This is a genomic window from Exiguobacterium sp. EA-TM-5 (assembly GCF_053878415.1).
The window spans coordinates 2,049,748-2,104,034 of sequence record NZ_CM132670.1; the positions used below are offsets into that span (position 1 = coordinate 2,049,748).

The 54,287-nt window shown below is 46.0% G+C and carries 70 protein-coding genes and 1 pseudogene (2 of these 71 only partly in view); 28 read left to right on the forward strand and 43 right to left on the reverse strand.

Features of this window, described 5'->3' with window-relative positions; translation table 11 throughout:
* The 3 genes in view from ACV3PA_RS10640 to ACV3PA_RS10650 are tightly spaced (at most 34 nt apart) and all read right to left on the reverse strand, a layout consistent with a single transcriptional unit that may run on beyond the window.
* On the reverse strand, positions 1-162 hold the beginning of the coding sequence (locus tag ACV3PA_RS10640) for an alpha/beta hydrolase (RefSeq protein WP_456124662.1). Its footprint begins 756 nt before the window's first position; only the first 162 of its 918 coding nucleotides appear in the window; it begins with the start codon at positions 160-162; its stop codon lies off the left edge, out of view.
* 34 nt (positions 163-196) lie between these two features.
* Complete coding sequence (locus tag ACV3PA_RS10645) at positions 197-1,645, reverse strand: PH domain-containing protein (protein WP_456124663.1); 1,449 nt, start codon at positions 1,643-1,645, stop codon at positions 197-199.
* Entirely contained in the window at positions 1,642-2,133 is a 492-nt protein-coding gene (locus ACV3PA_RS10650) for a PH domain-containing protein (RefSeq protein WP_410501200.1), read from the reverse strand. The genes ACV3PA_RS10645 and ACV3PA_RS10650 overlap by 4 nt, the downstream gene beginning before the upstream one ends.
* Before the next feature lie 126 nt (positions 2,134-2,259).
* On the opposite strand from ACV3PA_RS10650, the gene ACV3PA_RS10655 reads away from it, so the two are divergent.
* Positions 2,260-2,715, forward strand: coding sequence for a hypothetical protein (locus ACV3PA_RS10655; RefSeq protein WP_023468294.1), 456 nt, complete (start codon positions 2,260-2,262; stop codon positions 2,713-2,715).
* A gap of 17 nt (positions 2,716-2,732) precedes the next feature.
* Here ACV3PA_RS10655 and ACV3PA_RS10660 read toward each other — a convergent pair whose 3' ends face one another.
* Complete coding sequence (locus ACV3PA_RS10660; RefSeq protein WP_456124664.1) at positions 2,733-3,164, reverse strand: MarR family winged helix-turn-helix transcriptional regulator; 432 nt, start codon at positions 3,162-3,164, stop codon at positions 2,733-2,735.
* A 108-nt stretch (positions 3,165-3,272) separates the two neighbouring features.
* Between ACV3PA_RS10660 and ACV3PA_RS10665 the strand changes: the two genes are divergently transcribed.
* Complete coding sequence (locus tag ACV3PA_RS10665; RefSeq protein WP_023468292.1) at positions 3,273-3,695, forward strand: organic hydroperoxide resistance protein; 423 nt, start codon at positions 3,273-3,275, stop codon at positions 3,693-3,695.
* Between the two features lie 132 nt (positions 3,696-3,827).
* On the opposite strand, the gene ACV3PA_RS10670 is transcribed toward ACV3PA_RS10665, so the two are convergent.
* Positions 3,828-4,964, reverse strand: a complete 1,137-nt coding sequence (locus ACV3PA_RS10670) for a Six-bladed beta-propeller, TolB-like protein (RefSeq protein ID WP_410503214.1) — start codon at positions 4,962-4,964, stop codon at positions 3,828-3,830.
* 140 nt (positions 4,965-5,104) lie between these two features.
* On the opposite strand from ACV3PA_RS10670, the gene ACV3PA_RS10675 reads away from it, so the two are divergent.
* The 4 genes from ACV3PA_RS10675 to ACV3PA_RS10690 all read left to right on the forward strand — a co-directional run bounded on the left by ACV3PA_RS10675 (position 5,105) and on the right by ACV3PA_RS10690 (position 7,585).
* Positions 5,105-6,181 (forward strand): GTP pyrophosphokinase, encoded by a 1,077-nt coding sequence (locus ACV3PA_RS10675; RefSeq protein ID WP_456124665.1) that lies wholly within the window; start codon positions 5,105-5,107, stop codon positions 6,179-6,181.
* Positions 6,182-6,252: 71 nt separating this feature from the next.
* Positions 6,253-6,696 carry a MarR family winged helix-turn-helix transcriptional regulator gene (locus ACV3PA_RS10680; protein ID WP_053453345.1) on the forward strand — a complete coding sequence of 148 codons (444 nt, stop codon included), beginning with the start codon at positions 6,253-6,255 and terminating at the stop codon, positions 6,694-6,696.
* 73 nt (positions 6,697-6,769) lie between these two features.
* Positions 6,770-7,255, forward strand: a complete 486-nt coding sequence (locus tag ACV3PA_RS10685) for a tetratricopeptide repeat protein (protein ID WP_456124666.1) — start codon at positions 6,770-6,772, stop codon at positions 7,253-7,255.
* 81 nt (positions 7,256-7,336) lie between these two features.
* Entirely contained in the window at positions 7,337-7,585 is a 249-nt protein-coding gene (locus tag ACV3PA_RS10690; RefSeq protein ID WP_456124667.1) for a hypothetical protein, read from the forward strand.
* Positions 7,586-7,663: 78 nt separating this feature from the next.
* Here the strand turns inward: ACV3PA_RS10690 and ACV3PA_RS10695 are convergent, their stop codons facing one another.
* From ACV3PA_RS10695 to ACV3PA_RS10715, 5 genes are read right to left on the reverse strand one after another with little or no spacing between them, the layout of a single operon-like run.
* A complete protein-coding gene (locus tag ACV3PA_RS10695) occupies positions 7,664-8,539 on the reverse strand; it encodes a phosphotransferase family protein (RefSeq protein WP_456124668.1) in 876 nt (291 codons plus the stop codon).
* A 51-nt stretch (positions 8,540-8,590) separates the two neighbouring features.
* Positions 8,591-9,148, reverse strand: a complete 558-nt coding sequence (locus tag ACV3PA_RS10700) for a guanylate kinase (RefSeq protein ID WP_456124669.1) — start codon at positions 9,146-9,148, stop codon at positions 8,591-8,593.
* Positions 9,138-9,608 carry a hypothetical protein gene (locus ACV3PA_RS10705; protein WP_456124670.1) on the reverse strand — a complete coding sequence of 157 codons (471 nt, stop codon included), beginning with the start codon at positions 9,606-9,608 and terminating at the stop codon, positions 9,138-9,140. Before ACV3PA_RS10705 ends, ACV3PA_RS10700 begins: the two co-directional genes overlap by 11 nt.
* Positions 9,609-9,630: 22 nt before the next feature.
* The gene (locus ACV3PA_RS10710) at positions 9,631-10,353 is read right to left on the reverse strand and encodes a glycerophosphodiester phosphodiesterase (RefSeq protein WP_456124671.1); all 723 of its coding nucleotides are present in this window, start codon (positions 10,351-10,353) and stop codon (positions 9,631-9,633) included.
* Complete coding sequence (locus tag ACV3PA_RS10715; protein WP_456124672.1) at positions 10,353-11,831, reverse strand: carboxypeptidase M32; 1,479 nt, start codon at positions 11,829-11,831, stop codon at positions 10,353-10,355. Before ACV3PA_RS10715 ends, ACV3PA_RS10710 begins: the two co-directional genes overlap by 1 nt.
* Before the next feature lie 145 nt (positions 11,832-11,976).
* Here ACV3PA_RS10715 and ACV3PA_RS10720 point away from each other — a divergent pair, with 145 nt between their 5' ends.
* Positions 11,977-12,606, forward strand: a complete 630-nt coding sequence (locus ACV3PA_RS10720; protein WP_456124673.1) for a lipopolysaccharide core heptose(II) kinase RfaY — start codon at positions 11,977-11,979, stop codon at positions 12,604-12,606.
* A gap of 142 nt (positions 12,607-12,748) precedes the next feature.
* On the opposite strand, the gene ACV3PA_RS10725 is transcribed toward ACV3PA_RS10720, so the two are convergent.
* The 3 genes from ACV3PA_RS10725 to ACV3PA_RS10735 all read right to left on the reverse strand — a co-directional run bounded on the left by ACV3PA_RS10725 (position 12,749) and on the right by ACV3PA_RS10735 (position 16,417).
* Entirely contained in the window at positions 12,749-13,444 is a 696-nt protein-coding gene (locus ACV3PA_RS10725) for a hypothetical protein (protein WP_456124674.1), read from the reverse strand.
* 78 nt (positions 13,445-13,522) lie between these two features.
* Complete coding sequence (locus tag ACV3PA_RS10730; RefSeq protein WP_456124675.1) at positions 13,523-14,815, reverse strand: methyl-accepting chemotaxis protein; 1,293 nt, start codon at positions 14,813-14,815, stop codon at positions 13,523-13,525.
* Positions 14,816-15,115: 300 nt separating this feature from the next.
* Positions 15,116-16,417, reverse strand: coding sequence for a hemolysin family protein (locus tag ACV3PA_RS10735; protein ID WP_456124676.1), 1,302 nt, complete (start codon positions 16,415-16,417; stop codon positions 15,116-15,118).
* 282 nt (positions 16,418-16,699) lie between these two features.
* Between ACV3PA_RS10735 and ACV3PA_RS10740 the strand changes: the two genes are divergently transcribed.
* The 3 genes from ACV3PA_RS10740 to ACV3PA_RS10750 all read left to right on the forward strand — a co-directional run bounded on the left by ACV3PA_RS10740 (position 16,700) and on the right by ACV3PA_RS10750 (position 19,662).
* The gene (locus tag ACV3PA_RS10740) at positions 16,700-17,752 is read left to right on the forward strand and encodes a hypothetical protein (RefSeq protein WP_456124677.1); all 1,053 of its coding nucleotides are present in this window, start codon (positions 16,700-16,702) and stop codon (positions 17,750-17,752) included.
* Positions 17,753-17,878: 126 nt separating this feature from the next.
* Complete coding sequence (locus tag ACV3PA_RS10745) at positions 17,879-18,463, forward strand: TetR/AcrR family transcriptional regulator (protein ID WP_456124678.1); 585 nt, start codon at positions 17,879-17,881, stop codon at positions 18,461-18,463.
* A gap of 17 nt (positions 18,464-18,480) precedes the next feature.
* Entirely contained in the window at positions 18,481-19,662 is a 1,182-nt protein-coding gene (locus ACV3PA_RS10750) for an MFS transporter (RefSeq protein ID WP_456124679.1), read from the forward strand.
* A gap of 40 nt (positions 19,663-19,702) precedes the next feature.
* Here the strand turns inward: ACV3PA_RS10750 and ACV3PA_RS10755 are convergent, their stop codons facing one another.
* From ACV3PA_RS10755 to ACV3PA_RS10775, 5 genes and pseudogenes are all read right to left on the reverse strand, one after another.
* On the reverse strand, positions 19,703-20,308 hold the full coding sequence (locus ACV3PA_RS10755; protein ID WP_456124680.1) for an HAD-IA family hydrolase: 606 nt from the start codon (positions 20,306-20,308) through the stop codon (positions 19,703-19,705).
* Positions 20,280-20,435, reverse strand: a complete 156-nt coding sequence (locus tag ACV3PA_RS10760) for a hypothetical protein (RefSeq protein ID WP_456124681.1) — start codon at positions 20,433-20,435, stop codon at positions 20,280-20,282. Before ACV3PA_RS10760 ends, ACV3PA_RS10755 begins: the two co-directional genes overlap by 29 nt.
* 12 nt (positions 20,436-20,447) lie before the next feature.
* Positions 20,448-21,182, reverse strand: a pseudogene (locus ACV3PA_RS10765) (PhzF family phenazine biosynthesis protein).
* On the reverse strand, positions 21,179-22,234 hold the full coding sequence (locus ACV3PA_RS10770; RefSeq protein ID WP_456124682.1) for a flavin monoamine oxidase family protein: 1,056 nt from the start codon (positions 22,232-22,234) through the stop codon (positions 21,179-21,181). Before ACV3PA_RS10770 ends, ACV3PA_RS10765 begins: the two are co-directional and overlap by 4 nt.
* A gap of 80 nt (positions 22,235-22,314) precedes the next feature.
* Positions 22,315-22,491 carry a hypothetical protein gene (locus tag ACV3PA_RS10775; protein ID WP_200904894.1) on the reverse strand — a complete coding sequence of 59 codons (177 nt, stop codon included), beginning with the start codon at positions 22,489-22,491 and terminating at the stop codon, positions 22,315-22,317.
* A 214-nt stretch (positions 22,492-22,705) separates the two neighbouring features.
* Between ACV3PA_RS10775 and ACV3PA_RS10780 the strand changes: the two genes are divergently transcribed.
* From ACV3PA_RS10780 to ACV3PA_RS10790, 3 genes are all read left to right on the forward strand, one after another.
* Complete coding sequence (locus ACV3PA_RS10780; RefSeq protein WP_456124683.1) at positions 22,706-22,987, forward strand: hypothetical protein; 282 nt, start codon at positions 22,706-22,708, stop codon at positions 22,985-22,987.
* A gap of 168 nt (positions 22,988-23,155) precedes the next feature.
* Entirely contained in the window at positions 23,156-23,365 is a 210-nt protein-coding gene (locus ACV3PA_RS10785) for a helix-turn-helix transcriptional regulator (protein WP_456124684.1), read from the forward strand.
* On the forward strand, positions 23,362-23,823 hold the full coding sequence (locus ACV3PA_RS10790) for a DUF2178 domain-containing protein (protein WP_456124685.1): 462 nt from the start codon (positions 23,362-23,364) through the stop codon (positions 23,821-23,823). The genes ACV3PA_RS10785 and ACV3PA_RS10790 overlap by 4 nt, the downstream gene beginning before the upstream one ends.
* On the opposite strand, the gene ACV3PA_RS10795 is transcribed toward ACV3PA_RS10790, so the two are convergent.
* Positions 23,820-24,236, reverse strand: coding sequence for a GNAT family N-acetyltransferase (locus ACV3PA_RS10795; RefSeq protein WP_456124686.1), 417 nt, complete (start codon positions 24,234-24,236; stop codon positions 23,820-23,822). The two genes, ACV3PA_RS10790 and ACV3PA_RS10795, sit on opposite strands and share 4 nt — an antisense overlap.
* Positions 24,237-24,315: 79 nt before the next feature.
* Between ACV3PA_RS10795 and ACV3PA_RS10800 the strand changes: the two genes are divergently transcribed.
* Positions 24,316-24,846: a GNAT family N-acetyltransferase gene (locus ACV3PA_RS10800; protein WP_456124687.1), complete on the forward strand. Its 531-nt coding sequence runs from the start codon at positions 24,316-24,318 to the stop codon at positions 24,844-24,846.
* Positions 24,843-25,628, forward strand: coding sequence for an endonuclease/exonuclease/phosphatase family protein (locus ACV3PA_RS10805; RefSeq protein ID WP_456124688.1), 786 nt, complete (start codon positions 24,843-24,845; stop codon positions 25,626-25,628). The genes ACV3PA_RS10800 and ACV3PA_RS10805 overlap by 4 nt, the downstream gene beginning before the upstream one ends.
* Before the next feature lie 40 nt (positions 25,629-25,668).
* On the opposite strand, the gene ACV3PA_RS10810 is transcribed toward ACV3PA_RS10805, so the two are convergent.
* Positions 25,669-26,172, reverse strand: a complete 504-nt coding sequence (locus tag ACV3PA_RS10810; protein WP_456124689.1) for a YusW family protein — start codon at positions 26,170-26,172, stop codon at positions 25,669-25,671.
* Positions 26,173-26,320: 148 nt separating this feature from the next.
* Positions 26,321-26,857: a GNAT family N-acetyltransferase gene (locus ACV3PA_RS10815; protein ID WP_456125965.1), complete on the reverse strand. Its 537-nt coding sequence runs from the start codon at positions 26,855-26,857 to the stop codon at positions 26,321-26,323.
* Between the two features lie 59 nt (positions 26,858-26,916).
* On the opposite strand from ACV3PA_RS10815, the gene ACV3PA_RS10820 reads away from it, so the two are divergent.
* Complete coding sequence (locus ACV3PA_RS10820; protein ID WP_456124690.1) at positions 26,917-27,363, forward strand: MarR family winged helix-turn-helix transcriptional regulator; 447 nt, start codon at positions 26,917-26,919, stop codon at positions 27,361-27,363.
* A gap of 36 nt (positions 27,364-27,399) precedes the next feature.
* Positions 27,400-28,668: an NAD(P)-binding domain-containing protein gene (locus ACV3PA_RS10825; RefSeq protein ID WP_456124691.1), complete on the forward strand. Its 1,269-nt coding sequence runs from the start codon at positions 27,400-27,402 to the stop codon at positions 28,666-28,668.
* A 21-nt stretch (positions 28,669-28,689) separates the two neighbouring features.
* Here ACV3PA_RS10825 and ACV3PA_RS10830 read toward each other — a convergent pair whose 3' ends face one another.
* Positions 28,690-29,130, reverse strand: coding sequence for a VOC family protein (locus ACV3PA_RS10830; protein ID WP_456124692.1), 441 nt, complete (start codon positions 29,128-29,130; stop codon positions 28,690-28,692).
* Between the two features lie 150 nt (positions 29,131-29,280).
* On the opposite strand from ACV3PA_RS10830, the gene ACV3PA_RS10835 reads away from it, so the two are divergent.
* Entirely contained in the window at positions 29,281-30,027 is a 747-nt protein-coding gene (locus ACV3PA_RS10835; protein ID WP_456124693.1) for a bacteriorhodopsin, read from the forward strand.
* Between the two features lie 31 nt (positions 30,028-30,058).
* Here ACV3PA_RS10835 and ACV3PA_RS10840 read toward each other — a convergent pair whose 3' ends face one another.
* Positions 30,059-30,481, reverse strand: coding sequence for a hypothetical protein (locus tag ACV3PA_RS10840; RefSeq protein ID WP_456124694.1), 423 nt, complete (start codon positions 30,479-30,481; stop codon positions 30,059-30,061).
* An 81-nt stretch (positions 30,482-30,562) separates the two neighbouring features.
* Between ACV3PA_RS10840 and ACV3PA_RS10845 the strand changes: the two genes are divergently transcribed.
* Positions 30,563-31,072, forward strand: coding sequence for a DNA topology modulation protein (locus tag ACV3PA_RS10845; protein WP_456124695.1), 510 nt, complete (start codon positions 30,563-30,565; stop codon positions 31,070-31,072).
* On the opposite strand, the gene ACV3PA_RS10850 is transcribed toward ACV3PA_RS10845, so the two are convergent.
* A complete protein-coding gene (locus ACV3PA_RS10850) occupies positions 31,038-31,607 on the reverse strand; it encodes a GNAT family N-acetyltransferase (RefSeq protein ID WP_456124696.1) in 570 nt (189 codons plus the stop codon). The two genes, ACV3PA_RS10845 and ACV3PA_RS10850, sit on opposite strands and share 35 nt — an antisense overlap.
* Positions 31,608-31,744: 137 nt before the next feature.
* Positions 31,745-33,451: a methyl-accepting chemotaxis protein gene (locus tag ACV3PA_RS10855; protein ID WP_456124697.1), complete on the reverse strand. Its 1,707-nt coding sequence runs from the start codon at positions 33,449-33,451 to the stop codon at positions 31,745-31,747.
* Between the two features lie 160 nt (positions 33,452-33,611).
* Here ACV3PA_RS10855 and ACV3PA_RS10860 point away from each other — a divergent pair, with 160 nt between their 5' ends.
* The gene (locus tag ACV3PA_RS10860; protein ID WP_456124698.1) at positions 33,612-34,664 is read left to right on the forward strand and encodes a C45 family autoproteolytic acyltransferase/hydrolase; all 1,053 of its coding nucleotides are present in this window, start codon (positions 33,612-33,614) and stop codon (positions 34,662-34,664) included.
* Positions 34,665-34,708: 44 nt separating this feature from the next.
* Here the strand turns inward: ACV3PA_RS10860 and ACV3PA_RS10865 are convergent, their stop codons facing one another.
* The 3 genes from ACV3PA_RS10865 to ACV3PA_RS10875 form a co-directional block, all read right to left on the reverse strand.
* Entirely contained in the window at positions 34,709-35,458 is a 750-nt protein-coding gene (locus tag ACV3PA_RS10865) for a VLRF1 family aeRF1-type release factor (protein WP_456124699.1), read from the reverse strand.
* A gap of 15 nt (positions 35,459-35,473) precedes the next feature.
* Positions 35,474-36,643: a hypothetical protein gene (locus tag ACV3PA_RS10870; protein ID WP_456124700.1), complete on the reverse strand. Its 1,170-nt coding sequence runs from the start codon at positions 36,641-36,643 to the stop codon at positions 35,474-35,476.
* 185 nt (positions 36,644-36,828) lie between these two features.
* The gene (locus ACV3PA_RS10875; RefSeq protein ID WP_456124701.1) at positions 36,829-37,950 is read right to left on the reverse strand and encodes a M20/M25/M40 family metallo-hydrolase; all 1,122 of its coding nucleotides are present in this window, start codon (positions 37,948-37,950) and stop codon (positions 36,829-36,831) included.
* Between the two features lie 384 nt (positions 37,951-38,334).
* Between ACV3PA_RS10875 and ACV3PA_RS10880 the strand changes: the two genes are divergently transcribed.
* Positions 38,335-39,477, forward strand: a complete 1,143-nt coding sequence (locus tag ACV3PA_RS10880; protein WP_456124702.1) for an AI-2E family transporter — start codon at positions 38,335-38,337, stop codon at positions 39,475-39,477.
* Here ACV3PA_RS10880 and ACV3PA_RS10885 read toward each other — a convergent pair.
* On the reverse strand, positions 39,427-39,993 hold the full coding sequence (locus tag ACV3PA_RS10885; RefSeq protein WP_456124703.1) for a DedA family protein: 567 nt from the start codon (positions 39,991-39,993) through the stop codon (positions 39,427-39,429). The two genes, ACV3PA_RS10880 and ACV3PA_RS10885, sit on opposite strands and share 51 nt — an antisense overlap.
* Before the next feature lie 53 nt (positions 39,994-40,046).
* Between ACV3PA_RS10885 and cls the strand changes: the two genes are divergently transcribed.
* Entirely contained in the window at positions 40,047-41,486 is a 1,440-nt protein-coding gene (gene cls / locus ACV3PA_RS10890) for a cardiolipin synthase (protein ID WP_456124704.1), read from the forward strand.
* 35 nt (positions 41,487-41,521) lie between these two features.
* Here the strand turns inward: cls and ACV3PA_RS10895 are convergent, their stop codons facing one another.
* The 4 genes from ACV3PA_RS10895 to ACV3PA_RS10910 form a co-directional block, all read right to left on the reverse strand.
* A complete protein-coding gene (locus tag ACV3PA_RS10895; protein WP_456124705.1) occupies positions 41,522-41,992 on the reverse strand; it encodes a GNAT family N-acetyltransferase in 471 nt (156 codons plus the stop codon).
* Positions 41,974-42,555, reverse strand: a complete 582-nt coding sequence (locus tag ACV3PA_RS10900; protein WP_456124706.1) for a GNAT family N-acetyltransferase — start codon at positions 42,553-42,555, stop codon at positions 41,974-41,976. Before ACV3PA_RS10900 ends, ACV3PA_RS10895 begins: the two co-directional genes overlap by 19 nt.
* Positions 42,556-42,589: 34 nt before the next feature.
* Complete coding sequence (locus ACV3PA_RS10905) at positions 42,590-43,078, reverse strand: GNAT family N-acetyltransferase (protein ID WP_456124707.1); 489 nt, start codon at positions 43,076-43,078, stop codon at positions 42,590-42,592.
* Positions 43,079-43,188: 110 nt separating this feature from the next.
* Positions 43,189-44,094, reverse strand: a complete 906-nt coding sequence (locus ACV3PA_RS10910; RefSeq protein WP_456124708.1) for a methyl-accepting chemotaxis protein — start codon at positions 44,092-44,094, stop codon at positions 43,189-43,191.
* A 263-nt stretch (positions 44,095-44,357) separates the two neighbouring features.
* On the opposite strand from ACV3PA_RS10910, the gene ACV3PA_RS10915 reads away from it, so the two are divergent.
* The 3 genes from ACV3PA_RS10915 to ACV3PA_RS10925 are packed head-to-tail and all read left to right on the forward strand — an operon-like array spanning position 44,358 to position 46,899.
* The gene (locus ACV3PA_RS10915; RefSeq protein ID WP_456124709.1) at positions 44,358-45,341 is read left to right on the forward strand and encodes an ROK family protein; all 984 of its coding nucleotides are present in this window, start codon (positions 44,358-44,360) and stop codon (positions 45,339-45,341) included.
* Entirely contained in the window at positions 45,338-46,501 is a 1,164-nt protein-coding gene (locus ACV3PA_RS10920) for an MFS transporter (protein WP_456124710.1), read from the forward strand. Before ACV3PA_RS10915 ends, ACV3PA_RS10920 begins: the two co-directional genes overlap by 4 nt.
* Before the next feature lie 20 nt (positions 46,502-46,521).
* Positions 46,522-46,899 carry a VOC family protein gene (locus ACV3PA_RS10925; protein WP_456124711.1) on the forward strand — a complete coding sequence of 126 codons (378 nt, stop codon included), beginning with the start codon at positions 46,522-46,524 and terminating at the stop codon, positions 46,897-46,899.
* Between the two features lie 83 nt (positions 46,900-46,982).
* Here the strand turns inward: ACV3PA_RS10925 and ACV3PA_RS10930 are convergent, their stop codons facing one another.
* Positions 46,983-47,438 (reverse strand): hypothetical protein, encoded by a 456-nt coding sequence (locus ACV3PA_RS10930; RefSeq protein WP_456124712.1) that lies wholly within the window; start codon positions 47,436-47,438, stop codon positions 46,983-46,985.
* A 300-nt stretch (positions 47,439-47,738) separates the two neighbouring features.
* Here ACV3PA_RS10930 and ACV3PA_RS10935 point away from each other — a divergent pair, with 300 nt between their 5' ends.
* Positions 47,739-47,978 (forward strand): hypothetical protein, encoded by a 240-nt coding sequence (locus tag ACV3PA_RS10935; protein WP_456124713.1) that lies wholly within the window; start codon positions 47,739-47,741, stop codon positions 47,976-47,978.
* Between the two features lie 34 nt (positions 47,979-48,012).
* On the opposite strand, the gene ACV3PA_RS10940 is transcribed toward ACV3PA_RS10935, so the two are convergent.
* Positions 48,013-48,624 carry a DUF3885 domain-containing protein gene (locus tag ACV3PA_RS10940; protein WP_456124714.1) on the reverse strand — a complete coding sequence of 204 codons (612 nt, stop codon included), beginning with the start codon at positions 48,622-48,624 and terminating at the stop codon, positions 48,013-48,015.
* Positions 48,625-48,752: 128 nt separating this feature from the next.
* On the opposite strand from ACV3PA_RS10940, the gene ACV3PA_RS10945 reads away from it, so the two are divergent.
* Positions 48,753-49,220 (forward strand): GNAT family N-acetyltransferase, encoded by a 468-nt coding sequence (locus ACV3PA_RS10945; protein ID WP_456124715.1) that lies wholly within the window; start codon positions 48,753-48,755, stop codon positions 49,218-49,220.
* Positions 49,221-49,295: 75 nt separating this feature from the next.
* The gene (locus tag ACV3PA_RS10950; RefSeq protein ID WP_456124716.1) at positions 49,296-49,976 is read left to right on the forward strand and encodes a hypothetical protein; all 681 of its coding nucleotides are present in this window, start codon (positions 49,296-49,298) and stop codon (positions 49,974-49,976) included.
* 22 nt (positions 49,977-49,998) lie between these two features.
* Here the strand turns inward: ACV3PA_RS10950 and ACV3PA_RS10955 are convergent, their stop codons facing one another.
* From ACV3PA_RS10955 to ACV3PA_RS10990, 8 genes are all read right to left on the reverse strand, one after another.
* The gene (locus ACV3PA_RS10955) at positions 49,999-50,322 is read right to left on the reverse strand and encodes a DUF3784 domain-containing protein (protein WP_456124717.1); all 324 of its coding nucleotides are present in this window, start codon (positions 50,320-50,322) and stop codon (positions 49,999-50,001) included.
* Positions 50,323-50,696: 374 nt separating this feature from the next.
* The gene (locus tag ACV3PA_RS10960; protein WP_456124718.1) at positions 50,697-51,374 is read right to left on the reverse strand and encodes a hypothetical protein; all 678 of its coding nucleotides are present in this window, start codon (positions 51,372-51,374) and stop codon (positions 50,697-50,699) included.
* Positions 51,375-51,497: 123 nt separating this feature from the next.
* Positions 51,498-51,803 (reverse strand): hypothetical protein, encoded by a 306-nt coding sequence (locus ACV3PA_RS10965; RefSeq protein WP_456124719.1) that lies wholly within the window; start codon positions 51,801-51,803, stop codon positions 51,498-51,500.
* A 90-nt stretch (positions 51,804-51,893) separates the two neighbouring features.
* Positions 51,894-52,463 (reverse strand): suppressor of fused domain protein, encoded by a 570-nt coding sequence (locus tag ACV3PA_RS10970; protein ID WP_456124720.1) that lies wholly within the window; start codon positions 52,461-52,463, stop codon positions 51,894-51,896.
* A gap of 88 nt (positions 52,464-52,551) precedes the next feature.
* Complete coding sequence (locus tag ACV3PA_RS10975) at positions 52,552-53,208, reverse strand: hypothetical protein (RefSeq protein WP_456124721.1); 657 nt, start codon at positions 53,206-53,208, stop codon at positions 52,552-52,554.
* A 98-nt stretch (positions 53,209-53,306) separates the two neighbouring features.
* Entirely contained in the window at positions 53,307-53,687 is a 381-nt protein-coding gene (locus tag ACV3PA_RS10980; RefSeq protein WP_456124722.1) for a DUF5412 family protein, read from the reverse strand.
* 42 nt (positions 53,688-53,729) lie between these two features.
* Entirely contained in the window at positions 53,730-54,125 is a 396-nt protein-coding gene (locus tag ACV3PA_RS10985; protein WP_456124723.1) for a hypothetical protein, read from the reverse strand.
* A 31-nt stretch (positions 54,126-54,156) separates the two neighbouring features.
* Positions 54,157-54,287, reverse strand: the final stretch of a protein-coding gene (locus ACV3PA_RS10990) for a hypothetical protein (protein WP_456124724.1). Its footprint extends 328 nt past the window's final position; the window shows 131 of its 459 coding nt (coding positions 329-459); its start codon lies beyond the right edge, outside the window; it ends in the stop codon at positions 54,157-54,159.

Here is a 54,287-nt window from a genome sequence, read left to right on the forward strand (position 1 = left end):
CCACGTCTCATCTTGGCTCACTTGTTGCTCGCTCGTTGACTTTAAAATCGGAGAGGCGTCTGACTGACCGATCAATGTTTGCTGAATTCGGTATCCGTCATAGACGATATATAATAGCAGACACGTGACGAGCACCACGATGCCGATTCCCCATTTGCGCATGTGATTCGCTTCCTTTCCGACAGTGAGTCTTTCCTTATTCGTCGTCGGTTTCAGCTTCCCCTGCTAGCGGTGTCGAAAGGAACGATTGTTTATACCACCGTTGTAGGGTATCAATATCCGTTCGTTCGAAATAGAGGGCATGAAACGCCGTATTGCCGCGCAGTTGAATCTGAATTCGGGCAATCTCCTTTGCTTCGAGCCAGCGGGAGACAGACCAGGTCAATTCCTCAATCTTCAGTCGTGGCGTATAGACCGTCTCTTTTTGCACCCATTGTTTGCGTAACATCAAGAGATCGTGTCCCGTTCCAAACCGTGTCTTCCGGTAGCCGCTTCGCACAGCCAGATAATAGAACGGTAACCAGATGAACAGCAGCAAGATCAAGAAGCGCCAGGAAGAGTCAAGGAAGATGATCACGACACTGCTCAGTGCAGTAAACAGAAGCGCATAACCGAGCAGCGGCCAACGAACCCGGTAACGGAAGCCGATCGGTGCGACATCATACTGTGGCTTGAACTGGCGAAAGCGCGGCAGGTATGTCGCAAGGAATCCATCGATTTCGTTCGTCCGGATGAATGGATGGAGCAACAGTCGCTCTTTCTCCCCGGTCGCTGAGATGATGTGTAAGGACAGACTCGCCCGACCAATCAAACGCTGAATCCAGCTTTCTTGAATGACGAGGGCTTGAATCTTATCGGCGTGAAATGCGACTTCGGTCCGGTTCAACATCCCGTAGCCGATCAACAAACGATTATGTTGCAACACAGCACGATATGAACCGTATTTTAAGATGTAGACGATGATCGAGCCGACGTAGATGACAAGGAGAACAAGGATACCGAGACCACTCAAGACGAGTAATGACAAATGGGCTAGTTCCGAGAACAGCCGGTCGACATAGCGTTCGATGAATTGGTCGATGAACTGATAAGCAGTTCCGATCCCAACGAGTGCCAGTCCGACGCGTCCAGACAACGCACCTGCTAACGCTAAATCACGGACGGGAATCGTATAGGCGATTTCTTCAGTTTCTTCCTTAGCGACAATGGATCCATCGTTTTTAATCGACGACTTCAGCTCCTTTGCAAAATCGAGCCGGATCCCCTTCAGCTCGACTTCCGGTGTTCCGCTTTCGGACGACGTCTCAACCGTCAACGTCGCGAGACGCAGCAGTCGTTCGATGACGTTTTGCTGGATCCCGATTGACTCGATGCGTTTACGTTGCGTCGTCCGTTCACTTTTTTGAAAAATGCCTTTACGGACACGAATCGTCTCGGCATCAATCGTAAACGTATAAAAGTACCAAGAAGCGATCCCGTAGAGGATGACGAACAACATCCCGACACTGATGCCAATCCACGTATAGGTATTGATCTCCCCTTTGCGGATCGCATTCAAAATCAAGGCGGCAAACGGAATCAGGAGTGAACGGATGATCGAGATGCTCGACATCAAGATGAACAGCGGATGAACGCGCCGTGTCATAACGATTCCTCCTCCCGCTCCTCAAGTTTCGCGAATCGTTCGACTTGTTTGCGCAGATCGTCCCCTTGCGCACGATCAAGACGAGCTAACGTGACGAAGCCGGATGCTGTCCGGACGTCGAGCGTGATCAAGTCGTAGCGCCGCAAGATGGGTCCTGTTTGACTGTCAATCAGTTGCACCTTCACGAGTGGCACCGTCACTTCGCGGCGGAAAAAGATCCCGTTACGAACGATCAGAAATTCCTCATCGATTCGAAAACGCATATACTTCACACGAAGAACGGGTATGTAGACGATACGGGGAATGAAGTAAATGAGCCAAAGCAAAGTAGCGATCCCCATCCACCAAGGCGTCAGGTCGAGCCACATGACTTGGGTGATCGTCGTACCAATCAAGATGATGGCAATCAATCCATGGAGCGGAATCAATCCGAGTCGTTCTGCCCGGATCGAACGTTCTGGCAACGTATGCCATTGTACAGTAGACATCAAAAACACTTCCTTTCGTTTCCATTTACGGTTAAAATCGTTGCTGGGTTTCATTGCAATGGTTGACATTTTGTTCGATTTCATCGCATATATAGAAGTGAAGAACTGTAACACCAAGGAGGAACCATGTTAACTTTTGAAGAAAAACTACGAATTATCGAGACGTTCCCACAACTCGTCCGCAAAGATGTTTCGCTGAAGCGCGTCAATTTCCAATTTCCGGATAGCCAATATGAGAAGAAGAATCTCGTCTATCATTTGCATCCGAACGGAAACGGTTTTGTCTATGCAGCTGGTCTACCAGGATACGAAACAGATGAAAAAGGCTTCGTCAATATCCGTGAATTCTCAGAACCTGCTTTAATCCTCTTATTAGAAGATGCGATCAAAGCGCTCTCAACGGTCCAGTCCGTCGAAACACTTGAAGAAACATGGGTCAATGATAACCAGTTCGAATTGACGTTACTCAATGAAGACATCGACACGTGGCTCGTCTACGCTGGCGATCTCCTCGATGGTGCATTCAACTCGTATAAGGAAGCAGCAAACTATCTTGAAGAAGAAGGCTTCCGCCGCAAATAAGACAATGAGCGATCCGGTTAATCCGGGTCGCTCATTTTCATGACAAGACGGTTGAGTGCCGCTTTGACGACTTGTAAATCTTCTTCGTCAACGTCAAGTGTCCGGACGAGATCAAGCGGAACGCTCTCAGCTCGTGTTCGTAACGCGCGACCGGCGTCCGTCAAAAAGATTTGAATGTGTCGTTCGTCTTCCGGTTTTCGAACCCGTCGCAACAAATCAGCAGCTTCGAGTTTTTTAAGAAGTGGTGTCAACGTTCCGGAATCGAGATGGAGCCGTTCACCGATTGCTTTAAGCGACTGTCCCTCTTCTTCCCAGACGACGAGCATGACGAGATATTGCGGGTACGTCAGACCGAGTGGTTCGAGTAGCGGTCGGTAACGACGCGTGATTTCGCGCGAAATCGCATAGAACGGAAAACAGAGTTGTTCATCTAAGGCTAACGGGTTCATAAAAAATTCCTCCAATCGTGAGCAAACGAGTTGCAATTCGATTTAAATTGTATACAATCTAATTGTAAGCTACTTATTTGATTCTAACAACGAAAGGGAGTTACACACATGAAACCAATGTTCACATCATCTGCAACAGCTGTCGGAGGTCGCGACGGACGCGTCGTATCGGAGGACGGAATTCTTGACGTCGCCCTCGCAATGCCAGTACCAGGATCGAAAAAACAAGCAACGAACCCAGAACAACTCTTTGCTGCAGGATACTCTGCATGCTTTGACTCTGCTTTAAACATGGTCGCTCGCAAACAAGGTATCAAACATGACGGTAGTGAAGTTACAGCGCACGTTACATTAAACGAAGCAGCTGACGGATTCATGCTTTCAGTCGAACTTGACGTTCTCGTCCGTGGGATTTCGGAAGAAGCGGCTGCTGAACTCGCGAAAGTCGCGCATACGGTCTGCCCTTACTCACGTGCGACTGCTGGAAACATCCAAGTCGATGTCTATACACGTACAACTGACGCAGAATAAGTGTAGCATTTCTAGCCAGCCTGAGGTTTACTCTCGGCTGGTTTTTATTTTTTAATGTAATTACGGTGATTGAAATAATTGAATTTTTTATTTGATAAGCGGCTGCTCTCACGACGAGAACAACCGCTTCTTTCATAACTGGTGGACCGATAAGATGACGAGTTCTCCGGACACAGTGACATAATACGCGTCTTCGAACCGATACCGTTCGTTGTGTTCCGCGTCATACACCGTGACCATCGGCTCCGCATCGTCACCGATCGCTTCGTGTAAATAGAAACGTCCCCGTAAGACGCGCTCAAACGGTTCCTTATCAAGGAATCGGGCACCGTTGCGTAAATTGATTACTTCATGATGGTGTTCGGAACGGTCATTGACGATGAAGATCGTCGACTCGACGTCGTCATAGGTGAAATCGAGCGGTTCATAGTCACTCCACTGAATCCGAGCGACCTCTTCGACACTCGCTTCCGTATCGATCCGGTAAAAGACTTCTTCGTTCAGCCGGTCGGTGTAGGCACTAAAAATCAAGTGACCTTCCTGTTCTCCGAGATACTGGACGGTGTCCCCTTCTCCCTCTAACTTTAGTAAAGTTGCAAACGATAAGTGCTCAACGCCTTGTTCAATCTCTTTGATCAAAGTCGGGAGCGGAGCAATCAACAAGCTTTCTGAGTGGTCGATTGGATCTTCCGGTGAGATGACGCCACTTTCAAGCGCGTCATAAAACGAGAACTCGTCAAGCCGAGCATTACAGACGATGTATTCCTTGTCTTCAAGCGTGACGAGAAAGAAATAGAGCTCCCGGTAATTCTCTGTCATCCCGTAAAGCCGTTGATCGCGAATCGTCTGGCGCGATTCATCTGTGACGTCATAAAGAAATGCGGACGTCGTATCCGTCGTCTGCAAGAACACGAGATAGTTTTCATTGAGCACCCAGTAAAGCGTCAAATCCCCTTCGACGTAAAACGAAGCAATCTGTTCCCGTTTACCGGACATCAGATCGATGACGAGCACTTCCGTCTCGCCACCCTGCTCTTGCGTATGTTCATTCAGACAATAGACCTTCCCGTGCCGGACGAACGGACGGGTTGGTCCGTGGTCGGTCAAGGCTTCTGGCGTCAGATCAACCTGTTCCTGATCTTCAAGATCATAGCGGCTAATATGATAGCGGGCGTCATCAAGACGGCGTCGAAAATAGATTGACGACGGGGTGACATGTAAGACATCCATATGATCGGCGGGTAAAGCACGGGCATCCACTATTTCCATTTTCAATCTCCTCCCGGAAGCGTACTACTTGTCTTTTTCCCACGAATCGCACTGCTTCAAACAGGGTCTTGCTGTGCGTTTAACAAAGCAGAGTGCTACAATATGGCTAGATGACTACAGGATGAGGAAGGTGCGAAACGGTGCAATCACAAGATTTAAATACGATGATGCTTGAATATGTCAACGATAAGGAAGAATATGATGCGTACGCCGACAAACTGAAGATGCTCCTGTCTGAGCTACTTGACGCGGCAGGAATCAAATACCACTCGATCGTCGCCCGGACGAAAGACTCTGAAAGTCTGTATCAAAAAGTCTTACGGCAACCGAATAAATACCGTTCGCTTAAGGACGTCCATGACTTGACTGGAATTCGGATCGTCACTTATTTTCATGACGATGTCCGAGAAGCAGCGCGAATCATTGAAAACGAGTTTGCGATCGACCGGGATCAGTCCGTCGATAAGTCGACCTTGCTTGATACGACGGAGTTCGGTTATCTTTCGGTTCACTTCGTCGCGTCACTCAGCGATCAGCGACTGGCTCTAAGCGAATACGGTCGCTTTAAGGACTATACGGCTGAAATTCAAATCCGGTCGATTCTCCAGCACGCCTGGGCAGAGATCGAACATGACCTCGGGTATAAAAATCCGAACAGTGTCCCGGCAGAAGTCCGGCGCAGCTTTAGTCGGGTGGCAGGATTGCTTGAGATTGCTGATCAGGAATTCGTCAACATCAAAAAACAGTTGAAACAATTCGAAGACGAGACCGTTCAACAAATCTTGTCTGATCCACACCAAGTCCGGATCACGGCGGATAACTTGAACTACTTCATCGATCACTCCCCGGTCATTAACGAGCTTGATAAACGGCTCGTCACGTCGCAAATGATGCTTGATTCCGATCAACAATTAATCAACGAATTGATCCGGATGTTCCATTATGTCGATATCCGAACGTACGGGGAATTGATTGAAGCCGTGACGACGCACAGCCCGCTCGCCCTTCGTTGTGCGAAGGTCATGCCGAATCCATTTCTCCCCCGTCAAGGAATCGGGATTGCTTATATCTGTATGGCACTGACAATTGCTGGAGAAGACACACACCGGATCGACTACTTCTTCCGCCGCTTCTACCCAGAGTTACGCAATGTCGAAGAAATCGTCGCTCAAGTCGCCCGTGCTGTCGAAACAGATGATTCAAGAGAAAAATATTGATTAAACTAAAATTTTTCACTATACTAAATCACGAGTGAAAGAAACTACGGTATAGAAAGAGTGAAGGATACATGGCAACTACACTAGAAGTGGCACAACGCGATCAGTTGATCGTTGATACGGAAAAAGGATTACGGATGAACTACCGCGCGATTAAAAAGGACGTGCGCAGCATGTTCACGACGTATTTGACACGCAATGAGTTCTTCATCTTGAAATCACTTTGTGCGAACAGTCCACAAATCGCCTCTGCCCTCTCGCAAGAGTTTCAGTTCTCAGCGAGCATGATCACGGCACTAGCTGACGAATTGACGAAAAAAGAGTTGATTTCGCGCGAGCGTAGCGAACTCGATCGTCGTGTCGTCGAACTCCGGGCAACACCAAAAGGCATCGAGTTATACGAAAAACTCGAGTCGATGAAGATGGATTACCTCGCGGACGTCTTCGAAGACTTCTCGGATCAGGAACTTGAACTGTTCCGGACCCTTTTAACGAAGCTTGAAAAAACAGTCTAAGCTGTTTGATGGAACGGATCCGGTCAAGGACGACCGGGTCCGTTTTTTAGTTGACATAGGAGGAGGAAACGAAATGTTTGATTTCGAAGCAGTTCATCAATTACGAAAGACGGGCCAGTATGAAACAGCAAAAGAAGTCGTCCGTCAGTATGTCGAAATTGCACCTGACGACCCAATCGTCCTCTATCAGATGGCGTGGTGTTACGATAGCCTTGGTGAGGAGCATGCTGCTGTTCCCTACTATGAACAAGCACTAGCGCTCGGTCTTATTGGTGAAGACCGCTTGCAAGCCTATATCGGTCTCGGCAGTACATACCGCGTCATCGGACAGTTTCAAGAAGCGTCAGACGTTCTCCATCGTGCATTGCTTGAGTTTCCGGATGCCCACGCCTTACATGCATTCCTCGCGATGGCAGAGTATAATCTCGGTCAAACCGATCAGGCGGTCGGTCGTTTACTGAAGACACTTGCTACGAAGTCGTCGGATACATCGATCCAGACATTTGACCGAGCACTCCGTTATTATGCCGATCATTTAGACGAGATCGTCAAAGAATGATCAGCAACAGTTGACGATGGATTGGTCTGCACAGCATAATGTAACAGCCAGGGGAACTCGCTTTGGAAGGAAAGGATGTTAATGATGTCATCAAAAAAAGTATGGACAGTAGAAGGATATGAAGAACAAGGTCAAGAAAAACACGGTAAAGCAAGCAAGTCGGAGACATACACGACTGAAGCCGATGCTAAGAAAGCTGCTAAAAAAATGGCGGATCAAAATGATCATCTTGACGTCTATGTTATTTATACGAATACCGTCAATGGTAAAACAGAAGAACAATTCTTTAATTCGAACGGCAAATATAGTGAAGAAGGATTCGAATGGTAATATCTTTTTTCAGTTTAAAGGTTCACTAAAAACAACGGGTTCGTTTCTCCTCAACTGGGAGACGGACCCGTTGTTTTTTTACGCCTCATACCAAAACGGTATGTCGCGTCGAAACCCATCGTGATCCTGAATGAGCCGCTGGACACGTCGTTGCATCACTGGCACCTGGCTTGCATCAAACCGTTTTGTCCAGACAAGTGCTGAGAAGACGACCATTGCCGCGTAAAGACTGTATACTTGCCAAAAGTTAGACGGCACTTCGTTCTTAAAGTATCCATCGATCATGTTACGGGCAAAGACGGGACTAGTCTCGACCTGAAACAATCCGCATTTGACGAAATCATGCCACGGATCACCGTAGTCATGGTTGCCGTAATCAAGAAACGCAGATAGATGTCCGTCTTGCACGAGTAGATTATCGAGATGAACATCGTCATGCTGTAGATGATTCGGACGTCCCTCAAGCAACGGAATGCGTTCGCTGATGAATCGGTCGAGTCGCTCCACCCACTCCGATGTTAGCAAATCCTCAATCGCTGCACGGTAACGATCATGTTTCGCGTGACAGCGTATACTCCAAGACGTCATCTCGCTTGGAGCAGGTACTGCATGGATACGTCTCAATGCTTTTCCTGTCTCCTGACCGAGTGGGGTCGCTAATTCCGGCGTCTCTTGGAGCACGCTTCGGACGGTACGCCCAGAGAGATACGGATAAATACCGTAAGCGATTGTTGCGGTTCGTCCGGTCGCAAGTGGTAAGGCATGAGCGATACCATATTGTTCTGGGATCAACAAGTTCGCTTCTCGTTCATACCGATGACTTGCTGGGTCCATGACAGTCTTGACGATAAAATGATCCGTCGTCGTCTCGATTGACCAGACGGTTTGATCTGATCGACCTGGAAGCCGCTTCACGACCTGAATCGTTTGTAACAATGGATGGTTCGGTAACATAGACACTCCTTTCTGCAGACGAAAAGAGGACGCTCACGTGCGTCCTCTTCGTCATACCTCTGGAATATAACCGGCGATGATTTCAAGCAGATCGGCATACGCCGTCTCAAAATCAATGTTTTCGATCATGTAATCATAATGATCGCGTTCTTTCCACGCTTCCTCGTAATCGACGAGTCGTGCTTCAAACTCCGGTGTATCACCGCGCATCAACAGTCGTTCCTTCATCAAGTCGGGTGGGACGGAAACAAAAATCGTGATCACTTGGTCGTTGAACAAGCGCTTGAAGTTCGCCGCCCCTTTTGGATCGATATCTTTAATGACGATTTGATCTTGTTCGAGAACATCGACGTACGCTTGGCGCGGTGTGCCGTACCACGCCCGATGGACGTGGGCGTACTCGATGAAACCGTCGTCTTGGATCAATTGTTGGAACGTCTTGACGTCGACGAAGTGATAGCTCGCCCCATCGATTTCCGTCGGACGTTTCGGTCGAGTCGTGACCGATGGAATAAATCGGACATGCGTATATTCCGTCCGCAAGCGTTTGATCAGGGAAGATTTTCCGCTGCCCGATCCACCAATCAAGAGAATGATTTTACCTGACATCGTTTTCCCCCTGTTGTTGTGTCGTGAAGTAACCTGTAAAACGAAGCGCGAACTGTTCGAGATCACTGTCGACGACCGTCCCGTAGATCGGTCGAATGACGATCAGGTACCGTTCATATGAGATGATCCGTGATGTTTCATTTCGTGTCATCTGGACCTGTTCTTCCGGATAACTTTCGACGTAGTACCAATCGACCGCAATCCGTTCATCGGACGGTGTCTCGTAGATCCACGTCACGGTCGTACCGTTAGCAGGAAGGGTGCTTTTTAAGGTGAAGCGCTGAATCTGCTTCAATTCACGTTTCGCTGACGCCAGTCCTGTCTTATAGTCAGCCGTGCCCATCGGTGTCGTTGCGACTTGCTTCGGTTTTGGTTCCGGCAAACGGGAAAAACCGAGCTGGAGTCCGACGAATAAGGCAACGAGCGACAAACTAATCACGAAAACGTAGTCCTTACGCATCCCTTCCTCCTCCTTATCCTTTTTATCCTTTAAGTGTATCGCGCATTCCTTTCGGATCATTAACGATGACGGCATCGACACAGATCGCTTGCATCTGTCGGACATCATCCACCGTCTTCGGTGTATAGACGCGGACCGTGACATCTTGCGCGTGAGCAAACGCAACGTCCGCTTCTGTCACCCGTCGATAATCGGGATGGATTCCAGTCGCACCGATCCGAAGGGCCTGTTCTTCCGGATGATAGATCGGATACGGATACAGAATCGCCGTCTCAACGCGTGGATCGAGCTTGCGAATCAAGGCGACCGAATAATGGTTAAACGAACTGAATAGTAGTCGATCTGACGTAATCCCGTGAGCGGCGCAACGTTCGAGGACATAGGCTTCAAGCCCGTCATACCGAATCGTATCCGTCTTCAGCTCGATGTTGAGTCGGAGTGTAGCTGGTGCAAGAATCGTCAACACTTCGTCAAGTGTCGGAATCTTCGTTTTGATCGGATCACCTTTGAAGCGTGCTCCGGCGTCGAGTGCTTGCAGTTCAGCGACCGTCATGTCGACGACGCGTCCTGTTCCGTTCGTCGTCCGGTTGACGGTTTCATCATGAATAATGACGCCGACACCGTCCTTTGAGAAATGGACATCGAACTCGACACCATCGACATCGTCGTCAATCGCAGCAATGATGGCTTCGAGCGTGTTCTCAGGAAACCGCTCACTGACGCCGCGGTGTGCAAACCATAACATTAGAGTGCCTCGACGACGCGTGTGTATTTCTTCGTCAAGTAGTTGACGAGTGGTGCGACCGAAATCGATTGACCCGTTGCTGCTTCAATCAATTCAGCCGGTGTCTTCGATTTTCCGTGACGATGGATGTTTTTCTTCAACCAGCCTTTGATCGGGGCAAGTGTTCCTGCTGCGATCAGACCGTCGACATTGTCGACGTCACGACGAAGCGCTTCGTTTAGTTGTGCCGCGTAGACGAGACCGAGCGCGTAACTTGGGAAGTATCCGAACGAGCCACCTGACCAGTGGACGTCTTGTAAGACGCCTTTGTCGTCACTCGGGACATCGACACCGAGATACTCTTTATAAAGACGGTTCCATTCTTGCGGGAGATCCTTGACTTCAAGTTCATTTGTCATCAGACGTTTTTCAAGTTCATATCGGATGATGATATGGAGCGCATACGTCAGTTCATCGGCTTCAATCCGAATCAGTGACGGTTTGACTTCGTTGACTGCTGCATAGAAGCGTTCGAATGGAACGTCAGCGAGTGACGGAATCGCTTGTTGTAAGCCATGATAACGGGCTTCTAGGAAGCCTTGGTTTCGTCCGATGAAGTTCTCAAAGAACAACGATTGTGATTCGTGGATTCCCATCGATGCACCGTCACCAAGACCGAGTGAATCGAGTTCCGGTTCGATGCCTTGCTCGTAAGTCGCGTGTCCTGCTTCGTGCATCGTGCCGAAGACCGAGTTCCGGTAGTCATTCTCATCGTATTTCGTCGTGATCCGTGCGTCCTTGCGGTTGATTGTCGTCTGGAACGGGTGCACCGTCTCATCCAAGCGACCGGACGTGAAGTCGTAGCCGATATCGCGGAGCCATTCTTGGTTCAAGGCGATTTGTGTCTCGCGGTCTGCTGACCAATCGAGCGTCGGGAAGTCTTTTCCTTCGAGCTGCCCAAGTAGACCGATGATTGCTTGACGAAGTTCAGCAAATAATGGATCGAGTGTCGCGACCGTCATCCCCGGCTCATAGTCATGCAGCAGTGCGTCGTACGGATGCGCGTCATATCCCCAGTACTCGACGAATTTGCGCTCCATCGTGACGATTTTCTCGAGGTATGGCTCAAACATTGACCAATCGTTCGCATCTTTTGCCTTTTCCCAGACACTCTCTGCTTCCGAGATCAAGGTAATGAACGTTTGGTACTCGGCTTCTGGAATCTTCGAGTCGCGGTCAAACGCTTCTTTTGCTTTTGCGAACGAAATTGCCTCAATCCCCGTCAATGTCTCTTGCTCCATCGCCGTGAGTAGTTGCTGGTACGTCGCACCTGTCCGGCGACGGAAGCTCTCCGTCGAAAGGAACCCGATCGATGCTGAACGGTTCGTTGCCCCTTGTTCCGGCATGTATGTCCGCATATCCCAGTAGAGTAATGCGACGGCTTCTTCGTATGCGCGAAGACCATCAAAATGGTCGCGCCATTGTTGTGTTGTTGACATGATTAAAAACCCCCTTGAAGTATGTAACAGTGTAGCATTTTTAGCATATCACATAATGTTCAAAACTTTCACACACAAACGATTTTTGAAACTTTTCCTGTCAGATGAGCGTATAATGGGTATAAGAATTGAAGGAGGAAAGGAAGTGACAACATTGAAAACAGACGCTGAGTTAGCGCACGCGATCCAATTGAAGGAAACAGGTTTGGTTTGTACAATCGATAGTCTTCCGAGTGAACTGGATTTGATTGGAACAGGACGGAGCGCATTCGTCTTTCGAGTCCGGGGAACGGATCGCGTCATCAAGAAGTTTTATCCATCGTTTCGAACGCTTGCTGAGCTCGAGGGTGGCATTTACGCACAATTGACTGATTTTCCGACTTATGCACAAGTCTACGAATATGGTGAGGATTATATCGTGCTTGAATACATTGAAGGTCAAACGTTATTCGAATGTCTCGTCAGCGGGACCTACATCCCGGAATCCGTCTTGACGACGGTCGATACGGCTCTAGCCCAAGCGCGGTCCGTCGGTTTGAATCCGTCAGACATCCACTTGCGAAACATCCTCTTGACGGCGAACGGGACACGGATCATCGACGTCGCTCGGTTCCGGCAGACAGAGCCGTGTACACAATGGGATGACTTGAAGAAGGCGTATCATTATGTATATGCGAAACCATTCTTCCCGAAAAAACTGAGTGAGACCTTCCTCAATACGATTGCTGATGTCTATAAGGGGCGATTGTTCGAGTCGATTCGAAAAACAGGATAATGAAAAAGTGCGCTGGTTCTCCTTTATCGAGATCTAGCGCGCTTCTTTATGTATTCAGATAATACTCGGATAGATGGATCGTCTTTTTGACTCTTTATGTAATAAATTTTTTATAGCTATACATACGGTCAGTGAAATAAATTCATTTCGTGTATACGAGACGAAAGACAATCATACTGGCGACGGCTAATAAACGCTCACTCGTATCACAGTGAAAGATGAGTCGAGCTCCCTGACGCGTACCCGTCGCGATACAGTTCCCGTCTTGATAGACGCCGATCTTTCGCGTGACCGTCGAGGACCGAATCTGGTACTCCTGACCGGCATACGAGACGAGTAAGACTTCCTGCAGTCGCAATTGCTGGCGAAGTGCCGCGTCGTTCCGAATCGTCCCGACGTCACGTCCGTCTTCGCGAATCACGAAATGTGTCGTATTGCGTAACCACTCCGTTCTCGTTTCTTTGATGTGAAGTCGTGTTCCGTCCCCATCGAACGTCACGTCGATGAAAAATGATTCAAACTTCTGAAAGCGCGTAAGAATCGCCTGCCACCACGTAGCATACTGACGCGAGAACTTCAGCCATTGTTCATGCGCCACAAAGACCGTATTCGTCTTTTTGCTTGCCCGGTCCGCGAAGCGAACGGACATCCCCTCTTCTAGTCCTCGATAACGCAAATCACGCCGGATTTGCCACCATTCGATACCGCCTATCAAGAAAGCGACACCCGTTAGCCCGAGTAATCCATACAACTCACGTGGGGCAAGCTCCCCCGTCATCACATAATGCCCCATCAAAGCGACAAAGCATAAAACGATCAATATTAGACTCTGAATCATAAATCACCAACACCTCCCCTTACATTTTTCCATAAACCGACAAAAAAATCCTCCTTCCGCTAAGAAAGGAGGAATAATTCAGAGCGTCGCCGCGACTTCCTGCAAGTCATCTGCCGTCTCAGCAATCGCCTCTGCAATCTTCCGCATACCTTCGATCGTTCCAGCGACATCCTTCGTATCCGTCGATAGTTCGTGAATTTGACGCGAGACGGCATCCGTCTGTTCAGAAATCCGTGAAAAGGCTCGGACGACTTGTTGCATCTCGGATGTCGTCCGAACGACCGCCGTCTCGGTCGTTCCCATCCGCTGCGAGACAACGAGCATTTTTTGCGTGATTTCTTGTGCAATCCGCGACGTCTCTGCTGCCGATTGTTTACTCTCTTCAGCAAGTTTACGAATCTCTTGCGCGACGACGGTGAAGCCACGCCCCATCTCACCAGCACGTGCAGCTTCGATTGAAGCATTCAGACTGAGCAAGTTCGTTTGATCGGAAATCGTCGTCACCATCCCGGCAATTCGCTCGATTTCTTGCGACAACCGTGACAGTTCAGCGACTTGTTCAGTCGTCCGTGATAAATCCGCGACGACGTCCTGGAAGCGGCGTGTCTCCTCTTCAACGAGAACAACACCAGCTTCTGCTTCGCCGACTGCTTCCGTCAATTGAAGTGAGATCGCATCCGTGGTTGTCGAGACATGTTTCGCGTGACGCTCGATTTCTTGGAAGTTCGCAGACGATTCTTCACTCATCGCTGCGAGTTCTTCGGTCGATTTTTGCACGCCATCTCCGACGTGACGTTTCGCTGTTGCGATCGCTTGACGCTCCTCATCGATTTGATCCTCATACATCGTCATGACGATCTGTTGTTCCAAGTTGAACAGTTTCCCTGCCGAGCGCATGATCCGGACACGTTCCACTTCCGGCCAATCACTGCCGTCAATCTTCTCACTAAGGACGTTCCAGACTTTCTGGAACGCAGCAATGTACCACTTATTATGCAATCCGATTTGAACGTGACGTTCGGCAATTCGGCGGCGTGCTTCGATGTACTCCATCGTCACTTGACCATCGAACATTTGCAAGATGTGCCGGGCGAGCGTACCTTTTAATCGTTCGAGCGTCGAATGATGCTCAATTAACTGACGCAGGGATGGAACACGGACCAGCTCGTCGTAGAACGCGTCGACCATACTCGGCATCCAACGGGATACATCTTCGCGGATGACCCGGACAATTTGTAAATCGACAGCTTGTAAATCGATTAAACGTAATTGTTCATGTAAGGATGTCGGAACGTTCAACACGACATGAGCGCGTTCATCTTCGATGCGCGCATCGAAGGACGGTGATGCTGATTTCGCGAACCATTTCATATGCTTCTCTCCCTCATTCATTTGTGAACTTCATTTCTTATATCGTCTTGAACTTCTAACAATTGAATGGAAAATCACAATAATTATGTATTGCCTTGAACGTTTATTGATTAAAGAGATCCCTTTCCTGAGCATCTAGTAGATATACTCTCGCTTTATCGCCAAATCTTATCGATTCGTGGGCTCGTCGGTCTGGAATATTATCATACTTCTCTTTGATGAACGTGCTAAGACCTCGATTGATAAAAAAAGACCCGTCTGCTCAGTAGAATGAACTACTAAGCAAAACTGGTCTTTCTCTTAGCTTGACGGCAGGGTCAACTTGACATCCTGAATCTGATATTGGGCAGAACGCAAGATCTCAAGCGTAAACGCCTCATCTGTGACGATCGTTCCCTCTTCAAAAGCAGCCGTCCGTGATTGGATATACCCACCAATCGTGTCGACCGCCTCTGCTTCAGTGAACCGAAGACCAAATCGTTCTTCGATTTCAACTAAAAGGACAGTACCCGCTAAGCGGTACGAGCCGTCCGGTAACTGTTCGATCTCGGCTTGCTCCGCTTCATCGAATTCATCACGGATATCACCGACGATTTCCTCCAAAATATCCTCCATCGTGATCAAACCGGATGTCCCACCATACTCGTCGATGACGAGAGCGATGTGTGACCGTGTCTGTTTCATCTTCAAGAGTGTTTCTTGGAGCGGCGTCAATTCTGAGACGATTGGAAGTGGCTTGATGAACGATGCAAGTTCTCGTTCATGTTGTACAGCGTGATGGGCGAGCACTTCCTTGACATTGATATAACCGCTAATCCGGTCCTTGTCCGTTCCTTCACTAACCGGATAACGCGTATATGGATTGTCTGACATCGTCTGCAATAGGCTTTCCCAGTCCATCTCGTCGGAAATGACCAACATGTTCATCCGTGGCACCATGATGTCGCGCGTGACACGCTCATCAAAAGCAAAGACATTTTGCATCAGGTCGAGTTCTGATTGATTGATTTCACCACTTTGGAAACTTTGCGCCATGATGATTTTCAACTCTTCTTCCGAGTGGGCTTGTTCGTGACCAGCTGGTTTTACACCGAACATTCGCAAGAGAACACGGGCCGAACCGTTCATGATCCAGATGAACGGATACATGACTTTTCCGAATACATAGAGTGAAGGAGCTAGCATTAACGTCATGCGTTCCGCATACTGGATCGCGAGCGTTTTCGGTGCAAGTTCTCCAATGACGACGTGGAGAAACGTCACGAAGATGAAAGCGATACTATAGGACAGAAGCGTCGAGACCGCTACTGCAACACCGAGTTCATCAAAGACCGGTGTCAACAACTTCTCGACGGTCGGTTTCCCGAGTGCCCCGAGACCAAGTGCTGTAATCGTGATACCGAGCTGACAGGCCGACAAGTAATAATCGAGATCTCCTGCGACCTTCTTCGCAAGTACTGCTCCCTTTTTTCCTTCTTGCACCATCTGGTCGAGACGTGACATCCGGACTTTGACGACAGCAAATTCCGAACCGACGAAAAACGCGGTCAAACCAATCAATACGACGAGCAACAACAAATTCAGTGTTAAGACGATGTCCAACTTGTATCCCCCTAAAAGCGGGGGATCACCTCCTTTTGATTTTAAACTGTACAGTATAACGTGACACTTGATAAAAGTGTACGATGCTTTTTCTTCAAACGCAACCAATATCACTTCGTTGAAGTTCAGGCGACCATTAATCATGTACCTGTAATACTAGGTTTCTCTTATTTAGTTACCGGTTATATAAGAGCTATGCGCGTAAGAAACTTGAGATGAAGCTTTTATATTCATGAACATCTCGAACTTGAAAGACCAATTTGGGGAGAGGTAGTGCTTATTATGGAAAAGACAAACAGAGGCTTTTCGTCGCATTTCCGAGCGGAAGCGGACGGAGCAGGTCGTAACATCTCATGGAGCTCGATTTTTGCAGGTGTGGTATCATTTCTATCTTTATTGATCTTATTTAGTTTAATCGGTTCAGCGATCGGACTCGGTGTCACAGACGTGACGTCGAACAATCCGTTTGATGGTGTTGGAATTGGCTTGATCATCTGGGCAATCCTTTCATTGCTCATCTCGCTATTCGTAGCTGGATTCGTTTCCGGTGTGACGTCCGCTCGTGCTGGTCTCGTTCACGGTTTCTTGACATGGTCAACAAGCGTCATCCTATTGTTCGCTCTCTTGACGTTCACGACGGTCAACACGTTACAATCGGTTGGTTCATTACTCGGAACAGTCGGTGGCGCGGCTGGTAGCGGTATCGGATCCGTTGCTTCAACTGCTCAAGACGCTGCGACAAAAGGCTTTGATTCGATTACGAAAAACGTGTCAGATATCGATACAAAAGAACTCGAAGGTAACGTCGATGAAATTCTAAAAGATACGGACATCAAAGAATTGCAACCAGGCTACTTGCAAAACGAGCTTGACGCTGTCCAAGAAGACGTCACAGCTGCTGGTAAGGAAGCGATTACAAAACCAGAAAACTTCGATACAATCGTCCAAGACCTTGGAGATTCGTTGACAGCACGTGCTGAAAAAATCGAGAAATCGGTCGATGAAGATAAAATCGCTGACGCTGTCGCGAAGAACACTGATTTGACAGGTGCTGAGGCGGAAGAAGCAACACAAAACATCGTCGATGGTCTCAACACGGCAACGAAAGAAACGACACAACAAATCGAAAATGCTAAACAAACGCTTGATGAAACATCGGCAGACTTGAAGAAAACGGTTCAAGATGTTCGAGAGCAAACGGAGCAAGCGACACAAACAGCGTCGAAAATTTCGATCTGGGCATTCGTCGGACTGCTTCTGACACTCGTCTTCACGTCATTTGCTGGTATTGTCGGTTCACGCGTCGCAACACGCGGTCGTGTCATGAACAAATAAGATGTACTACTGAACTGATTCCGCTCTTGCGGAGTCAGTTTTTTTGTGCAGTAAAACAATCTGATTGACTTCAACTAAATGCTCCTGATAAAGTGTTACCTAACGACCGTTAGGAAGGTGACTGATTTGAAAGCTCAACAATTATTACAGACGAGCATCCATCATTTTGCCGCACACGGCTATGAAGGAGCATCGTTGCAAGAAATTGCGACAGAGGTCGGTATTAAGAAACCGTCGATCTATGCGCATTATAAAGGCAAGGATGACTTATTCCTGCAAGCGACGACGTATGCCTTGCAGGAGCAAAAACGTCGTTTCGCGACGTACTTTACGAAAACGCGCCAGCAACCGCTCGAGCAATCGTTGCATGGCTTCTTCGACTGGTTCATTACGGAGCAGCAAGATGATATCCTGATGCGCTTCATTCTTCGAGCAGCTTACTTTCCACCAGAGAAACTCGAACAAGAGATGACGGAGCGGTTCAATCCATTTTTCGATTCGCTCCATGATCTCTTGACTCGTCTACTCCGCGAACGAGACCGAACGGAACAGATTTTGTATTCAACCGACTACAAAAGTGCTGCTCTCGCCTATCTGACTGTCGCTGAAGGCACGTTGACGGAACTCGTCTACAACGGCGTCGACGCGTTTCACGCTCGACAGCAAGCCGTCTGGCCTATCGTCTGGCGTGGTATGTCGAAAACGATTTAATTTAACTGAGGTGAACTATGCAAAACAATACATTAATTCTGAGTACACTCTTGCTCAACTTATTCATCGCCTTTTTAGGCATTGGTCTCGTCATTCCTGTCACACCGACAATCATGAACGAGCTCAACATTTCCGGAGCGACAGTCGGATACATGGTCTCCGCCTTCGCCTTCGCGCAATTGATTCTCTCTCCGCTTGCGGGACGCGCCGTCGATAAATATGGGCGTAAACCGATGATCATCATCGGTTTGTTCATCTTCAGCATGTCCGAGCTCTTGTTTGGTCTCGGTCAAAGCGTCGAAGTCCTGTTCGCATCCCGGATTCTCGGTGGTGTTAGTGCTGCTTTTATTATGCCTGCCGTCACGGCATTCATTGCTGATATCACGACGAACGAGACCCGCCCGAAAGCGCTCGGGTATATGTCTGCCGCCATCTCGACTGGTTTCATCATCGGCCCAGGGATTGGCGGGTTCCTCGCTGATTTCGGAACGCGGACACCGTTCTTCTTCGCTGCTGCGTTTGGACTAACGGCGATGATCTTATCGGTCTTTACGCTCAAAGAACCAAATCGTCACCATGAGACAACGATGGTCAAACAACAGACTGGTTTCCGTAAAGTCTTCAGTCCACTCTATTTCATCGCCTTCCTTGTCCTCTTGATCTCGTCGTTCGGTCTTGCTTCGTTTGAGTCGTTATTCGCCTTGTTCGTCGACCGCAAGTTCGGCTTCACAGCGAAAGATATCGCCCTTGCAATCTCCCTTGGAGCGATCGTCGGTGTCATCGTCCAAGTTGGATTGTTCGATCGATTGACACGCTGGTTCGGTGAGATTCGTTTGATTCGCTATAGTTTGATCGGTTCGACGTTACTCGTCGTCTTAATGACGTTCGTCACGAACTACATCTCGATCATTCTCGTGACGATGGTCGTGTTCGTTGGATTCGACTTGATGCGCCCTGCCGTTACGACCTATCTTTCAAAGATTGCGGGTAATGAACAAGGATTTGTCGGTGGAATGAACTCGATGTTTACGAGTATCGGGAATATTCTTGGACCGATCGTCGGTGGATTATTGTTCGACGTCAATCTGAACTATCCGTTCTATTTCGCAACAGTGATGCTTGCAGTCGGTATTTTACTAACGTATTTCTGGCGCGCCCCACGCACCGAAGCAACCGAAACTGATCGGTTGTCTTCTTAACTCAACAGCCCCGTTTCCTTAAATGGAAGCGGGGCTGTTATTATGTCAGGAAGAGTTCGTTTAATCGATCTGGAGACGGCACTGTGTAGGTCGCAACCGTCTCACTCGGTTGATCGCTGATGAGACACGTTGCAATGCCAGCGTGATGTCCGGCTAAGACGTCAAGTTCCCGGTCGCCAATCATGATCGTTTCAGATAGTTGCAACTGATGCTGTTCGATCAGGTACTGAACGGCTTCTGGATCCGGTTTCCGGGCGAAGCCTTGTTCAACCGTCAGGATATCTTGAAAGTGATGTGTCAGCTGATGCTTGTTTAGTAAAGCGTAAATCGACTGCCCACGATGGGTGACGATGTGGTGGGTCGCACCTCTCTCCGATAATGTCTCTAACAGTTTCTGAATTCCCATAAATGGACGAGAGCGGTCGAACTCGATCGTTGTCTTCTGTTGTTTGTATGTCGCGATGAATTCATCCGATACGCAAAATGCCTCATACGTCGTTTTGGTGGAAATCGCCATCAGCTCCGCGACTCGTTCTCGCTCGACCAATCGTCCCTCACGTTCGAGCAATTCAATAAACACATCGACCAATACGGGATACGTATCAAACAACGTCCCATCAAAATCCCAAATGAAGTGTTTCAACATCTGCCTCTTCCTCTCCCACTCTCTTTACATCAACAAAGACAGCTTGTCCGTCCATCTCGACCTTCCATTTACTGTGATCAAGATCTGCTCCGGAAATCCGGATTCCGACCTGCCCGGGTCGTCCCATCTCGTGTCCTTGTTAGACGATGATCGTTGTTTCCGCTGTTACTGGTTGGATGAATTTTCGGTAATAGACGCCTATCACCCCACTCGCTGTTCCCGTAACTGGATCTTCGATACTACCTGCTCCCGTTGCTGAAAAGTGTCGTCCATGCATGGTCGCTTGTTTCTCATATGTATCTAAACAAATCGGATGAATCGAGGCTTCGGGGTGATCAGTAAGAATGTCTGCGAAACACGCATTATCAGGTATCATCTGCTGAAAGTCTTCAAGACGTCGAATCGGCAGCACAAGTGTCCAGTTCCCTGTATTACCGTAGACGACTGGCCACCGGTGATCGAGATGTTTTAACTCTAAACCAATCGATGTTAAGACTTGATTGATCTCACCATTGAATGGTTGAAGCTTAGGTCGTCCTTGTTGCAAACGAAACATCCCGTTTGCTTAACGTGACGCTGGTAAGATTCCTGATTTCGTCTCGATTTGGAGCGTCATCGGTAAACGTTCGGTTGTCTCCAAAGCAGTCAGTGCAGCAATCGTGCCGCGTCCGCATAGGTTCTCCGGTGCAAAGTAACGCATGCGATAGTCTGCCTGATCGGACGACAGGACAAACGTCGTCTCTGTGAATCCATTCGCCCGCGCAATCCGTTGCATCTCAATCTCTGTTAAATGATCAGCGCCTAAGACGATCCCCGCTGGATTACCTGCTCCAGGTGTCGTTGTGAACACATCATAATGTAGCGTCTCGATCATGTTTCTTCTCCTCTCTTTTCTAAATAGCGTTCAACCGATCGTAAGGCACCCTCTAGATGCCCACCATGACTGGCATCCGTCTCTGTTCCAATCAGTGAAATCGCTGCATGTTTCTTTTCGAAATTAATCGTATGATAGTCAGGGAAAGCTACTAGTGGAGTAGCATCCGCCTGCGTCGCCGTCCACACGTCGGTCGACCAATCTTTATACAACCAGCCAATTGGTTGAAGCGCTTGTTCACCGAACAAACGATTCAACTGTTCAAGGACAGCTTCTTTGATTTCAGTCTCTGTCAGTGACTGTCGTTCGCTTGCCGGCGTCCGGAAAAAACCGAACAATGCTCCAAGTCCGTCTTTTGGAGAAGCGTCATGGATCTCTTGCAGCATCCCGCTCCAGCTGATTGCCTGACCGGACCAACCTAATTCACGCCAAAACGGTTTCTCGTACAGAACTAGACATTTGGCTTGTTGCGCCATCCAGGTCGGTAATGCTTCGAGTTCATCTAGGACTGTTTCCGGTAAGGCAGGTTCGTACGATAACTTCGCTGCTAAACGTGGTGGTAGTGCGAGGACAATTTCGTCGAACGGCTGACTCTTCTTTTTGAAACTGATGAGTCTCCGATCTGTCGCATCAATCTGATGAACAGGTTGATTGAGTTGAATCGTTCCCGGTTGGAGTTGTGCAGCAAGTGCTGTCGTAACGGAGCAGGTTCCGTCACGGAGGCGAAGTGCCGTTTGTTGATTCGAAACCAGGTGTGACTCAATCGGTTGCCCCGCCCGTTCGAGTCGAAGTGCTCCCGTCGAATACTGTTCTAGTGTCGGTAAATCTAACCGATGGATCAAATCAACCATCAGCGGTTCACTATCCGGCCAAAACCAGGTCGGTCCAAGATCAAAAGCGTACGCTTGTCCTGCTAGGTCGAAATCAATCGTCTCGATTCGTCCACCAATTCGGTCACGTGCTTCATAGATCCTCACATCGTGCCCAAGCTCCTGCAGGCGCGTCGCGAGATACAGTCCACTGATTCCTGCCCCAATGATGGCAATCTGCATCACTTTTCATCCTCTCTAGCTGTTCTTCTTATTTCAGTATACTGGAACACGCGAAAAAACAAGGACGAGACGTCCTTGCCTTAGGATGATTGCATTTGCTGCCAGTCGTCTTCTTCATAAATGGATTGAACCCATTCGACCGGTACATACAAGGATCGGGCAATCGCTTCGTCTGTCTTGCCCAGTTTTCGCAACAAATGGACAATCCGAATCCTTCGTTCGAGCTCCCGGTCATCCGGTATCAGTTCAGGCATCATCTTCTCTTCTCCTCTCCACTGAATCGGCGATGGTGTTTTCAAGAGAATACCCGATAATTGTCTGAATATTCCGTTTGATGTGTAGATGCAAGGATTTTTGATAAAGTTCCGAGAAAGATAACAGAAAGGGATTCGACTCTTTTTGTAGAATTCAAGTAAATAGACGCAAACTAACAATCTCACGCGTCAAATCGAACAAGACAGGAGTATCTGTATGATTAAACGTAAATCACTATTTCGTCTGTCGATCGGCTTACTGCTGATCGGTGTCTTTGGCGGTATCCTTTTAGATGCTATGAATTACTTTCCGCATGCGACAGCTTATTTATTGAGCATTCCGATTGCTTCAAATGACACGGAGTTTTTAATTGGATGGATTTTATCTGGCATAACGATTACCGGGTTAATCACGCTTTTCTTATCTTTACGTCATCACCAAGTCGTTACGACGTTCTCATGTCTCTTAGCCGTCATTGTAACACCGCATTTCCTGTGATTTTTACACGGTATCATCTCTTTTATGCGATGGGTTACAATCTACTATGTACAGATTCGCCACTGAATCGAAACGATTCGGTGGTTTTTTATACTCAATAAGTAAAGTTAACTTTACAAAATGTAAATCAGACTTTACAATGTAAACAACTGGAAAGGAGGTCGACAGATGAAGCTGACGAATCAAGTCCGCCTTTATCGCCAACAGCACAAGTGGACGCAGGAGCAGTTCGCGGAACGTATCGGCGTGACACGCCAGACCGTCATCTCGCTTGAAAAAGGGAGCTATACGCCGTCGCTCTTACTTGCGATGCAGATTGCTCGTATATTCGATCGACCCATCGAAGAACTATTTCAATTAGAGGAGGAACCCCGATGAAACGTGTCGTTACTCAATCCTTACTGAATTGTTGTCTCTACTTTTTAGCTGCTTATCTCATTAGTGCCATTCATGCTAATCTGCAGTTATTTCAAGATGACCCGGTATCCGGTACGGGATTGTCGCTGGAATTAAATCTAATTGGCGTCCTTCCAGTCCTCGTAATTGCGATTATCCTTTCAATCGTTAGTTATTTCTTACGAGAAGACCGTTCGCGTTCGTTTGCAACAGCAGAATTTTCTGACTCAGACGAACGCGAGGCACTCATCACCGGTAAAGCGACCCGTGCGGCGTACGTCGCTTTTATGATCGGCCTTCCCGTCCTAATGATCGCCTTTTTGTTTGAGCAACCGTTACTTCAACTGTACCCTGCATTTCCGTTCTATGCGATTGCTCTAGTCTTATCGATCGGAACACTTACGTACATGTCAGCATGGATCGTACACGTCCGGCGTTAAAGTCGCTTGACGAAGAAATAGTGTGTTTGTCCAATCGATGGATGATCAATCAGGCGTCCATACTCTTCATAACCATGCTTGCGGTAAAAGTCTGGTGCTTGAAAATCAAACGTATCCAAAAGAATTTTCGTACACGCCGCTCCCTTCGCATATTCTTCAACTGCTTGCAGCAGGCGGGTTCCGACACCTGCCTGTCGTGCTGTATCGCTCACCCAAAGAAACTCGACATGAATATGTTGCCAACCGTAAGAGGCGGTAATGCCTCCGATGCAATCGCCCGTCTCATTATAAGCTGTAAAATAAAGCTCTTCAGAATGTTCATATAAGGCTTCAGGAACATGTTGCCGGTTGTAGGCAATCAATTGCTCGCGGATGAATGTCCCTTCTTCCTTCGTACCGGTTTGAATTTTCAATCTATCCCTCCTTAAATTTACAAATGATACCATTCCTGCCATAATGATAGCATATTCCAATTCGAACGGAGGATTACATATGCAGACGATGCACCACTCGTTTGACACGCAACGTTATCAGGTTCGACCAGCTCGACTGAGTGACGCTGAGGCACTCGCTGAACTCCGCCAAGCACTCGACGCGGAAACGGAATACTTCGACCGAATGCCTGGTGAGGACGTGATGACGACGGCGGATTTCAAGAACCAGTTATGTGATACATCGGTGCCAGACCGTATCCTCGTCGTCGAGCGCGATGGACGGCTGGTCGCTTATGCTCGCTGTCGCGGATTTCATTTGAAACGCTTCGCGCACAAGGCCACATTTGGACTCGGTGTACTTCAATCCGATTGGGGACAAGGCATCGGGAGCCAACTCATGGAACGGATGATTGCTTGGGCTAAAGCGCAATCGCTCCTCAAGATTCAGCTTGAGGTCGTTGAAACGAATCTTGGTGCCATTCGGCTTTACCAACGACATGGGTTTCAAGAAGAAGGGCGGCTTCGTCACGACCGGTTACTATCGGACGGCTGTTATTACGATACCGTCCTGATGGGCTTACACCTATGATTCGTTCGTTATCGATCGCGACTTATAACATTTGGCATCATCCACACAAACGACAAGAACGGTTCAAGGCGTTGTGCGCGGAAATCAAGCAACACCAACCGGACATTCTCCTATTGCAAGAAGTCATGTCGACATTTCATCCGGAGGAACCGTTCGTCTCGATCGCTGAGCATTTGGCGCAAGCAACCGGATACCCTTATATGATGATGGATCCTTACATGGATTCACCGGATGAGGGGCTTGCCATTTTGACGAAACTGCCGTTTGAGCGAACGGATTCAAGTGCTGCCGCGACAGTAAACATCAACCACCACTGTGCGATTCGAATCCCTTTCACAATCGATGGTGTCCAATTTGCGGTAACGAATATTCATTTTAACTGGCGCGCCTCAGACATCCGTCTCGATCAACTACAATTCGTCAACGAATGGATTGCCTCGCAAACTGATGACGCGACGATCGAGTTCCTTGGCGGTGACTTCAATGATTGTCCGGGGTCGCCTCTTCATCACGCTGCGCTACGCGAGTGGGTTGATCTTGCTGACAGTTTTGCTACGCGAACGGGTCAAGTCGCTGCTGCGACGCTTGATCCCGTGACGAATCCGCACTTAGCATCGAATGACGGCGTCACGACACCGGTTCGCTATGATTGGTTACTTTGTCAGCGTTCACCTCTACCTGTGAGATTGCAACATGTGCAACTGATTGGAAACAAACGACTGACACATCATCCGTTACCAAGCGACCATTATGGTGTTCTCGCTCATTTGACGATTCACTAAAACAATAGGTCTACGCCCCTTACGAGCGCAGACCTATTGTTTATTTTTTATACTCTTTTTCGGTTCCGTCTGAGAATTCAATTTCGACCTCTAAACGGGAAGCATCTTGGATTGCAAACACACGCTCGACCTCCCCGATGACGTCTGCTTCCGATGTATCCGCATCAATCTTTAAGTTCTTGAACTTCGCATCGAGTTCCGCCATCGCATCGTCCCCTTGCTTTTGCTCTCCTTTATAACGGTATTCCGCTTCTGTTCCATCGTTATCCCGGTCATAACTAATATCAATGGCATCGTTATCCCCGTCTACGTCCGCCTCAATCGATAGACTGTTGAAGCCATAATCCGTATCGGCATTTTTTGTCACAGTATCCTTATCTTGCATCGTATCATCATTATTCATCGTGTCGTCTGTCGTGTTCGAATTCGTCGATCCTTCTTCGACCTTGTCTGTCGAAGTCTCGTCATTTCCGCAACCTGACACCATCAAACTCATGGCGAATAATGTGGCAACACCGTACCCTGTTAAGCGCTTCGCTTTCATCTCATTTCCCCTCTCACATCTGTTTCGTTCCCTAATACCACTGTACGGTATTCAATTCCTTTTCCTGCAATATCTTAAACAAATTGACACCCTCACAAATGCGAGGATGCCGTTTTCCTAAAGATACAGTTGACTATCGTGATCCTTTTTATCGTACGCTATTGCGTCGTTCGAACAGTAACGTATCTCGCCAAACACCATGATGCCTAGCGATCGCCCGTCTTCGACCAACGAGTTCAAATCCAAATCGCTCGTGCAATCGTCTACTTGCTACATTTTCAGGGAAAAGATGCGATTGGAGTGTCCAAATTCCGTGTGTGTCCGCATACTGAATCATCGCCGCTAAGATACATCGACCACCTCCGTTACCGCGAAACGATCGATCGACATAAATACTGATTTCCCGAACGCCACTGTAGACTTCACGTTCGGAGACCCGACTTAGTTTCCCCCATCCAACGACATGTTCTTCGTGAACGAGAACGAATCGCTCTGCTTGTAACATTCCTATCCCCCACAACTCTTCACGAATCATCGTTTCGAATGTTGCATTACCATCTTCGATTCCTTGTTGGTAAATCTCATGCACGCGATAACGGTATTCTTCTTCCATCCAACGTATTCGCATCCGAATCCCTCCATTTCTTAGTGATTTAATAAAATCATCATCTAAAAACTTGCAAATTGCAAGTAATTATTATATAAATGATTTATGAAAGTTATTACGAGAAAGGAGCATGAATCATGAATGAAACCCGCGAACTATTCCAAACGTTCACTCGACGTTTTGGGTTACTCAATAAGAATTGTTGTGCCGTCCTAGATGAAGAGATCTCACTCGTTCAGAGTCATCTCTTGTATCAAGTCGCAAAACGTCCCGATTCCTCGATGCAAGAAATTGCTGATCAACTTGCACTAGACATTACGACGTTTAGTCGCCAAGTCCAGACGTTAATCAAGCGAGACTTATTAGTAAAACGCCCTGCTGTCAATGACCGACGCATTCACCTTCTTCGTTTGTCTAAAAAAGGAAATCGTGTCGCTGAAGCCATCGATCAAGAAATGAACGTCTACCTCGATAACATCTTCTCCTCGATGACATCCTTTGAGAAGGCGCATGTCCTCCAAGCGATTGATCTATTGAATACGAAGATGGCAGAAAGTGACGCCTGCTGTAGACCATGTCTTTAATACTTGCAAATTACAAATAAAAAGGAGGACTTATGTATGACAACTCTTTCAACTTATCCCGTTGTAATCATTGGTGCCGGTCCAATTGGTCTTGCTGCTGCTGCTCAACTTGCGGTGGAAGAACAACCTTTTCTCTTGTTCGAAAAAGGGGCTTCAATCGCCCATCACGTCAAAGAATGGGAACACGTCCGGATGTTTTCAACATGGCAATACAACATCAACGATGCAGCACGTCAGTTACTTGAAATGACGGATTGGATCGCACCAGCGGACGATGATACACCAACCGGATTGGCACTAACTGAACAGTATCTTGCTCCCCTCTCCACTCTGCCAGAAATTGCTCCATCTCTTCACTTTCACCACGAGATCCTCTCCGTCTCTCGAGCAGGTCTTGATAAAATGACAAATGCCTCACGTGAAACGACTCCGTTCGAATTAGTGGTTGAAACACCGAACGGACGTAAGCATATTCTTGCTCGTGCTGTGATTGATGCATCTGGAGTTCTTGGACGACCAAATCCCGCCGTCAGTTCTGGTCATCGTGTTGAGATTGAACAGACCTTGCCAATCCGTTATTCAATCGTGAATGCGAAACGTGATAGCGCAGTCTTCGCTGAACAGTCTGTCGCTGTCATCGGTAGTGGGCACTCTGCTTTGAACTCGCTCCTTGAACTCGTCTCACTTAAAGCGCAATATCCTAAAACGACGATCCATTGGATTCTTCGCAAATCAAATCCGGTTCAAGCATATGGTGGAGAAGATAAGGATACACTTGAAGGTCGCGGTACCCTCGGTTCACGCATCCGTCAACTCGTTGAACGAGAGCAAATCAATGTACACACTGGTTTCAAGACCCAATCGATTGAATCTGAAGGATCTTCGTTTAACATCACCTCACAAGACGGTCGATCGCTCTTTGCTATCGATCAGCTGATCGTCAACGCGGGAAGTCGACCTGACTTCTCATTCCTTGAGGAAGTACGGCTTGATATCGATCCAGTGACCGAAAGCAACCGGACGCTCGCTCCCCTGATTGACCCGAACCTTCACAGTTGCGGAACCGTTCGTCCGCACGGGGAAGAGGAATTACGTCATCCGGATCACGGAATATATCTCGTTGGTGCGAAAAGTTACGGACGTGCGCCAACCTTTCTGCTTGCGACGGGGTATGAACAGATCCGGTCGATCGTCGCTTACCTTGTCGGAGATGAGACACGAGCTAAACGGATTGAATTGTCGCTGCCGGAAACCGGTGTCTGCAAAGTCTCCTTACCAGAATCACCAACTCCGTGTTGTTCATGAATGCATAAATCGATCCCCTCTTTACTCGGGATCGATTTTTTCTGCCAGCTCAACAATCACACCTTCTGGTCCACGTACATAACAGAGACGATAGTCGCGTTCATAATCCGCTACGCTTCCGATCGGATGATAGCCAATATTCGCTAGACGATTGATGAGTGCGTCGAATTCCGTCACCTCAAAACAGAGATGACGGAATCCATTCGCGTAGACCGGATGAATTTTCTTAGAAGAATCACGCGGCTCCTTAAAGCGAACGAGTTCAAACCAGATTGTTTCACCTGGTAATCCGAGTGCGACACATTCCGTTTTTGCCCCTTTTAAGTCTAGTAGCTGATCTAGGAGTGTTCCTTCCATCTCCCACCGTTCGCGCACTTCAAGACCACAAAGCGTAAAAAAGCGAATCGCTTCTTCAAGATTCTCGACATTCAAGCTGATATGGTCTGTTCGTTTAATCGTCATCTGTCACTCCTCCTCAAGTGTGTCGAAATGTTGTCAACCCGTTGATAGACGGCACATTCAAAGCGTTTTGACATGACGTTTTACTGCTTCCTTCTTTATAAAATAGAAGTATGAAAGGTCGTGCCCACTTACGAAAAGGAGTCGAATCACATGGAAGATGTCAACCTTCTCGTTCTTGCGACCCAGTACATGTTCTGGGTCGGATTTGTCGGAATGGCCGCTGGTACGCTCTATTTTCTCGTCGAACGAAATTCCCTCGCCCCGGAATACCGCTCGACCGCAACAGTCGCTGCACTCGTCACGTTCGTCGCCGCGATTCATTACTATTTCATGAAGCAGGCTGTTGGGGAATCCGGTTTGTTGTCGGAGATCGATGGCTTTCCGACTGAAATCCGCTACATCGATTGGCTTGTGACGACGCCTCTCTTGTTGATCAAGTTTCCACTGTTACTCGGTTTAAAAGGTGGGAAAGGACGTTCCCTTCTGACTAAACTCGTCATCGCGGACATCATCATGATCATCGGTGGTTATATCGGAGAGTCGTCCATCAATCTAGCGGGTGGCTTCACACAACTCGGTCTTTGGGCATACATCGTTGGTTGTATCGCATGGTTTTATATCATTTATCTCTTGTTCACGAATGTCACGAAAGCCGCTGAAGATAAACCCGCACCGATTCGAAAAGCCTTGCTGCAAATGCGCTTGTTCATCTTGATTGGCTGGGCAATCTATCCGGTCGGTTACGCCGTCACCTTATTTGCACCCGGCATCGAGGTGCAGCTCGTCCGCGAATTGATTTATAATTTTGCCGACTTGATCAATAAGGTCGGATTCGGTCTGATTGCCTTCTTCGCTGTCAAGACGATGTCCGCTGCGCAAAAAACAAAATCTCTTTAATCAAAAGACCGGATGTTGTGGCATCCGGTCTTTATTTGAACTGATGTTGTTGTTCATAGGAGATGTCCTCATTTTTGATGACATCACCCGCTAATTCGATATCATCGTTATAGAATTTCAACATATAAATCATGTTCGGTTCATTCGTGAATTCAACTTCAATCATATACGGATTCGATGATGACTCATACGAAAATTTCTGTGGTTTCATCGTATATTTCTCTCCCGGAAATTGACGCTCTAACTCAGCCTTTGCAAGCTTCACATTTTCGGCAATCTGATAATTCACAAGCGTCGGTCGGATGTACCAAAAGGAACTACATCCGATTGCCACTAAACCAAGGAGAATCAATCCATATCGCTTCCAGCGTGCCGGCAGAAAAATCACGCCGCATCCAATCACGAGTAGTGTAAAAACAATTGTCATCCCTTCGATTATAAAACTAGGTACCATTTGGATCGCTCCCTTTCTTCTATGATTGGATAGAAAATCATGGTATGATCAATTTCCATGACAAAAAATAGGAGGTACTTCATGCAAAAAATCATCTTGATCGGTTCTGGTGGGTCTGGTAAATCAACCCTTGCCCGTGCGCTGGGAGAGAAACTCGGTTATCCTGTCGATCACCTTGACGCCTTATTATGGCGTCCGAACTGGCAAGCGGTTTCGCGTGAGGAACAACGCTTGATTCAACAAGCACTTACATCACGCGACACGTGGATCATCGATGGTAACTACGGTGGAACGCTCGATTTACGAATCAACGCATCCGATACGATTATTTTTCTCGACCTACCGCGGACGCTTTGTCTTTACCAGGCTCTGAAACGGACATGGCGCTATCGCAAGACGAGTCGACCGGACATGGCGGCAGGTTGCCCCGAGAAGTTCTCACTCAATTTTCTAAAATGGATTTGGCGTTTTCCGGTTGATAAACGCCCAGATATTCTTTCAACACTTGAAACTACTACCGATAAACAGATTATTCACTTAAGGTCCCGCCGCGCCGTCAAACAGTTTCTTCAATCGTTGCCGCACTCGTAACGATATCTGAACATAAGCGTCCGTACATGCGAGCGTCGTGCGATTGTTCGCCTTGATAGAGGTAGCCACGTAAAACACCCTCAAACCGAAAACCGAGTTTTTCAAGTAAGCGATACGATGCTTCGTTCTCAAGAAATGTCACCGCTCCTAATCGATAGAGAGCTAGCTCTTCAAATGAAAAACGGATGACTTCCTGGACAGCTTCCGATACATAGCCTTGTCGCCAGAAATCTGGGTGCAATTCGAATCCAAGTTCTGCTTTCTTTGCATACGGACTCCGGTTATTAAGTCCGACCGTTCCGATGAAGCGTCCCGTATGTCGATCAATCATTCCCCAACGAATACCGCGTCTTACGATAAACGTTTGATCAAATGACGCAATGATTTGTTCTGCTTCTTCGATTGATGTCAATGGATCAATTCCATAGAAACGTGTTACGCGTAGATCGGATAATATCGTATATAGTTCGTCGACATGGTCTGCTGAAACGCGTACCAAATCAAGTCTATCTGTCCTAAGTGTTTGAAATTCCATATGTAGTTCCTCCTAATCGATTCAACCTTACTAAATAGATACGACATACGATCTTGACTTCCCTTTAATTTTTCCATAGTTTCCCATACTAAAAAAGACCTCGACGATTGAATCATCGAGGTCTTTTGCATATTCCTTTATACGGTAAATCGACCTGTCACTTGTTTCAAATCATCCGCCATCGTCGCAAGGGATTGTGACGCCGATGAGATTTCTTCCATCGATGCCATTTGCTCCTCAGTCGAAGCAGAAATATTTTGTGTGCCGGCAGCTGTTCCTTCCGTCACCGCTTGAATCGTTCGCATGACAGAAGCAATCTGTTCACTCGCTGCCGCCATTTCTTGGACAGCTCCAGATACTTCTTCGACGTGCCCTGTCACGTCGGTGATGGCTGTCTCGATATCGGCAAATGAAGCACCGGCTTGATCGACGACTGCAATCCCACTTGTCATCTCCGTTGATACTTTCTCCATTGAGACGACCGATGCTTCCGTCTCTTGCTGAATAATTCGAATCAATGTCTCAATCTGTTTCGCTGAGACAGCAGATTGTTCAGCCAGTGTCTTGACCTCAGCAGCGACGACAGCGAACCCGCGACCTTGTTCCCCAGCGCGCGCAGCTTCGATTGCCGCATTTAACGCTAGTAGATTCGTCTGTGCAGCAACACCTTTGATTGAATCTGTGATCTGCCCGATTTCTTGTGATCGATTTCCGAGGCCATCGATGACCTGGCTGAGACGGTTGAAATCTTCTTGAATTCGTCCCATTTGTGTACCGAGTGTTCCAACGACTTGACCACCGAGCGCGACCTTATCCATGGCGTCTGAAGTCCGCTCCGTCATCTGTTGTGCATTACCCGCAACATAGCGGACGGACGTCGTCAATTCTTCGATTGTCCGGGAAGCGTCTGAGACTTGATGAAGTTGTTGGCTCGCACCGCTTGCCATCTCTTCCATCGTTACAGCGACCATTTCCGTCGCTTTCGTCGTAGATTCCGCATTCACACTTAGTTCGTCCGACGCAACAGCGACACGTTCTGCCGTTCCTGTTAGTTCGAGAACAACCTGCTGTTGCGAGATAATCATGTCGTTAAATGACGTCGTCAATTGACCGAGTTCGTCTTTCGAATCATAGTCGCCTCGAACCGTCAAATCACCGTTACCAGACTGATCCATCCATTCTTGTAATTGACGAATCGGACGTGTAATCAACCGAATGATGTATAAAGCGAGTCCGACAAATAAGATGACTCCTACTAAGATGATTCCAAGCATTAAGTAAAAGGCTGTCTGTTTTTCTGCCTGATTTTGTGCATTTAGTTCCTTCGCTTGTTTTGTCATCGAGGCCATCAAGGATTTTGCTGAACTCGCAACATTATCCCGAACCTGTTCGAGATTTTCAGAATAGGATTTATACGCTTCCTCATTCTCATTTCTTGATGCGGCATCTTGAACGATACTCATCCCATTGTCGTAGGCAAGGACGTTATCCTTTAAGTCCTCTAATTGTTTTTCGGACTGTTTCGTGAATTGTCCTGTATCTGCCACTTTATTGACAGATGAGCGAATCTGCGCTTGGCGCGTATCGATTTCAGCTTGTAACTCACCAATACGTGTCGCATCTTTCGTCAAAATCATCTCGACTAAAAATGAGTCGAGCGCACGTGTATCAATTCGAATCTGGGCTACTTCTTGAATTGGTAACAGATTTTCCTGATACATCGCGCGTGAAGCATTCGACATCTGATTTAAAAAATAGAGTCCCGCTCCCGCGATTAATAGCATCGCAACGACGGCTGTTGCGATCAAAGCTTGTATCTTCCGTCTGACTGACATGTGTTTCATTCTATCCCCTCCCGTTTTTTTATCGGTTCAGGATTTAAATAGTTGACTAAATATTCAATATTCCTATATTTTGATGTGCTAACACAAAGACCTACGGTACGACTTTCCGCCTGTCGTTCGATATAATCATCGTACAGCAGTCAAAGAAAGGATGAGTCGTATGCAACGTGTAGCTAATGAGATCACCCAATTCCGCGGCAGTCATTACGATTTTGGTCGCGAACAAGGACGTTACGTCAAACGAAATCAGATGCTCAATAACCGGGAGGACAACTGGAAAATTCGTGTTCCGCGTTTTCAAGTCGATCCGGTCGAAACGAAGGAGATGTTTCTTCGGTATGCTCCGCATATTTGGGACGAGTTACTCGGACTCCAGGACGAACTCGAATTATCACTTCCGGATACGTTACTCCATTTCGGGCATTACCGGGTCGAAGGACCCAAAAGTGGTTGTTCGATTATGACCGGCGATAATTTCCTCGTCCGTAATTACGACTACCATCCGATGACGTACGATGGACGATTTTCTGTCTTTCAACCGAACGACGGTGGTTCGGCAATCATTGGTCCAGCATCGCGTGTGACGGGACGAATGGACGGGATGAACGAACATGGTCTTGCGATGGGCTATAATTTCATCAATCGTCGTCGCCCGGGAGACGGATTCGTTAGCTTCATGATTGGACGAATTATTTTAGAAATGTGTACATCAGTTGATGATGCGATCTCACTCGTAAAAGAAATTCCGCATCGCGGATCATTCACGTACGTCGTCCATGACAAATCGGCGCGTTCGTTCGTCATCGAAGCGACGGCACGCGACGTTCAAGTGAGAGAGTCGAATATGTGCACGAACCATTTCGACTTGCTTCAACATGAGAATCGCTACCATCTCGATGACTCAAAACGCCGGATGATGGAGCTGAAGACCCACCAACACATGATTCAAGACGCGGAATCAGCATTCCGCCTTCTCAACGATACCGATAAAGGAGTCTTTGCCGATCTGTATGCCCAGTGGGCAGGCACAATTCACACGTCGGCTTATTTCCCTGAGGAACTGAAAGTCTGGTTCTCACTCGGCGGTGATCAAGAACCGGTCACGTTCGACTTTGCCGACTGGCTCGCCGGCAATGACTTTGCAGCAAGCGAGATCACAGGTGAACTTGAGACAAACATCCAGTTCGCGAATACATTACAAACATGGCGTTAACAGACGAACTCCCCTAGTGAACGATTCACTAAGGGAGTTTTTGTTCAAAATACATGTTGCAGTAACTGTTGATTACTCGCCTGCGATAAGTTTTTATGAATCACTTGATCCGGTTTCGCCTTCAACGCTTGTTCCAAATAACTCGCCTGACTCCGCTCACCAATTAAAATCAGCCGTTCCCAGTCTTGAGTCTGTCGTAATGTATCGATTTCAGACGCTAAATCGCGATAGAAGCGCTCTGCTTGCTGATTGACGCGTGCTTGAAAATCGTCCGACTGACTACTGCTTGACGCACCTTGTCGTGCACTTCGTCCTTGATAACGACGCCACTGTCCAGTGTCCAAATCAAGCTCATAGTCCCGTCTCGTCTCGACTTCACCGACTCGAACATCAAGAATCGTCGCAGAGTCAAGATGCGTCAAAACAATACCTGTTCTCGGAAACTGATGATCGAGGACCTCCAATTGATTGACGTTCGCTTTTGGTCCGTAGCTGACTTCGTCGGTCACGTCGACTTGAAGCAGATGCAGTTCCTTCAATTGTCCATCACTCGTAAAAAAGGCAACGACACTCCGTAAGAGCTGCGTCCGATGTTCTTGAATCGCCTGTTCCACAGCATCAAAGCAGTTCTCAATCGCGGATTGATTTTCGTGTTCAGTCAGGATGCGTTTTCGTTCATTCCGTAAGACCGTTTGCCATTGATTCCGTTTGTCAGGTGCCGTACTCAAGTAAACCGACAAGACTGGCTCACCCGAATAATGTTTCAAACGACTGATATCTTCTTGAAACCCCATCTTTCATTCCTCCATTCAATAGATGAACGACGCTAATATACCGGTAATGAAGACGGATGTAATCGTCACCGTCGAAAAACCGGCAACGACCATCTTTGGTAAGATTTCATCTTCAATGATTTGGACCTCATCTTCCGTCTCCCCAATATTTTTAGCAGCTTCTTGACTCAGGATCAATGTACCTGGAAAGCCATATAAAGACGTCAAACCGATTGCAATCGCCATCGGATAGGAATACCCGAGCAACTTCCCGGCAAGCATCGCGAATAAGACGATGCCCAGAACGCCAAGGAAAAAGGCGATCAAAAGTGGTACAAGTAGTTCGACGAGGTCCGCAAATGAAGTCGTTGCAAGTGGTCCAAAGATGATCAATAAAATCGCAAGCATCATCAGACCGTAAGCATCGATTCCGTTCAAGACATTTGGTTTCAATACGCCAGTTGCCCGTAAAGCGATACCAAGTAATAAGGCAATGACGAACGTATTGAGCCATCCATTCGTCAATCCGCTTAGAAACGAGGAGACGATGACGACGACTCCGACGACGAACAACGTACCTGCCGTCGTTTGAAACGGCTCCGGAAGAATTGTTTGTTTCTTCGTCGATTCTTCCGGATGTAGATCAACTCGTTTCGTGATACTTCCATCCCGAACACCTTCGCGAATCCGAAGTGCTTCTTTTCGAAGAATGATCGACGTCAACGGAAAACCGATCAATCCTTGTAAGGCAGCAATCAAGACTGGAAAAACCGCGACAGAGATCAGTCCGGCATTCAGTGCTTGCTCTTGAACGATGATGACGGAAATCGTACCACCACTGACAGCGGCAATCGCACTCAATACATAATTGGTATCCAGGAGCAATTGACCAATCGTAAACAATAAGACACTAATCCCTATCACCGCTGATACCCCGATCAAGAACGTTTTCCACTGACGTTTAAATTCATCGAGGCTGATTAGTGTTCCGAGGTGGACGATGATCATCCCGACGACAGTTTGACCGAGTGGTAACAAGGAAGATGTCGGTAATAAATCTTCTGGAAAAAGATTCGTCTTGAATCCAATCAAGAAGATGATTGAAGCAACGAATAAAGATGATAATAAGGCCTTCGTTTTTTTTGAGATATAATCGCTGACTGTCCAAATCAGCATGATGATCGTAAAGGCGATGATCGGTTGCATGCGTGTTCCTCCTTTTCAGACGACCGGTTGATAGTAAACCCTAAATCGTGAACATCAGCGACGCTGAAAACGATAATGAAGGAACAACAATTGATTGGATGGAAGAAGGATATTTAGAACGTTTCATGATGACGATTCGCATTTTTTCGGTTCGCTGAAGTAGCTGTTTTCCATAGTAAACACCGTCATACTGGGAACGAGGGCATTTGCCGCACGAGCTTAAGAGCGAGGATGACGGCTTGTTCGAACTCATCAATCGGAATATATTCATTCACTGTATGAATTTCATCATATCCAATCGATAGATTCACGACGACTTTCCCTCGTTCATTGAAGACATTGGCATCTGTGCCTCCGCCACTTCGTTCAAAGCGAGCACGTCGTCCGATTGTTTCAAGACATGTTTTAGCATGGACGAGTAACGGATGTGTCTCTTCAAAGTGATATCCCGTGATGAGTGGTGTCGCATGAAATTCCAGTTTTGCTCCGTATGTCGAGACCGCTTCGTTTAACAACGTTTCAATCATTTTGACTTGCTCCAAGCACTTATAATGATCAAACGAGCGGACTTCTCCCACGAATTCTAACTGTTCCATGACGACGTTCATCGCCGTTCCCCCTTGTACGAGACCGATGTTCGCTGTCGTTTCGTGATCAATCCGTCCTAGCTTCATTCGACTGATCGCTTGAGCAGCAACTTCAATTGCTGATATCCCTTTTTCCGGTTCCAGACCAGCATGAGCAGCTTGTCCAGTCACTTTTACATCCAATCGATACATCGATGGACTCGTCGTGATGATCCCACCGACCGGACCACCGTTATCAAGGACATAACCATACGTTGCCCGTAACATTTCCATATCGACAGCTTTTGCGCCTAACAATCCCACTTCCTCGCCTGCAGTCAGAATGAATTCGAGGGGACCATGCGGGATTTGTTGCTCTTTTAGACGCTTGATCACTTCGAGCATGATCGCGATTCCTGCCTTATCATCCGCTCCAAGAATCGTCGTCTGATCAGATTCGATCCGACCGTCTCGTTCACGCGGTTGAATTCCTTGACCAGGAGAGACCGTATCCATATGCGATGAAAAAAAGAGTGGTTCGACCGATGCATCCCCTTCAAGCCGGGCAATGAAGTTATTCGCTCCAAGTCCCGTTTTTTCTTTTGATGCATCTTCCTCAATCGTTAGACCGAGAGCTTGAAAACGCTGAATCAACTCTTTCTGGAATGGACCTTCCGCAAAAGAGACGGAGTCGATGCGTACGAGTTCCTTGAATTCTTGAATGAGTCGAGCTGTTGACATCACGATTCCTCCTTTTTCTCTAAATTTACTTTGTCATAAAAATCAAGACGTATCAAAATAGATGTAGTGAACCCGTAAGATATCTGTGACGAGAAAATAGATACGGTCGATGAAGGGATATCGAATAATTGAAAGAGGACATAGGAAAGGAAAAGTGACGTTCAGGACTGACTATGTACGAATGAAAAATGAGGTAAAAGAACTTTTTGAGGTAGTAAGCTGACGATAAATCACATAACTGAACAGGATAACTTATGATTACCCATTTTATCGAAAAATTAACAAATATATGAGAAGAAGATTCGATAATTCATCCTTTTCAAATTATTTTAGTTATTTTGGGGAAAGGATATCATATCCACGAATCTTAGAGGAGGTACTGCCTTGTCCAGATTGATTTCCAATCGTTCCTTTCGTATTGGTCTGTTCATCTTGCTCATCCTCAGCATCATTTATATGGCGCGGCTCGTCGACTTTCTCTTTTTTCCGTTATTTGTCCTCTTCACGACGATTTTCACCCCTTTCATCCTAGCTGGTATTTTATTTTATCTATCTGTCGGCTTCGTCGATTTCCTCGAACGTCGTCTCCACTCCCGGAAATTGGCGATTTTCATCGTCTTAGTACTCCTGTTCAGTCTCGTCATCCTATTCTTCCTAACCTTATTCCCGCTCATCACGAAACAACTTTTCGCCTTCGTCGCTGCTGTACCTGGATTCGCTGAACGCTTGTATGCTCAAGTCTTATCCTTATACGCGAAATACGGAACATCCATTCCATCCCTTGACGACAATGTTTCTTCCTTTGAGAGTTCGATGAAAAGTGCGTCGTCACTTCTTGGGAATCTCTTCTCGTCGATTGCTGGATCCATCTTGTGGTTGATTCAGTTCATTACTTCAACAGTCTTCACGTTGTTCATCGCCCTGTTCTTATATGTCTTTATGCTCGTTGATGGGAAAAAGTTACCTTACGCCATCGTTCGCTTCATTCCGTCGAGTTATCGAGAGGAAGCCTTACTCATTTTAAAGGATATGAACGGAACGATTCGCTCATATGTCCGAGCTCAATTAATCGTCTGTACATTCGTCGGGAGTCTCGCAACAGTTGTTCTCTGGTGGCTTGATATTCCGTATTTTTTACCACTTGGACTATTCATCTTCGCGACGAACATCATCCCGTACCTCGGACCATTCCTTGGTGCCGCCCCAGCAGTCGTGATCGGTTTTTTGGATGAACCGATCAAAGGATTATATGCCATCATCGGTATTACGATCGTGCAACAACTCGATGCCAACGTCATCTCCCCACTCGTTCAAGGAAAGTCACTAAAAGTTCATCCGATTACGATCACGGTCGTCTTACTTGTCGCCGGACAACTCGCAGGGATTCTCGGTATGTTACTCGCCGTTCCGTTTTATGCCGTCGCGAAAGTCACGGTTCTCAACATCATGAAGCTGGCACAACTCCGAAAACAGGCCCTACGAACGGATGAACCAGTTCCGGATCGCGTCCCGGAAGACCCAACATAAGATGCCACATAAGACCACGATACCAGGAAGTAACAAGACACCGCCATGCGTTGCCCACCAGGCGGAAAAGCGATTCAACAGTCCATAGGCGCCTAAACGATTGATCAGAATCGTCCAGACTAACGCATAAATGCCTGTACCAGCGAACGTCACGATGATATAAGGGCGAAACGGATAAGCTAGTAATCCTGCCATGTAATGAATCGGGCGACGGACACCCGGAAGGAAAAACGAGGTCGCGATGGCAGCGGTCCCTTTCTCCTGAAGCACTGCTTCAGCTTTTGCGAGATGTTTATTCGTTAAGAGCTTTTGAAAGAAAGGGAGTTCTCGAAACAAACGAGGAATACCGTAGAAGAGATTAAAGCAAGCGAAACAGGCCGACCAGACTAACAGAAAGATCACGATCGGTTGGTGACCGTGTCGCAACCAACTACTTATTTGACGCATGACTAATAAATCATCTGAAATCGGGATGAACACGATACTCGAGATGAAACGGAACCACTCTAAGATCACCCTTTCTCCCTCCCGTCAAAATCATTCTTATTGAAAACGAGGTGTTCGTATTGATGGACTATACCCTGATTTTATCAATCTTGCTCTACGCGATCGTCATCGCAAATATTGCAGCAGCGATTGCCATCCTGTTCTTTGAGCGACGAGACGTCAGTGCGACGTGGGCATGGTTAATGATTCTCTTTTTCGTACCAGTCCTTGGTTTCTTGATCTACTTACTGCTCGGTCGATCCTTAAAACAGGATACGTTTTACCATGTGCCAAAAGAACGCCGACGATTACGGGACCATGACATCAAGATGCAAGACAATGAATCACTCCATCCTGACGATCCGATTTTTCCGTACCGTAAGATCATTCAAGCGAACCGGACAGCAGACGCTCTCTTAACGGAAGCGACGGACGTTCGAACCTTATTCGATGGTCATCAGAAATTTGATACCTTACTCGCTGATATCCAAAACGCTCGCGTAGAAATCAATATTCAATATTTCATCTTAAAACGCGATCCGCTTGGGGAGCGATTGCTGTCCGCCTTGTTCGATCAAGCAAAACAAGGCGTCAAGGTCCGCATTCTTTATGATGCTGTTGGCTCGTGGAAGCTCAAAGCAAAGGACTTTGAAGTATTCAAACAAGATGGCGGTGAGGTTCGTTCGTTCTTCTCTTCCCCACTCGGCATTCTAAACCTGCGAATCAACAATCGAAATCATCGAAAACTATGTACGATTGATCGCCAAATCGGCTATATCGGTGGTTTTAATGTTGGATCAGAATATCTTGGTGAGGATGAACACTTTGGCTATTGGCGTGATACGCATCTGCGTGTCCTCGGCCCCGTCGTCGAAGAACTCGAATATCATTTTGAACAAGACTGGGATGCGGCAAGCAGGGAGCGAACGGATTGGTCAACCACATCGATTCCACCGCTCGAAACATCTACCGATCGCGTTCCGATTCAAATCGTCACATCCGGTCCGAATTCTGAAACGGAATACTTGAAGAACATGCTAATTCAGATGATCCATTCCGCTGAAAAATCAATTTACATCCAGTCTCCCTACTTCATCCCAGATGCTAGCTTCATGGATGCTTGCAAGATTGCTCTCGCCTCAGGTGTGACACTCAAAATCATGATTCCGAATCAACCGGATCATCCGTTTGTCTACTGGGCAACCTATGCCTCTGTCGGTGAATTGATTCAACATGGTGCCGAAGTCTATACGTATGAACTCGGTTTTATGCATGCGAAGACAATCGTCGTCGACGGTAAGATCGCTTCGGTCGGAACGACGAACATCGACGCGCGTAGTTTTCGATTGAATTTCGAGATGAATGCGATTCTGTATCATCAAGCTGTAGCAGAGGAATTGGAACTACTCTTTTTATCCGATGTCGCTGATAGCGAACGACTGACGATTGAAAAATATGCTGCTCGTCCGCGGGTCATCCGTTTCAAAGAGAGTATCTCCCGATTATTATCCCCGATTTTATAAGAAAACCCGCCCTCCATCTGGGCGGGTTTTCACTATTAATCCGTCAACGACTTCGACATATAGTAATCTGTCTTCTCATACCCAAGCGAGTCATAGACATGAATCGCCCGTTCGTTGTGCGCGAAGACGTGTAAGGAAACTTTCTTGACGTTCATCCGTTTTAACATCACTTCAAGCAAGCGTAGCGCTTCCTTCCCGTAGCCTTGGTTCTGTTTATCGGACGAAATCTTGACGTCGAAGATGAAGGCGGCACGTCCGCGTGATTCCTCTGTCACATGAATCCAAACCATCCCGATATCATGCCCTGCCTCGTCGCGAAACGTAAACAAATAATGATCCTTCGTTTTCAAACCATCTGGTAATAACGTCGAGAAATCTGCTGACGCCCTCTCAAGCGCCTCGTTTTCTGCCCACGTACCCGCACGACATTTTTCTGCCGCATATTCCTCGATTGCGACCGGTAGATAAGCATCATACGTCGCTTGATTCATTTGCTCGATACGCATGTCGTCACCTCCTGCGTTTTCGATGACCAGTCCCGACGTAACATCGCATAGACGGCAACGTCATGATAGACACCGTACAATTTCTCAGTGTCCCTTAAGACACCCTCTTCCGTAAAACCAAGTCGTTCCGGAATGCGTCTACTCCGGACGTTACCTGTTGCACACTCGATGACGACCCGGTTCAAGTCAAGTGTTTCGAAGCAATAGTTCGTCACGTATCGGACGACGTCAGTCATGATGCCCTTTCCAAGACCCTTCCCCGCTAAATAATAGCCGATCGATGTCATTTCGAGACTTCGATTGATCTCGTGTAAAGAAAGCGTTCCGACGAGTTCATTTTCTAAATAGATGCCGCACGTAAACCCGTTACCATTTGCGAATTGTTCTAGCCAGGCAGGAATGACTGATTCCCGATATGTAGTCGCATCTGTCGCACCGTCAACCCAGCCGAGCCACTCACGCAGATGCTCGCGATTGGCATCGACGAGTGCGAATAATACCTCTGCATGATGCCGTTCGATCAATCGCAGTGAAACTTTCTCTGAAACGTGTAAAGCGAACATGACATCTCCCCTTTCTAGTATCTGTTGTTTGACGTCACGTCGTCGTTTCCCTGCTTGACGTCACTTTCCATTCCATTCGTCTTGAGCGGACATCCATCCCGAGCGCTTCATAAAAAGCGATCGCCTCTTGATTAGCATCATCGACGCCGAGTTCAATCCGGTCGCACCCGATTGTTTCAGCATGTACGTAAGCCGCTTGCATCAATCGTTTCCCGACGCCTTGTTTTTGATGTGTATCTGAAACGACTAAACTGATGACGCGTAAGTAATGTTTATCAAAGACGAAGCCACTTCCTTCGATGATGTCTTCTTTTAAGACGATCACACCTGCAAGTCCGTCGTGTTCGGCGACGAGCAAGGCATAAGCCGGGTTCTCGAGCTGCGACAGAAATAACTCTTCCGGCACCGGCATCTCGTGCGGACGGTAGTGGTCAGGGCGTAAGGCAACGTGTTGATCGTGGATTTGTTGGAATAGCGGAATTAGTGCCTGAAAATCATCAGGACGGGCAGTGCGGATTTTCATATGAAATTCGCTCCCTTTTCATTTTGTAGTATATTAACATATTATTCCAACGTTTTGGCGTCTTTACAAAAATAAAAAGACATTCTGTTTTTCAGAATGTCGATAAGCTATCATATCACTCGTGTAAAATCACGTGCCGTCTCGGTCAATGTCGATGCCGCACTCTGGACGTCATGAAATCGCTCGACAGTCTCTGCAACAACCGTGACGCTCTCTTGTGCATTATTAGTTGCCTGTGTCATCGCACGAGCAATCCGTTGCAGTTCATCGTTCATCCGTTGTGTCGTTTGTCGGACATCGACGACTGCTTGTTCGACTAGTTTCGAAAGATTCCGGACTTCCGTCGCAACGACGTTGAATCCTTTTCCATGTTCACCTGCTCGCGCTGCCTCAATCGATGCATTGAGCGACAAGAGATTCGTCTGTGACGCGATCGTTTTGATTGTCTCGGTCACTTGCGCGATATCTTGCGCCTGGCGTTGCAGGCGTTCGATCGTCTGATGATTGTCGCGCGTCGTCTCCGCCATCTTCTCAATCGTTTGACGTAATGCAACACTCTCCCGCTCACCTTTCGTCGAACGCAAATTCAAATCACTAGCAATCATATCAAACGATGACGCAAACTGTTGAATCGTCTGCTGACGGTCAGTAATATCGGATGCAATCTTCAAGACCCCCGTTACTTCTGTCCCATCATAAATTGGCATGTAGGTTGCCTCAAGCCAGATCGACTGACCATGAGCATCGATTCGTTCAATTTTATCCGCTGCACTGAAGCCACTGAACAATTTATGCCAAAATGCTTGATAGTCGTCACTCATCGCAAACTCCGTCGTACAGAACAGATGATGTTGCATTCCAATCATTTCTTCTCGTTTATATTTCATTGTTTTCGCAAACAATCCGTTAACATCGACAACACGACGCTGACGGTCAAAGCGAATCATTGCGACGTTATCACGTAAAGAAGTCAAAATATCATTGGATCCAAGGTCGATCGACATCGGTGTAGTCATAAGTAAAATCTCCTTTTGTCATCTAACTTTTACTACAGGCTATCCAAGATATTACATGTCGGAATAGTATGATTTAAAGATATATGACTAAAATTTTTCATTTCTATTTATATAGCCGCACAGTACAAGAATGAAACGTTATTCTCTAAAATATTCTTTTCATACACTTCTTTTTAAAACTTGTTTTTTTTCTTCGTCCTGATATACTCAAATCGATACTTATTAATTTTTTTTAATAAGATGCTCAGTTAGGAGGATTTACTTTGTCTGAACTTATTTCACGGACGCGTCATGCTTTTCTAACGGAGCATCTCGACACGATTCCTGCCATTCGCCAAGTATTAGATGTCAGTTTTCCGACATCAAGTAAGCAGATCGATCAATTGCTCGTTGCTCAGGAAATCGAAGAAACGCCGCTTGAGTTGATTCGTGGTGGACGTCCAGCAAAACGGTACCGGTATCGGACGGATCGCTTTCATGGACTCGCCTTATTCATCGAGCGAACGTATCTGTACTATCGTATTCATGATGTCGGTGGCAATCTGATTGCAACGGATCGATTAACGTTCGATTCGTCGGATCACGTATCCATTTTATTGAGAACGCTGACAACGCTATTATGTGATCATCCACAGATCCAAACTCTTACGATTGGTGTCGCGGGTGCCGTCGATGCCACGGGATTAATTCTGTTTGCTCCTGATTATCCGACGCTTGACGGTCGTCCCTTACAGCAAGAGCTGACTGAACGGTTTGCTCGACCTGTTGTCGTCGAGAATGACATGAACGCGGCTGTCATCGCTCCAGCTAAGGCAAACGAAACGACCGTCTACATCTACCTTGGTACGAACGGTCCAGGAGCAGGTATCGCCGTATCCGGGCGCGTCGCCCGTGGCGCACATAACTTCGCGGGAGAAATCTCATTCATCCCGTTTGACGAAAATCGAAATGTCGGTCAAGTTCTCGCAAACACTTCACCACATACTGACGAATGGTACGAAGCATTAAGCCGGATTGTCCTGTCGTTTAGCGTCACTTTAAATCCGGACGCCATCCTGTTCGCAGCGTCTGACGTCACCGATGACGTTTTAGTACGGTTGACGGACCAATGTGCCAAGCGATTTCCGCTCGACAAATTGCCACAGTTGCGCCAAAGCGACTGGGAAACCGATTATCTGGATGGTCTGATGCAACTCGGCATTCAGTCGTTCATTGAACAGATTCCGTTAGGAGGACTATCCAAATGACTCGTTTATTGTTACCTCTGATTTATCTGGCTTTCATCAGTCTCGGACTGCCGGATGCTCTACTCGGCACGGCGTGGCCCGTGATGCGGCTCGATCTCGACGCACCACTTGAAATGGCAGGCTGGCTCTTCATGACGATCGCTGCTGGAACAATCGTTTCTAGTCTATTTAGCGGTCGATTGATTGAGCGTTATTCGACAGGACCCATCACGGCAGCTTCCGCTGGACTGACAGCACTTGCATTGCTCGGCTTTTTCGTTGCCCCGTCCTTGGTTTGGCTCTTCGTCCTTGCAATCCCACTTGGACTTGGTGCCGGCGTCGTTGACGCGGCACTGAATCATTTTGTCGCTACACACTATCAAGCCCATCATATGAACTGGCTCCATTGCTTCTGGGGCATTGGCGCGACGGCTGGTCCGCTCATCATGGCTGGTGTATTGCTCGATTCTGGATGGCGTACTGGGTACCTCATCGTTGGTGCGCTACAACTTGTCTTGATGATCATCTTGATCGTCAGTTTACCACTCTGGAAACGCGCTCCGAAACAAGCTCTAGAACAAGTTCAGACTACACATACATCGTCCGGCAAACCACGCGGACTGATAGCTGCCCTCGCTGCATTTTGCTTTTATTGCGGCGTCGAAGCAGTTGTCGGTCTGTGGGGAAGTAGTTATCTCGTCCAAGTCCGATCGTTTTCGGTGACGTCGGCTGCAACTTGGATTTCCGTCTATTACGGTAGTATCACGGCAGGTCGCTTCATTAGTGGTTTTCTCTCTCTCCGTTGGTCGAATCGTCGCTTAATTCGCGTCGGTCAATGGACCGCCTTAGTTGGTGCTGTCTGCTTCATCCTCGCACCCGCTGCTTGGATGCCACTCGGCTTCGTCCTTGTCGGACTCGGTCTTGCACCGATTTATCCAGCAATGCTCCATGAGACACCGGTTCGGTTCGGGGAAGCTGCTGCGCAACGTCTGATGGGCGTGCAGATGGCATTCGCCTATACCGGCAGTACGTTCATGCCACCACTGTTCGGTTGGCTTGCGACGATATATTCACTATCGTTGTTCCATTGGTTCGCAATTGGATTGATTTTCTTGATGCTGATCGCAACAGAAGGCTTAAACCGGATGTTATTCAAACAACGGTTAGCTAAAGCCTCTTAATGAAGAAAGGATGAGTAAAAATGAAGATTGAACACATCGCTCTCTGGGTGGAAGACCTTGAAGGAATGCGTCAGTTCTATGAAACGCATTTCCATGCGACAGCAGGAGAACGGTACCATAATCCGACGAAAGGCTTTACATCCTATTTCCTGACTTTCTCGAGCGGTGCGCGACTTGAGTTAATACAACGGACGGACATCACGGAAAAAGCATTGAACACACTTGGCTATGCCCACTTCGCCTTTTCACTTGGAAGTAATCAAGCAGTTGACGACTGGACGGATCGGTTACGAGACGCAGGGGTAACACACCTTGACGGTCCACGGACTACGGGGGATGGTTATTATGAGAGTACGGTCGCCGATCCAGAAGGTAATGTGATTGAGTTGACGTTTTAAAAAATGAAACGAAGCAATTCCTCATTCTAATTAGAGTGAGGGATTACTTGTTGACCGATGACTGTTCTATTATTTTCTTCAAGTTATTCTGTGTCTTGATGAACCGACTTATGACGATCAATCAATTGCTCAAAAACGAGAAGAGATCCCACTGGGTAAAACAGTAAGAATAGTATTTTTAATAAGATCTCCGTATCTGTCCACTCTGAAAACGATGGCAGCAGACCGAATAAAATAAGATACAATAAAGTCAGAATTCCTCCTACCAGCATATGAAGAACGATTGACCACCTTCTCTTATGCTTTTGCTGACTTACGATATACTCAATCCCTAAGGATACCGGTGTCCCGATCCCTAGAAAAATCAGACTAGTGTAAAAGACCGTCACGACATAGACCTCGATTAAAACGAATATCGTCATAAACAGATTTTCCTCGACACTTCCAAGATTCACTGGATTCATCAGTAAATAGATGAATCCAAAATGAAGACTCATCAATAGAATTGCCTTCATTTTCTGCAATACTCTCTTTTTCATACATTCGTACCCCTTTCAATAAATAGTAAAAGACAGTAAGAATACCTATGACTTAGGTCCCTACTGTCTTTATTGTTCGATTCACTTTATATTAACATAATGCACGGACCTGTAAAACATTGACAACATTTAAACTTTCAGATCATGTTCTGCGTCTATCGATTAAAACGAACGATAATTTTGGATCGTCTATCCTTATGTGTGAATTGTAAAATCCTTTATAACCTAACATTTGTAATGATATGATAAAAATAAAACCAAATTATTACTATTTTTTAATCTTATAAGGGGGAATAGTCCATGCGAAAGTATCTTGGATGGATTTCGATTGGAATCATCATCTTTACTTTTCTATCGTTCAAATTCTTGCCGTTCAATGGTTTTTGGGGCACCAATTATATGTTGGCGGGTATAACACTCGCCTTAGTGACCGCCATTCTAAGTCTAAAAAACACGGGTAAAATTCTCGCGTTAACACTACTCACCTCTCTGTTGATCCTTTTCATTTTTTCAGTGATCGGCTTCTTAGCACTAGGTTAAGTATTTCGTGAAGCGATGAAGGTACGGTTTACGATCAACTAATATCATTACGATATGTATTCATAAACATGTTATACGTCTTTGTATCACCAAATAGAAGGAAACAACCGCGATCATCATAAAGATTCATGATGATATTTCGATCGACGTTCACGAAAAAGACTTCCGGATAATATGTATACGTTTGATGAAATCTTGGTTGTAGCGTTGGGAAGTCCTGATTGCATATCGCTTTGATTAACTGCTTGTATTCTAATGCTTTTTTGTTCGGTAATAAAACAGCATATTCGACCACTTCCTCTTCTTCATCCATCACTTTCTCTACATACTTTACTTTGTATTTATCTTCTTTACGCTTCAACTGACGAAGCACTTTAGTCGCTGTCTTTTGATAATATCCCCGTTCACTTCTCACGTGAGTGACTAAATAAAGTTGATCCTCCTCTCGGAATATATCCTCAAACATGGCAATCGATTTTTCGTACACCTGCTTGAAATATTCCTCATTAATTTCATCTGAATCATCCTTTAACTGATACAGATCCTTCACTAAGTCTACGTGAAATACTAAATTTTTTTTGACAAAGGAACGATCAAATAAATTCACTTTCCCATAATTTTTTTGCAAGTATTGTCCTAATTTCATTCTAGTTCTCCTTATTTTCTTGTGAATGATAATGTAACTACATGTATGTTTTGACTGACAGAGGAAGATATGTCTTTAACGCAACTATTCGATACTAATTCACTTACTTTAGGTGGGGGAATAAACTTATGATCATTGATACGCTTTTTAATCGTTCTGAATATCTAGAAGTTGTCGCTAACATGATTCATGTCGAATTCATTCAAAAGAAAAAAGGGACGACATCTTATGATAAAGTAAGAGCATTTTTAGACAAAAAATCAGATGAGTCGTATCCTGTGACATTTATCGCTTTAGACGATGTCACATGTGTTGGAACCGTATCGCTGTTTGAACATGACTTAAAGGAACGACCCGCCTATACACCTTGGCTCGCTTCTTTATTCGTTGAAAAAGCGTATCGAAATCAAGGTATCGCACAACAACTCATCGATCAATTAATCATTTACGCGAAGTCACGACAAATCACAACTATCTATCTAAAAACAGATAATGCTTCTGCGTATTATAAAAAATTAGGGTGGACACTGGTCGAAACGATTGAGACCAAGGACCCACCTCTACATATTTTTGCCTACAGTATTTTAGAAGCTTAGTACGCCCTAGTGAGCGACGAAAGCCATCCTGTAAAAATCATCTACCACATTGAGATAACAGAAAGGACGTTTTTTATGAATCTTGAAATTAAAAGCTATCTTGAAATTCCGCCTGAAAAAGAAGAGCTCGATATGTATCAAACCTATCCAGGATTCGTAGAGATGACCGATCTCATCGACAACGATGTCTTTAATTACGCTTTTGGTCGAGCTGGCGGATATCCTGCTGGAAAAGTCGTCTTTTGTATAGAGGGTGCACCTCTCCCTTTTAACACACACGTGAGCGAGCTATACCTGTTTTGGCATGCATTGATAAAAAGCGTATCTACAAACGATTTACATGACATCGAAAAATTCGATTGGTCACTTCCATATGAAAACGAAGAAATTTCTAACCATTTCATCCTTCGATTTTTCTATCGAAAAAAACTAGTAGAATTTCATTATCAAAATCAACTCATAGCTACCTTTTCACTAGAGACTTATAAAAAAGCAGTCCTACAGGGGTTTTTAGATTTCATGTGGCATACGAATCTGGAGTTCGAGACGATCGTGTATGATTCGCTAGGTGAGGAGATTGATTACGCGGCGATGCGAGAAGACATCGGAGACGATTTATATACATGTCGCTATATCTTCTTACAATTCATGAAAGAACTTTATCGCAAAAAAAATGATGATGTACAAACGTTAGTTGACTTCGATTTTAAGATTAGTCGGTCTTTTTCTAAATTACTTTATGATTTAAATGACTAAAGACTTACTGACGTGAACAGAGTTACATCCCTTTTTTAAATCGACCCTTCGTATTCGCATAGACGCCTGCAAAAATGATAAAAAACAAAAGTAGAACGAAGCCTACTATAAATAGAAACGAATACCCAGATATCTCACTGAATGCGATCAGTAATAGGCTAAAACTAATCCCATACATCATCTTACCCATGAATTTACATAGGGCGACTTCGTCATATGTTTCCTTTTTACTATCTGACATCGTATTATATCCTGCAAGCAATGAGGCGCCCTTTCCTCTTGATAAAATGATAGCAAACACTACCATAGGGACTAGGATCACAAAATAAACGATGGATTCGTTCAAGACCATCCACTCCTTTCATTTATTTTAAAAGATGTCGTGTTACTTATTCATTTACGTTTTACGATCAGTCTGAGTTTCAAAATAATATTAAGTACACTACCACAGTAATACATTGATTTTAGTATATGATCGACAGGAAGATCGTCTGTATACCTTTATTGATTCTATCCGCGTGTAAGGAAGAACAGTCAAGTGATCAAGTCCGAGCAGAGACCATGGATGTTTGCAACAGAAGACGCTCTTTTAAATAAGGTATCCCTACAAGAATTTTTTCAATAATTAATAATTAATGTAGTTCTTTTGTTAAACTTTCAAATTCACGAGCTCCGTTTAATCCTAGAACATATGAGTCATCATATTGGAGGGTATTAAACTCACTCATTGTCTGACCAGTTAAAACCAATCTCAGCAAAAAAGATTCTGCTCTCTTCAATGCCTTCTAAATCTCTCGTATCTAATGCTTGGATATCCATCTGTGATAAAGTACTGACTTGTAAGGGATTTTCTATTTTTATGTGATATAGTTTTTTCAGTAGCGCTAGCTGCGGTTCTGTGAGTTCATAGTACTCTTCCCAATATTCTAGTCCAGTTTCGAAATCCAATGACTGGATCTCTAACAGACTTCCTCCTCGTTCCATCAATTCTTCATATGGGTGACTAGAAAATACTCTGTGATCATCTCCCCACACGATTGTAGTGACGACTGGAGTCACCACCCCATCAACATCATCTAGTAGATAGTGAAAGGTATCGTTTATAGCCATTTGCTTTACTTTTTCTGATGCTTCGATTAGCAAATCGCTCGCTTCTGCAGTCTCTTCAAAAAAATCTTCGTTTCGAAACCCCGCCATAAAAATATCTTGTCCAAATGTTACAGTTCCTCTACAGCCTTGACCATCATTCGTGCTGTAATGATCACCATCCCAAGAGTGCTCATAAGTAAAATCGGGGTTATTCGCGACAAAGATAGCGTGAGCGATTGACGCAAGTATACATCCCTGCCATATGTTTTGATGATTCCATCCATGGTCCATGAGTTGATTCTTTTTCATTCATACCTCCTGTTTTTTAATACAGTTGCGAAAATTCTTCTCTTTTAAGGGACGAATGCTATATTGCTTGCTTTTGTAAACCAACTAAATAATTTACTCTGATTGTGCGATATACCCAAAACTTTATTTGAAATTTTTTCTACACTTCTGATGATAGTTGTTCTCAATATGTTGGAGTTCCTTCACCCAGTCGCGAATATCTTCCTCACAATGAAGATATTCGGTAGGACTGTTGAGCATATCCATTCCATACACTTTCGTTAAGCCTTGAAAAACTAAAATATCGTAATCTGTAGTCTCCCAACCTTCTTCATTCTCTGATATCATCATCCATTTATAAGCCCATTTTAAAACTTCTTCCCTTGAAAGTTGATTTTCTAAAACCAATTCTAATTTCGATATGATGTCACGGATGTTGGGCGTCTTCATTTGATTCTCCTTTACCTTCTAGAACTTCTAAAAGTTCCACTGAGATCGTGTAGATCGATGTTTTACTTTTAAATACCTATCAAGAATTACCTACACTAATGGCTTACGATTAAAATCTACTAATTCATCCATCTCAAACAAAAGATCTTCGAATCGATCCGCTCCGTGCTTTTCAATGTATTTCTCCTCGGACTCAAAAATTGGTACGAACCATACTGGCAATACGGTATCTGGCTCGTCTCCAACATTAGAATCTGTTTCAAAGAGGCAGAAGGATTCATCAAAATATATAGGACTTGTGACATAGACGGATGAGAATTGATACTTTTCAAAGATTCCTTCAGGAAGCGGATAGTATTCTGCTGCATCAAACGCGTTTCCTGATCTCATCGCGTATTCAGCTAATTGCCAGAGTAGAAAAATGATCTCATCCTGAACGTCTAGTTGTTCCGCTGACATCATTAATTCTTGATGCATCAGTGAACCATCTTCCAATTGAAGTGGATGAAAAAGTAATCCAAGGGATGCAATCGTATAAGTTTCCTTGAATGGTGCATCTTTGAATTTCAAGATTTGAACATGTTTCTGCTCAAGCTCTTCAATTGGAAATGTTTCCGTGAATACTCCACAATATTTTTCTAAATGATCAAGATAATTCATTAAATAAACCTCCATTAAAATGTATGATTATTTGCTTCTACTTGCTCCGCTCGTATTCAAAAATCGCCCACGGAAACCATAAGACCGATTATATCGCCTCACCTAGTTTATTGCAGTAATTCGAGTAACGATCTGCTTCCTCTAACGTATGGATCAAACCGCGACTATTTAACGAAAAATTAAACTTTTGACTGAAATCACGTTCTAGCCCGTTACATAAATAGGAATGAAACAATCCCGAGTCAAAGCCTAACACTTCGTAGCCGATTTTTTTGCCACCGTCCATGTCAGAGCTGAGATGCCCGGATAACATTTTTTCGACTCCATAAGCCTCAGGATTTTTACTACTGAAAGCCGCTACATCTTCAAGAAAATCTACTTTATACTGTTCTGGTAAGCCGATGCATATGATGCGTATATCGGGAAGATGATGTAAGAAACGATTTAAGAATGCTTTCGCAGCATCTAAGTTAGAAAACACTTGAGGAAACAACACATCATCAGTCTTCCGATGTTCTTCTATCCATTGTTCGAGTAACTGAAAGGAGTTTAGAGAAAGACCGAGTTGCTCCATATAGCGCTCTTTCTTTACTTCCGATTCTCCCCATAAGATACTGGTATCAGGATAGTGCGTACAGATACATTCACTTACAGATAGAATGGATTTTTGAACAACCGTCTTATCCATGTATTCTTTTCGAGGGGTAGGCTGAATAAGATAATATCCTGCAGATAGGTAGTTCATGATCTGCCTCCTTATCATGAAAAATGAATTCAGTGAGTGTATGTAATAATGGATTTGATATTCTAATTTGCTGAATGCTTACAAACACTATGTTTCTCTTAATCCGCCTCGTATATCCCCTCTCTGAAGTCATACACCTGACTCCATACTTTAATTTTTGTGCCATTGATCGTCACCGTACCTTTTGTCCACTTCACTTCTTTTATATCTCGACAAGGATATTCCCAGTATATTCTGCGCTTTTCTCCGTCCTTGTTCTCCATGATACCGAGCATCGCAAAATCTACTGTCGCACCACCATTTGCGCGGTAAAAACGAATCGTATACGCTTGATCGGGCGATGTACTTTTTGAGATATATTCTTCTTTTGGAACAACATTGATATCAACTAAGAAAAATAGTCGATAGATCATCCACACGACATATATAGAAAGACTTACACCTGCTATGATTCCAGTAATCTTCAGCTTTTTTCTCACTTTTTAAAACTCCATTTTTCATATTATTCAACATTCAATCGCTCAGTCGCCCCAAAAACAAATCAACGCATTCTGATGGACAGACGCGATACACATCCGCTTCAGCAACTCTAAAAATTGATGAAGTTCCAGCACTCGTTTGTCTGACTGATGCATCAACCAAGGCTCACTCGCATAATAATTCGCTTGACTCATCAACCATGCTTCCTTCGGTATGCAATACCGTTGAATAAGCAGCTCACAAATGCCGATCAACTCATTTACTTCACTCGCCACAAACAACTTATCGGTGTAAGGATCGAGATTAATTAAGAGATCGCAACGATTGGATGTACTTGAGAAGTCTTCTCTTAAAAAGCGTTGGACGTGGCTCGCATACCATAGCATCTCTGTTTCTTCTACAGGCATCTCTTTTAAACTTGTACTAATTCCAAACATGATGTCCTCCCTTATATCATCCGTCCGGATGTCAATCATAGTAGTCGATGCCATCTCCTTTTGGAAGAAACGCTTTGACTTTGTCTTCAGTATTAAAACAAGCTTCATTCGAAAACAGATAATAGCCCATGAAATCATGCTCCATCGTGATGAACGACCGCT

Bases quoted from the DNA above. Each gene is read 5' to 3' on its own strand.
- ACV3PA_RS10970 (WP_456124720.1), bottom strand. From the start codon at position 52,463: ATGAATTATCTTGATCATTTAGAAAAATATTGTGGAGTATTCACGGAA.
- ACV3PA_RS10655 (WP_023468294.1), top strand. From the start codon at position 2,260: ATGTTAACTTTTGAAGAAAAACTACGAATTATCGAGACGTTCCCACAA.
- ACV3PA_RS10685 (WP_456124666.1), top strand. From the start codon at position 6,770: ATGTTTGATTTCGAAGCAGTTCATCAATTACGAAAGACGGGCCAGTAT.
- ACV3PA_RS10850 (WP_456124696.1), bottom strand. From the start codon at position 31,607: ATGGAATTTCAAACACTTAGGACAGATAGACTTGATTTGGTACGCGTT.
- ACV3PA_RS10840 (WP_456124694.1), bottom strand. From the start codon at position 30,481: ATGGTACCTAGTTTTATAATCGAAGGGATGACAATTGTTTTTACACTA.
- ACV3PA_RS10730 (WP_456124675.1), bottom strand. From the start codon at position 14,815: ATGAAATGGTTCGCGAAATCAGCATCACCGTCCTTCGATGCGCGCATC.
- ACV3PA_RS10945 (WP_456124715.1), top strand. From the start codon at position 48,753: ATGATCATTGATACGCTTTTTAATCGTTCTGAATATCTAGAAGTTGTC.
- ACV3PA_RS10645 (WP_456124663.1), bottom strand. From the start codon at position 1,645: ATGACACGGCGCGTTCATCCGCTGTTCATCTTGATGTCGAGCATCTCG.
- ACV3PA_RS10940 (WP_456124714.1), bottom strand. From the start codon at position 48,624: ATGAAATTAGGACAATACTTGCAAAAAAATTATGGGAAAGTGAATTTA.
- ACV3PA_RS10895 (WP_456124705.1), bottom strand. From the start codon at position 41,992: ATGCGTATCGAGCAAATGAATCAAGCGACGTATGATGCTTATCTACCG.
- ACV3PA_RS10780 (WP_456124683.1), top strand. From the start codon at position 22,706: ATGATTAAACGTAAATCACTATTTCGTCTGTCGATCGGCTTACTGCTG.
- ACV3PA_RS10830 (WP_456124692.1), bottom strand. From the start codon at position 29,130: ATGACGATTAAACGAACAGACCATATCAGCTTGAATGTCGAGAATCTT.
- ACV3PA_RS10910 (WP_456124708.1), bottom strand. From the start codon at position 44,094: ATGACTACACCGATGTCGATCGACCTTGGATCCAATGATATTTTGACT.
- ACV3PA_RS10740 (WP_456124677.1), top strand. From the start codon at position 16,700: ATGGAAAAGACAAACAGAGGCTTTTCGTCGCATTTCCGAGCGGAAGCG.
- ACV3PA_RS10860 (WP_456124698.1), top strand. From the start codon at position 33,612: ATGCAACGTGTAGCTAATGAGATCACCCAATTCCGCGGCAGTCATTAC.
- ACV3PA_RS10755 (WP_456124680.1), bottom strand. From the start codon at position 20,308: ATGTTGAAACACTTCATTTGGGATTTTGATGGGACGTTGTTTGATACG.
- ACV3PA_RS10950 (WP_456124716.1), top strand. From the start codon at position 49,296: ATGAATCTTGAAATTAAAAGCTATCTTGAAATTCCGCCTGAAAAAGAA.
- ACV3PA_RS10985 (WP_456124723.1), bottom strand. From the start codon at position 54,125: ATGTTTGGAATTAGTACAAGTTTAAAAGAGATGCCTGTAGAAGAAACA.
- ACV3PA_RS10770 (WP_456124682.1), bottom strand. From the start codon at position 22,234: ATGCAGATTGCCATCATTGGGGCAGGAATCAGTGGACTGTATCTCGCG.
- ACV3PA_RS10975 (WP_456124721.1), bottom strand. From the start codon at position 53,208: ATGAACTACCTATCTGCAGGATATTATCTTATTCAGCCTACCCCTCGA.
- ACV3PA_RS10835 (WP_456124693.1), top strand. From the start codon at position 29,281: ATGGAAGATGTCAACCTTCTCGTTCTTGCGACCCAGTACATGTTCTGG.
- ACV3PA_RS10845 (WP_456124695.1), top strand. From the start codon at position 30,563: ATGCAAAAAATCATCTTGATCGGTTCTGGTGGGTCTGGTAAATCAACC.
- ACV3PA_RS10690 (WP_456124667.1), top strand. From the start codon at position 7,337: ATGATGTCATCAAAAAAAGTATGGACAGTAGAAGGATATGAAGAACAA.
- ACV3PA_RS10960 (WP_456124718.1), bottom strand. From the start codon at position 51,374: ATGAAAAAGAATCAACTCATGGACCATGGATGGAATCATCAAAACATA.
- ACV3PA_RS10935 (WP_456124713.1), top strand. From the start codon at position 47,739: ATGCGAAAGTATCTTGGATGGATTTCGATTGGAATCATCATCTTTACT.
- ACV3PA_RS10810 (WP_456124689.1), bottom strand. From the start codon at position 26,172: ATGAAAGCGAAGCGCTTAACAGGGTACGGTGTTGCCACATTATTCGCC.
- ACV3PA_RS10800 (WP_456124687.1), top strand. From the start codon at position 24,316: ATGCAGACGATGCACCACTCGTTTGACACGCAACGTTATCAGGTTCGA.
- ACV3PA_RS10920 (WP_456124710.1), top strand. From the start codon at position 45,338: ATGACTCGTTTATTGTTACCTCTGATTTATCTGGCTTTCATCAGTCTC.
- ACV3PA_RS10705 (WP_456124670.1), bottom strand. From the start codon at position 9,608: ATGCGTAAGGACTACGTTTTCGTGATTAGTTTGTCGCTCGTTGCCTTA.
- ACV3PA_RS10865 (WP_456124699.1), bottom strand. From the start codon at position 35,458: ATGGGGTTTCAAGAAGATATCAGTCGTTTGAAACATTATTCGGGTGAG.
- ACV3PA_RS10825 (WP_456124691.1), top strand. From the start codon at position 27,400: ATGACAACTCTTTCAACTTATCCCGTTGTAATCATTGGTGCCGGTCCA.
- ACV3PA_RS10820 (WP_456124690.1), top strand. From the start codon at position 26,917: ATGAATGAAACCCGCGAACTATTCCAAACGTTCACTCGACGTTTTGGG.
- ACV3PA_RS10855 (WP_456124697.1), bottom strand. From the start codon at position 33,451: ATGAAACACATGTCAGTCAGACGGAAGATACAAGCTTTGATCGCAACA.
- ACV3PA_RS10930 (WP_456124712.1), bottom strand. From the start codon at position 47,438: ATGAAAAAGAGAGTATTGCAGAAAATGAAGGCAATTCTATTGATGAGT.
- ACV3PA_RS10750 (WP_456124679.1), top strand. From the start codon at position 18,481: ATGCAAAACAATACATTAATTCTGAGTACACTCTTGCTCAACTTATTC.
- ACV3PA_RS10710 (WP_456124671.1), bottom strand. From the start codon at position 10,353: ATGTTATGGTTTGCACACCGCGGCGTCAGTGAGCGGTTTCCTGAGAAC.
- ACV3PA_RS10805 (WP_456124688.1), top strand. From the start codon at position 24,843: ATGATTCGTTCGTTATCGATCGCGACTTATAACATTTGGCATCATCCA.
- ACV3PA_RS10905 (WP_456124707.1), bottom strand. From the start codon at position 43,078: ATGAAAATCCGCACTGCCCGTCCTGATGATTTTCAGGCACTAATTCCG.
- ACV3PA_RS10715 (WP_456124672.1), bottom strand. From the start codon at position 11,831: ATGTCAACAACACAACAATGGCGCGACCATTTTGATGGTCTTCGCGCA.
- ACV3PA_RS10670 (WP_410503214.1), bottom strand. From the start codon at position 4,964: ATGGAAATAGTGGATGCCCGTGCTTTACCCGCCGATCATATGGATGTC.
- ACV3PA_RS10925 (WP_456124711.1), top strand. From the start codon at position 46,522: ATGAAGATTGAACACATCGCTCTCTGGGTGGAAGACCTTGAAGGAATG.
- ACV3PA_RS10695 (WP_456124668.1), bottom strand. From the start codon at position 8,539: ATGTTACCGAACCATCCATTGTTACAAACGATTCAGGTCGTGAAGCGG.
- ACV3PA_RS10790 (WP_456124685.1), top strand. From the start codon at position 23,362: ATGAAACGTGTCGTTACTCAATCCTTACTGAATTGTTGTCTCTACTTT.
- ACV3PA_RS10665 (WP_023468292.1), top strand. From the start codon at position 3,273: ATGAAACCAATGTTCACATCATCTGCAACAGCTGTCGGAGGTCGCGAC.
- cls (WP_456124704.1), top strand. From the start codon at position 40,047: ATGGACTATACCCTGATTTTATCAATCTTGCTCTACGCGATCGTCATC.
- ACV3PA_RS10760 (WP_456124681.1), bottom strand. From the start codon at position 20,435: ATGGGACGACCCGGGCAGGTCGGAATCCGGATTTCCGGAGCAGATCTT.
- ACV3PA_RS10725 (WP_456124674.1), bottom strand. From the start codon at position 13,444: ATGATTCAGAGTCTAATATTGATCGTTTTATGCTTTGTCGCTTTGATG.
- ACV3PA_RS10660 (WP_456124664.1), bottom strand. From the start codon at position 3,164: ATGAACCCGTTAGCCTTAGATGAACAACTCTGTTTTCCGTTCTATGCG.
- ACV3PA_RS10700 (WP_456124669.1), bottom strand. From the start codon at position 9,148: ATGTCAGGTAAAATCATTCTCTTGATTGGTGGATCGGGCAGCGGAAAA.
- ACV3PA_RS10875 (WP_456124701.1), bottom strand. From the start codon at position 37,950: ATGTCAACAGCTCGACTCATTCAAGAATTCAAGGAACTCGTACGCATC.
- ACV3PA_RS10900 (WP_456124706.1), bottom strand. From the start codon at position 42,555: ATGTTCGCTTTACACGTTTCAGAGAAAGTTTCACTGCGATTGATCGAA.
- ACV3PA_RS10870 (WP_456124700.1), bottom strand. From the start codon at position 36,643: ATGCAACCGATCATCGCCTTTACGATCATCATGCTGATTTGGACAGTC.
- ACV3PA_RS10785 (WP_456124684.1), top strand. From the start codon at position 23,156: ATGAAGCTGACGAATCAAGTCCGCCTTTATCGCCAACAGCACAAGTGG.
- ACV3PA_RS10650 (WP_410501200.1), bottom strand. From the start codon at position 2,133: ATGTCTACTGTACAATGGCATACGTTGCCAGAACGTTCGATCCGGGCA.
- ACV3PA_RS10680 (WP_053453345.1), top strand. From the start codon at position 6,253: ATGGCAACTACACTAGAAGTGGCACAACGCGATCAGTTGATCGTTGAT.
- ACV3PA_RS10965 (WP_456124719.1), bottom strand. From the start codon at position 51,803: ATGAAGACGCCCAACATCCGTGACATCATATCGAAATTAGAATTGGTT.
- ACV3PA_RS10775 (WP_200904894.1), bottom strand. From the start codon at position 22,491: ATGATGCCTGAACTGATACCGGATGACCGGGAGCTCGAACGAAGGATT.